The 57,671-nt window shown below is 42.0% G+C and carries 52 protein-coding genes, 1 tRNA gene and 1 CRISPR repeat array (1 of these 54 running past the window's edge); of the genes, 33 read left to right on the forward strand and 20 right to left on the reverse strand.

What is annotated here, in order from left to right:
• Nucleotides 1-159 precede the first annotated feature (159 nt).
• The 6 genes from VB693_RS18345 to VB693_RS18370 all read left to right on the forward strand — a co-directional run bounded on the left by VB693_RS18345 (nt 160) and on the right by VB693_RS18370 (nt 7,243).
• A complete protein-coding gene (locus VB693_RS18345) occupies nt 160-1,572 on the forward strand; it encodes an aldehyde dehydrogenase family protein (RefSeq protein WP_323267509.1) in 1,413 nt (470 codons plus the stop codon).
• Between the two features lie 112 nt (nt 1,573-1,684).
• A complete protein-coding gene (gene aroA / locus VB693_RS18350) occupies nt 1,685-2,965 on the forward strand; it encodes a 3-phosphoshikimate 1-carboxyvinyltransferase (protein WP_323267510.1) in 1,281 nt (426 codons plus the stop codon).
• Nucleotides 2,966-3,178: 213 nt separating this feature from the next.
• Nucleotides 3,179-4,612: a transposase gene (locus tag VB693_RS18355; RefSeq protein WP_323267511.1), complete on the forward strand. Its 1,434-nt coding sequence runs from the start codon at nt 3,179-3,181 to the stop codon at nt 4,610-4,612.
• Between the two features lie 55 nt (nt 4,613-4,667).
• Nucleotides 4,668-5,114, forward strand: a complete 447-nt coding sequence (locus VB693_RS18360) for a DUF3598 family protein (RefSeq protein ID WP_190703851.1) — start codon at nt 4,668-4,670, stop codon at nt 5,112-5,114.
• A 249-nt stretch (nt 5,115-5,363) separates the two neighbouring features.
• On the forward strand, nt 5,364-6,752 hold the full coding sequence (gene hisS / locus VB693_RS18365) for a histidine--tRNA ligase (protein WP_323267512.1): 1,389 nt from the start codon (nt 5,364-5,366) through the stop codon (nt 6,750-6,752).
• A gap of 35 nt (nt 6,753-6,787) precedes the next feature.
• Nucleotides 6,788-7,243 carry a RidA family protein gene (locus tag VB693_RS18370; protein WP_323267513.1) on the forward strand — a complete coding sequence of 152 codons (456 nt, stop codon included), beginning with the start codon at nt 6,788-6,790 and terminating at the stop codon, nt 7,241-7,243.
• A gap of 12 nt (nt 7,244-7,255) precedes the next feature.
• Here VB693_RS18370 and VB693_RS18375 read toward each other — a convergent pair whose 3' ends face one another.
• The 3 genes from VB693_RS18375 to VB693_RS18385 form a co-directional block, all read right to left on the reverse strand.
• Nucleotides 7,256-8,077 (reverse strand): alpha/beta hydrolase, encoded by an 822-nt coding sequence (locus VB693_RS18375; RefSeq protein ID WP_323267514.1) that lies wholly within the window; start codon nt 8,075-8,077, stop codon nt 7,256-7,258.
• 179 nt (nt 8,078-8,256) lie between these two features.
• Nucleotides 8,257-9,180 carry a 3-keto-5-aminohexanoate cleavage protein gene (locus tag VB693_RS18380; protein ID WP_323267515.1) on the reverse strand — a complete coding sequence of 308 codons (924 nt, stop codon included), beginning with the start codon at nt 9,178-9,180 and terminating at the stop codon, nt 8,257-8,259.
• 44 nt (nt 9,181-9,224) lie between these two features.
• Complete coding sequence (locus VB693_RS18385) at nt 9,225-10,694, reverse strand: amidohydrolase family protein (RefSeq protein ID WP_323267516.1); 1,470 nt, start codon at nt 10,692-10,694, stop codon at nt 9,225-9,227.
• 121 nt (nt 10,695-10,815) lie between these two features.
• Here VB693_RS18385 and VB693_RS18390 point away from each other — a divergent pair, with 121 nt between their 5' ends.
• From VB693_RS18390 to VB693_RS18400, 3 genes are all read left to right on the forward strand, one after another.
• A complete protein-coding gene (locus VB693_RS18390; RefSeq protein ID WP_323267517.1) occupies nt 10,816-11,610 on the forward strand; it encodes an aspartyl/asparaginyl beta-hydroxylase domain-containing protein in 795 nt (264 codons plus the stop codon).
• A 61-nt stretch (nt 11,611-11,671) separates the two neighbouring features.
• Nucleotides 11,672-12,673, forward strand: a complete 1,002-nt coding sequence (locus tag VB693_RS18395) for a zinc-binding dehydrogenase (RefSeq protein WP_323267518.1) — start codon at nt 11,672-11,674, stop codon at nt 12,671-12,673.
• Nucleotides 12,674-12,685: 12 nt separating this feature from the next.
• Entirely contained in the window at nt 12,686-13,084 is a 399-nt protein-coding gene (locus VB693_RS18400; protein WP_323267519.1) for a nuclear transport factor 2 family protein, read from the forward strand.
• Between the two features lie 16 nt (nt 13,085-13,100).
• On the opposite strand, the gene VB693_RS18405 is transcribed toward VB693_RS18400, so the two are convergent.
• From VB693_RS18405 to hisF, 4 genes are all read right to left on the reverse strand, one after another.
• Entirely contained in the window at nt 13,101-13,565 is a 465-nt protein-coding gene (locus VB693_RS18405; RefSeq protein WP_323267520.1) for a hypothetical protein, read from the reverse strand.
• Between the two features lie 316 nt (nt 13,566-13,881).
• Nucleotides 13,882-13,954: transfer RNA gene (locus VB693_RS18410), tRNA-Ala, on the reverse strand.
• A 95-nt stretch (nt 13,955-14,049) separates the two neighbouring features.
• Nucleotides 14,050-14,244, reverse strand: coding sequence for a hypothetical protein (locus VB693_RS18415; protein ID WP_190703821.1), 195 nt, complete (start codon nt 14,242-14,244; stop codon nt 14,050-14,052).
• Between the two features lie 105 nt (nt 14,245-14,349).
• Nucleotides 14,350-15,123 (reverse strand): imidazole glycerol phosphate synthase subunit HisF, encoded by a 774-nt coding sequence (hisF, locus tag VB693_RS18420; protein WP_323267521.1) that lies wholly within the window; start codon nt 15,121-15,123, stop codon nt 14,350-14,352.
• Nucleotides 15,124-15,274: 151 nt separating this feature from the next.
• Between hisF and ruvB the strand changes: the two genes are divergently transcribed.
• From ruvB to VB693_RS18435, 3 genes are all read left to right on the forward strand, one after another.
• The gene (ruvB, locus tag VB693_RS18425) at nt 15,275-16,375 is read left to right on the forward strand and encodes a Holliday junction branch migration DNA helicase RuvB (protein WP_237992830.1); all 1,101 of its coding nucleotides are present in this window, start codon (nt 15,275-15,277) and stop codon (nt 16,373-16,375) included.
• 99 nt (nt 16,376-16,474) lie between these two features.
• Complete coding sequence (locus tag VB693_RS18430) at nt 16,475-17,281, forward strand: tetratricopeptide repeat protein (protein WP_323267556.1); 807 nt, start codon at nt 16,475-16,477, stop codon at nt 17,279-17,281.
• Between the two features lie 153 nt (nt 17,282-17,434).
• The gene (locus VB693_RS18435; protein WP_323267522.1) at nt 17,435-17,614 is read left to right on the forward strand and encodes a high light inducible protein; all 180 of its coding nucleotides are present in this window, start codon (nt 17,435-17,437) and stop codon (nt 17,612-17,614) included.
• A gap of 124 nt (nt 17,615-17,738) precedes the next feature.
• On the opposite strand, the gene VB693_RS18440 is transcribed toward VB693_RS18435, so the two are convergent.
• The 3 genes from VB693_RS18440 to recN all read right to left on the reverse strand — a co-directional run bounded on the left by VB693_RS18440 (nt 17,739) and on the right by recN (nt 21,285).
• A complete protein-coding gene (locus VB693_RS18440; RefSeq protein ID WP_323267523.1) occupies nt 17,739-17,981 on the reverse strand; it encodes a GxxExxY protein in 243 nt (80 codons plus the stop codon).
• Nucleotides 17,982-18,053: 72 nt separating this feature from the next.
• Entirely contained in the window at nt 18,054-19,397 is a 1,344-nt protein-coding gene (locus VB693_RS18445; protein ID WP_323267524.1) for a TMEM143 family protein, read from the reverse strand.
• Between the two features lie 142 nt (nt 19,398-19,539).
• Nucleotides 19,540-21,285, reverse strand: coding sequence for a DNA repair protein RecN (gene recN, locus VB693_RS18450; protein WP_323267525.1), 1,746 nt, complete (start codon nt 21,283-21,285; stop codon nt 19,540-19,542).
• 304 nt (nt 21,286-21,589) lie between these two features.
• Here recN and VB693_RS18455 point away from each other — a divergent pair, with 304 nt between their 5' ends.
• The 4 genes from VB693_RS18455 (at nt 21,590) to VB693_RS18470 (ending at nt 26,969) form a co-directional block, all read left to right on the forward strand.
• Nucleotides 21,590-23,566, forward strand: a complete 1,977-nt coding sequence (locus VB693_RS18455) for an AarF/ABC1/UbiB kinase family protein (RefSeq protein ID WP_323267526.1) — start codon at nt 21,590-21,592, stop codon at nt 23,564-23,566.
• Nucleotides 23,567-23,730: 164 nt separating this feature from the next.
• Nucleotides 23,731-24,501 carry a toll/interleukin-1 receptor domain-containing protein gene (locus VB693_RS18460; RefSeq protein ID WP_323267527.1) on the forward strand — a complete coding sequence of 257 codons (771 nt, stop codon included), beginning with the start codon at nt 23,731-23,733 and terminating at the stop codon, nt 24,499-24,501.
• Between the two features lie 205 nt (nt 24,502-24,706).
• Entirely contained in the window at nt 24,707-26,035 is a 1,329-nt protein-coding gene (locus VB693_RS18465; RefSeq protein WP_323267528.1) for an IS4 family transposase, read from the forward strand.
• A 358-nt stretch (nt 26,036-26,393) separates the two neighbouring features.
• Complete coding sequence (locus VB693_RS18470; RefSeq protein ID WP_323267529.1) at nt 26,394-26,969, forward strand: Uma2 family endonuclease; 576 nt, start codon at nt 26,394-26,396, stop codon at nt 26,967-26,969.
• A 77-nt stretch (nt 26,970-27,046) separates the two neighbouring features.
• Here VB693_RS18470 and VB693_RS18475 read toward each other — a convergent pair whose 3' ends face one another.
• A complete protein-coding gene (locus VB693_RS18475; RefSeq protein WP_323267530.1) occupies nt 27,047-28,420 on the reverse strand; it encodes a 1-acyl-sn-glycerol-3-phosphate acyltransferase in 1,374 nt (457 codons plus the stop codon).
• A 202-nt stretch (nt 28,421-28,622) separates the two neighbouring features.
• Between VB693_RS18475 and VB693_RS18480 the strand changes: the two genes are divergently transcribed.
• Nucleotides 28,623-30,437 (forward strand): proline--tRNA ligase, encoded by a 1,815-nt coding sequence (locus VB693_RS18480; RefSeq protein WP_323267531.1) that lies wholly within the window; start codon nt 28,623-28,625, stop codon nt 30,435-30,437.
• A 482-nt stretch (nt 30,438-30,919) separates the two neighbouring features.
• Nucleotides 30,920-31,519: a GerMN domain-containing protein gene (locus VB693_RS18485; RefSeq protein ID WP_323267532.1), complete on the forward strand. Its 600-nt coding sequence runs from the start codon at nt 30,920-30,922 to the stop codon at nt 31,517-31,519.
• Nucleotides 31,520-31,678: 159 nt separating this feature from the next.
• Here VB693_RS18485 and VB693_RS18490 read toward each other — a convergent pair whose 3' ends face one another.
• The 3 genes from VB693_RS18490 to efp all read right to left on the reverse strand — a co-directional run bounded on the left by VB693_RS18490 (nt 31,679) and on the right by efp (nt 33,293).
• Entirely contained in the window at nt 31,679-32,026 is a 348-nt protein-coding gene (locus VB693_RS18490) for an ArsR/SmtB family transcription factor (protein ID WP_190704034.1), read from the reverse strand.
• An 86-nt stretch (nt 32,027-32,112) separates the two neighbouring features.
• Nucleotides 32,113-32,628 (reverse strand): acetyl-CoA carboxylase biotin carboxyl carrier protein, encoded by a 516-nt coding sequence (gene accB / locus VB693_RS18495; RefSeq protein ID WP_323267533.1) that lies wholly within the window; start codon nt 32,626-32,628, stop codon nt 32,113-32,115.
• Between the two features lie 107 nt (nt 32,629-32,735).
• Nucleotides 32,736-33,293 carry an elongation factor P gene (efp, locus tag VB693_RS18500; protein WP_190704040.1) on the reverse strand — a complete coding sequence of 186 codons (558 nt, stop codon included), beginning with the start codon at nt 33,291-33,293 and terminating at the stop codon, nt 32,736-32,738.
• A gap of 224 nt (nt 33,294-33,517) precedes the next feature.
• On the opposite strand from efp, the gene VB693_RS18505 reads away from it, so the two are divergent.
• The gene (locus VB693_RS18505) at nt 33,518-34,624 is read left to right on the forward strand and encodes a peptidylprolyl isomerase (protein ID WP_190704043.1); all 1,107 of its coding nucleotides are present in this window, start codon (nt 33,518-33,520) and stop codon (nt 34,622-34,624) included.
• Between the two features lie 86 nt (nt 34,625-34,710).
• Here VB693_RS18505 and VB693_RS18510 read toward each other — a convergent pair whose 3' ends face one another.
• Complete coding sequence (locus VB693_RS18510) at nt 34,711-35,307, reverse strand: Uma2 family endonuclease (protein WP_323267534.1); 597 nt, start codon at nt 35,305-35,307, stop codon at nt 34,711-34,713.
• Between the two features lie 92 nt (nt 35,308-35,399).
• On the opposite strand from VB693_RS18510, the gene thiL reads away from it, so the two are divergent.
• Nucleotides 35,400-36,398 carry a thiamine-phosphate kinase gene (gene thiL / locus VB693_RS18515; RefSeq protein ID WP_323267535.1) on the forward strand — a complete coding sequence of 333 codons (999 nt, stop codon included), beginning with the start codon at nt 35,400-35,402 and terminating at the stop codon, nt 36,396-36,398.
• 119 nt (nt 36,399-36,517) lie between these two features.
• Here thiL and VB693_RS18520 read toward each other — a convergent pair whose 3' ends face one another.
• Complete coding sequence (locus tag VB693_RS18520) at nt 36,518-37,531, reverse strand: type I glyceraldehyde-3-phosphate dehydrogenase (RefSeq protein ID WP_190704051.1); 1,014 nt, start codon at nt 37,529-37,531, stop codon at nt 36,518-36,520.
• A gap of 116 nt (nt 37,532-37,647) precedes the next feature.
• Nucleotides 37,648-38,274, reverse strand: coding sequence for a nicotinate (nicotinamide) nucleotide adenylyltransferase (nadD, locus tag VB693_RS18525; protein WP_323267557.1), 627 nt, complete (start codon nt 38,272-38,274; stop codon nt 37,648-37,650).
• A 411-nt stretch (nt 38,275-38,685) separates the two neighbouring features.
• Between nadD and murC the strand changes: the two genes are divergently transcribed.
• The 4 genes from murC to VB693_RS18545 all read left to right on the forward strand — a co-directional run bounded on the left by murC (nt 38,686) and on the right by VB693_RS18545 (nt 42,460).
• Nucleotides 38,686-40,170, forward strand: a complete 1,485-nt coding sequence (gene murC / locus VB693_RS18530; RefSeq protein WP_323267536.1) for a UDP-N-acetylmuramate--L-alanine ligase — start codon at nt 38,686-38,688, stop codon at nt 40,168-40,170.
• 94 nt (nt 40,171-40,264) lie between these two features.
• Nucleotides 40,265-41,263, forward strand: a complete 999-nt coding sequence (murB, locus tag VB693_RS18535; protein ID WP_323267537.1) for a UDP-N-acetylmuramate dehydrogenase — start codon at nt 40,265-40,267, stop codon at nt 41,261-41,263.
• A gap of 175 nt (nt 41,264-41,438) precedes the next feature.
• Nucleotides 41,439-41,786 carry a YbaB/EbfC family nucleoid-associated protein gene (locus tag VB693_RS18540; RefSeq protein WP_190704110.1) on the forward strand — a complete coding sequence of 116 codons (348 nt, stop codon included), beginning with the start codon at nt 41,439-41,441 and terminating at the stop codon, nt 41,784-41,786.
• Nucleotides 41,787-41,977: 191 nt separating this feature from the next.
• Nucleotides 41,978-42,460, forward strand: coding sequence for a low molecular weight protein-tyrosine-phosphatase (locus VB693_RS18545; RefSeq protein WP_323267538.1), 483 nt, complete (start codon nt 41,978-41,980; stop codon nt 42,458-42,460).
• Nucleotides 42,461-42,563: 103 nt separating this feature from the next.
• Here VB693_RS18545 and VB693_RS18550 read toward each other — a convergent pair whose 3' ends face one another.
• Nucleotides 42,564-43,247: a response regulator transcription factor gene (locus VB693_RS18550; RefSeq protein ID WP_190704066.1), complete on the reverse strand. Its 684-nt coding sequence runs from the start codon at nt 43,245-43,247 to the stop codon at nt 42,564-42,566.
• Between the two features lie 298 nt (nt 43,248-43,545).
• Between VB693_RS18550 and smpB the strand changes: the two genes are divergently transcribed.
• Nucleotides 43,546-44,013, forward strand: a complete 468-nt coding sequence (gene smpB, locus VB693_RS18555; protein WP_190704069.1) for an SsrA-binding protein SmpB — start codon at nt 43,546-43,548, stop codon at nt 44,011-44,013.
• A 132-nt stretch (nt 44,014-44,145) separates the two neighbouring features.
• Nucleotides 44,146-44,427 (forward strand): WGxxGxxG family protein, encoded by a 282-nt coding sequence (locus VB693_RS18560; RefSeq protein ID WP_323267539.1) that lies wholly within the window; start codon nt 44,146-44,148, stop codon nt 44,425-44,427.
• A 95-nt stretch (nt 44,428-44,522) separates the two neighbouring features.
• Here the strand turns inward: VB693_RS18560 and VB693_RS18565 are convergent, their stop codons facing one another.
• Both VB693_RS18565 and VB693_RS18570 read right to left on the reverse strand, forming a co-directional pair.
• Nucleotides 44,523-45,950: an IctB family putative bicarbonate transporter gene (locus VB693_RS18565; RefSeq protein WP_323267540.1), complete on the reverse strand. Its 1,428-nt coding sequence runs from the start codon at nt 45,948-45,950 to the stop codon at nt 44,523-44,525.
• A gap of 303 nt (nt 45,951-46,253) precedes the next feature.
• On the reverse strand, nt 46,254-47,810 hold the full coding sequence (locus VB693_RS18570; RefSeq protein ID WP_190704113.1) for a GAF domain-containing protein: 1,557 nt from the start codon (nt 47,808-47,810) through the stop codon (nt 46,254-46,256).
• 810 nt (nt 47,811-48,620) lie between these two features.
• Between VB693_RS18570 and VB693_RS18575 the strand changes: the two genes are divergently transcribed.
• The 7 genes from VB693_RS18575 to VB693_RS18605 all read left to right on the forward strand — a co-directional run bounded on the left by VB693_RS18575 (nt 48,621) and on the right by VB693_RS18605 (nt 57,144).
• A complete protein-coding gene (locus VB693_RS18575; protein WP_323267541.1) occupies nt 48,621-49,793 on the forward strand; it encodes a DegT/DnrJ/EryC1/StrS aminotransferase family protein in 1,173 nt (390 codons plus the stop codon).
• A gap of 110 nt (nt 49,794-49,903) precedes the next feature.
• Nucleotides 49,904-50,797 (forward strand): cyanoexosortase B, encoded by an 894-nt coding sequence (crtB, locus tag VB693_RS18580; RefSeq protein WP_323267542.1) that lies wholly within the window; start codon nt 49,904-49,906, stop codon nt 50,795-50,797.
• A gap of 175 nt (nt 50,798-50,972) precedes the next feature.
• Nucleotides 50,973-51,704: a cyanoexosortase B system-associated protein gene (locus VB693_RS18585; RefSeq protein ID WP_323267543.1), complete on the forward strand. Its 732-nt coding sequence runs from the start codon at nt 50,973-50,975 to the stop codon at nt 51,702-51,704.
• Nucleotides 51,705-51,742: 38 nt separating this feature from the next.
• Nucleotides 51,743-53,095, forward strand: a complete 1,353-nt coding sequence (locus tag VB693_RS18590; protein WP_323267544.1) for a polysaccharide biosynthesis/export family protein — start codon at nt 51,743-51,745, stop codon at nt 53,093-53,095.
• A gap of 168 nt (nt 53,096-53,263) precedes the next feature.
• Nucleotides 53,264-55,441: a polysaccharide biosynthesis tyrosine autokinase gene (locus VB693_RS18595; protein WP_323267545.1), complete on the forward strand. Its 2,178-nt coding sequence runs from the start codon at nt 53,264-53,266 to the stop codon at nt 55,439-55,441.
• A 17-nt stretch (nt 55,442-55,458) separates the two neighbouring features.
• Nucleotides 55,459-56,313, forward strand: coding sequence for an S-formylglutathione hydrolase (fghA, locus tag VB693_RS18600; protein WP_323267546.1), 855 nt, complete (start codon nt 55,459-55,461; stop codon nt 56,311-56,313).
• Between the two features lie 15 nt (nt 56,314-56,328).
• The gene (locus VB693_RS18605) at nt 56,329-57,144 is read left to right on the forward strand and encodes a Tab2/Atab2 family RNA-binding protein (RefSeq protein WP_416233402.1); all 816 of its coding nucleotides are present in this window, start codon (nt 56,329-56,331) and stop codon (nt 57,142-57,144) included.
• A gap of 49 nt (nt 57,145-57,193) precedes the next feature.
• A CRISPR array of direct repeats spans nt 57,194-57,671; the repeat unit is 37 nt; unit sequence GTTTCAATCCCTAATAGGGAGTTAGTGAAATTGCAAT; it runs 3,056 nt beyond the window's last position.

The following is a 57,671-nucleotide window of genomic DNA, read 5'->3' on the forward strand; positions in this document are numbered from 1 at the left end:
GCCTTGTAGGAGAGAGGTTTGGAGAGAGGTTAAAGTGCATTACATACAAACGATAAGTGCTATATGGCGTTTCTCAGTTAAGGGGGATATAAGCACCCCACCCCGCAAGTCAGGAGGAGACTATGATATAGCTTATTTAAAAAATTACGAATTAATAGAATGACAAACCCTATAGAAGTACGTAATCCTCGGACTGGAAAATTTGACTATGTGATTATCCCGCCGCCGCCTCGCTTACTAGCACAGCAATGTAATCGAGCGCGGAGGGCGCAAACTCAGTGGTATCAGTTGGGTTTAGAAGGTAGGATCGCAGCCTTACAAGAATGGAAGCAAGCAATATTATCTGCACGTCAACAGCTAACAGACGCGTTGGTAAATGATACCGGTAGATTATCTATATCCATATTAGAAATTGATTCTTTCTTGGGCAGCATTGACCGTTGGTGTGATTTAGCACCAGATTTATTGCAAGAATCCGCTAAAAATACCAGTATTCCCTTTATCTCTTTGCAACAAGCCTCTTTACCTTACCCTGTTGTGGGAGTAATTAGCCCGTGGAATTTTCCCTTGTTGCTAGCGATGATTGATACCATCCCGGCGTTGCTGGCGGGTTCGGCTGTAATTGTGAAACCTAGTGAAATTGCTCCCCGTTTTGTTGCACCTCTGTTAACAGCACTGAATAATGTCCCTCACCTACGGGATGTCTTAATGTTTTTAGAGGGAGCAGGAGAAACGGGAGCAGCTTTAATTGAGTATGTAGATTTAATTTGTTTTACAGGTAGTGTAGCTACAGGCCGGAGAGTTGGAGAAGCCGCAGCTAAACGCTTTATACCCGCGTTTTTAGAATTGGGAGGAAAAGATCCGGCGATCGTTTTAGAGTCAGCAAATGTAGACTTAGCCACCTCAGCTATTTTGTGGGGTGCAGTTGTCAACACTGGTCAGTCATGTCTCTCTATTGAACGGATTTACGTTGCTGAATCCATATTTGAAGAGTTTTATCATCAACTAGTAGCCAAAGCTTATCGTCTTCAGCTAGCTTACCCCACCCTAGAAGGGGGACAAATTGGGCCAATCATTGCCGAAAAACAAGCTGCAATCATTAGTGGCCATCTTTTTGATGCAGTAGAAAAGGGTGCAGTCGTTCACTGCGGCGGTAAAGTTGAAGAATTAGGCGGCGGTTGGTGGTGTCGTCCGACAGTGCTAACCCAAGTTAATCATTCCATGAAAGTGATGACCGAAGAAACTTTTGGCCCCATTATGCCTGTAATGCCGTTTCCCAGTGTGGAAGAAGCGATATACTTAGCCAACGACTCCATCTATGGACTAAGTGCAGCTGTGTTTGCTGGTTCAGAAGAAGAAGCCTTAGCCGTTGGTCGGCAAATCAATGCTGGTGCTATTAGTATTAATGATGCGGCTCTGACTGCAATCATGCACGAAGGAGAGAAAAACGCATTTAAATTCTCAGGTCTGGGTGGTTCTCGCATGGGTGCAGCAGCCCTAAAGCGATTTCTGCGAAAACAGGCATTTTTGATTAAAACTAACTCTACCAGTGACCCTTGGTGGTTTGAGTAGGGATTGGGGAAGCAAGGGAGAACAACTTTTGACTGATAACTATTGATCAACCAGCATTCGAGATATGGGAACATAGTGTAGTTGTAGCTGACCACCTACATAGAGGTTTAAAGTGGATACCATTACCATCCCCGCTCTGAATCATCCTGTGAATGCCACAGTAGAGATTCCGGGTTCTAAAAGTATTACTAATCGAGCATTGCTTGTTGCTGCTTTAGCTCAAGGTAACTCTACTTTAGAAAATGCCTTATTTAGCGAAGACAGTGAGTATTTTGCTAAATGTGTAGAACAGTTGGGCATTCCTATTACGCTAAATTCTCCTCTGGCTCAAATTCAGGTTTCAGGTAAAGGGGGCGAAATTCCGGCTAAACAGGCAGATTTGTTTGTAGGTTTAGCAGGTACAGCCGCAAGGTTTATCTCCGCGTTAGTAGCATTAGGAAGCGGTGAATATCGCTTAGATGGAGTTCCTCGAATGCGGGAACGACCGATGGGGGATTTACTAACAGCGTTACAAGCTGGTGGGGCAACCATTAACTTTGAGGGCAACTCTGGTTTTATGCCCTACACTATTTACGGTCAGCAATTTGCGGGTGGACATTTTCGCCTCAAAGCTAACCAAACCAGTCAGCAACTTTCAGCATTGTTGATGATTGCACCCTACGCTCAACAGGATACAACTATTGAGGTTGAGGGTACATTGGTTTCCCAGTCTTATGTAAAAATGACTTGTCGTCTCATGGCGGATTTTGGCGTAGATGTTACCCAAACCGACGATCATCAGTTTCACATCAAAGCGGGCCAGCGTTACCAAGGTCAACATTACACCATAGAACCCGATGCGTCGAATGCCTCTTACTTTTTCGCCGCCGCCGCCGTCACTGGTGGAAGGGTGAGAGTTAACCATTTAACAAAACAATCTTGTCAAGGTGATATTTTGTGGCTGAATGTTTTAGAACAGATGGGTTGCCAAATTCGAGAAGGTGAAAATTATACCGAAGTTATAGGGCCAGAACAATTACAGGGTATCGACGTTGATATGAATGATATGTCGGATTTGGTGCAAACATTAGGAGCGATCGCACCTTATGCCAGTTCACCTGTTACCATCCGTAATGTAGAACATATCCGCTACAAAGAAACCGAACGTATCCGCGCCGTTGTCACTGAATTACGTCGCTTAGGAGTTAAAGTTGAAGAATTTGCTGATGGGATGAAAATTGAACCAACCCCCATCACCCCAGCCGCAATAGAAACCTATCATGACCATAGAATGGCAATGGCTTTTGCCGTTACAGGCTTAAAAACCCCAGGAATTGTGATCCAAGACCCAGCTTGTACAGGAAAAACTTTCCCCGACTACTTCACCCGATTCTTTAAAATGATTGGTCAATAGTCAACAGTTATCTCTATCGGTGCGCTAGGCTGTCTCTGACGCACCCTATTATATATTTTAGTTTTTGGAAATCCTTTGATGAAAACTCAAAATGAAATTATCAAACAGGGCTACGATGCCTTAATTAATTCTTTGGAAGTGGCCGATACTATTCGGTTGCTTTGACTCTGATTGTTGTTTCAACTATACTTTTGAACAAGAGGTGAGTAAAGATTGTACAGAACAATTCCAGCTAGAGCTAAATTCACGGACGAAGAAAAAGCTTTCTGGCTTGACCAATGCCAGCATTCAAACAGCTTGATAAATTGTGCGCTTTACCATACTCGCCAAAGTCATTATGCAAGGCTAGAAAGTATGGACAATTCTTTTACAACTTACTGGCATGGTGACGAATTGCGTAGTGGATGGAAAACTTATTATTGCCAAACAACTTATCCCGAATTAGATAAAGTTCTCAAAGAGAATCCCCATTACAAAGCATTGGCAGCACAAGCAGCACAGCAAACTTTGAAATTAGTGGGGGAGTCCATAAACAGTTACAACGGATTGGTTAAGGCTTATTACAACGGAGACAGCAGTTGCCACAAGTCGGGAAACCCGCCCAAGGTACTGCCTCAAGTTGATAGACCATCATTACCTAAATATCGTAAGAAAGGAGGTTTGGCAGCAGTAACATTCCCAAGACAAGCACTTAGCTTTAAAGATGGTTATTTCAAACCATCGATTAGCAAGGAAACTAAACCAGAATTAATCACAAATATCAAACTACCTTTGCCAGATTTTATTGATTCTGAATGGGTAAAAGAAGTAACCATCAGACCTTATTACGGTGAGTTCTGGATTAATTGGGTGATTGATGATGGTAAGCAACCAATTAAAAGTAATCCACACCTTGATTATTCTCAAGCATGGGGATTTGACCACGGTGGCACGAATTGGTTAACAGGTGTGTCAACTCATGGTAAAAGCTTAATTATTGATGGCAAGAAACTAAAATCAATGAATCAAGGTTATTGTCGTTTAGTAGCCAAACATAAACAGGGTAAACCTGATTTTTATTGGGATGCTAACCTTGACCGTATTCAACGCAAGCGCAATGACCAGATGCGAGATGCCATCAACAAAGCAGCTAGATTTATTATTAATCGATGCCTTAACGACCGAATAGGAAATATAGTTATTGGCTGGAATGAAGGGCAAAAAGTTAATGCCAATTTAGGTAAAGCAAACAATCAGAACTTTGTCCCAATTCCAACAGGTAGACTAATTCAAAGATTAAAGGAATTGGCTAATGAATATGGCATTATTGTTACTGTAACAGAAGAAGCATATACCTCAAAAGCATCTTACCTAGATGGCGATAGCCTCTACAAGCATGGTGAAAAACCCGCAGGATGGAAACCGTCAGGACAAAGGGTAAAGCGTGGATTATATAAATCGGCAAAGGGATTGTTAACCTCCGCAGATGCGACTGCTGCTGCAAATATTTTAAGAAAAGTAGCCACACAGCTAGGTTTGTCTTTAGCCGAGGTGGGTAGAGGGAGCTTGACACTCCCACAGCGATATGACTTGTTTAACATCTTAAATAAATCATATCGTAAGCGTTGCTTAGGGGTGCTTCTAGCCCCCGTAGCCACATCCGCTTAGAATCCCCTTTTTTCAAAAAGGGGAGATGTCAAAGTTAATCGATAGGAGTCGTATCATGTCTAACATCCGTGAAGAAATGCCTGTACTTGTCCGTCATGAAGGTGATTGGATTGGCACATATACCGTAGTTGATACATCAGGAAAAATTATTGACCAGCATGAATCCCATTTAACTTGTCAATTTCCCGACAATAGCCCCTATCCCTACTATCAAATTAATCGTTATAAGTGGGCTGATGGTAAACAAGAAGAACATCAATTTCCTGGATCATATCATGATCAAGCTCTTTGGTTTGATACAGAACGCGTTCAAGGAAAATCTTGGGAGGTAGATGAATCTACTATAATTTTGTGCTTTTCATACAAAACAATTCCAGAAATATCCTTATCGGAAATGATTTATATTAGTCCAGATAATAACCATCGCGCCCGCACTTGGCATTGGTTTAAAAATCATCAACTATACCAACGTACTCTAATTCAAGAAGAAAGGCTAAAATAGCAAGCTACTATGTTCAGCATTAAATGTAGGTTGGGTTAAGCGCAGCGCAACCCAACATGAATCTTGGAAACCCACATTGATCTCGGTGTTGGGTTTCCTTCCGTCAACCCAACCTACAATTTTTGCTAATAGAAACTTAGGGTATGTTTACCTGCACAGGCGGGTTTTGCTTGTATAGCGGCGACTTCCAGTCCCATAGGCTCAAAATATCAGTTATAATTTCAAGTCGCAACTTGAAAAGGTAGACTCATGGCAAAAGGTGACAGAATAAACTTTTCTACTCCTAGTGGCTTTCCTGAATTTCTTCCTAGTGAAAAACGCTTGGAATTATATTTACTAGATACTATCCGTAGAGTTTACGAAAGCTATGGATTTACTCCTATTGAAACTCCCGCAGTCGAACGTTTAGAAGTATTGCAAGCTAAAGGTAATCAAGGCGACAATATTATTTATGGTATAGACCCTATTTTGCCGCCAAATCGCCAAGCTGAGAAGGATAAATCCGGCGAAACAGGTTCAGAAGCCAGGGCTTTGAAATTTGACCAAACTGTGCCTTTGGCAGCGTATATTGCTCGTCACCTCAACGAATTAACCTTTCCTTTTGCTCGTTACCAAATGGATGTAGTTTTTCGGGGAGAAAGGGCAAAAGATGGTAGGTTTCGCCAGTTTCGTCAGTGTGACATTGATGTTGTTGCGCGGCGGGAATTAAGTTTATTATATGATGCCCAAATGCCTGCAATTATCACAGAAATATTTGAAGCAGCTAATATTGGTGATTTTGTAATTCGCATCAATAACCGTAAAGTTTTAACGGGATTTTTTCAATCTTTAGAGATATCAGAAACTCAAATTAAATCTTGTGTTGGCATTATCGATAATCTCGAAAAAATTGGGGAATCTAAAGTTAAGCTAGAGTTGGAGAAAGAAGGGATTAATCCCGAACAGACACAAAAAATTATTGATTTTGTCAAAATTGATGGCAATATTGATGAAGTTTTAGATAAACTCAAACACCTCTCACAAAACTTGCCAGAATGTGAACAATTTAGTTTAGGTGTCAGCGAATTAGAAACAGTAATTGCCGGGGTGCGTAATCTGGGAGTGCCGGAAAACCGCTTTTGTATTGATTTAGCGATTGCTCGTGGTTTAAACTACTATACTGGCACAGTTTACGAAACCACCCTGATAGGGCATGAAGCTTTAGGTAGCATCTGTTCTGGTGGCAGATATGAAGAATTAGTGGGGACGTTTTTAGGTGAAAAAATGCCTGGTGTGGGCATTTCAATTGGCTTAACTCGCTTAATTAGCCGCCTGCTAAAAGCTGGTATTCTCAATACCTTAGCTGCAACTCCAGCGCAGGTAGTGGTAGTAAATATGCAAGAAGATTTAATGCCTATTTATTTAAAAGTGTCACAAAATCTGCGTCAGGCGGGGATTAATGTTATAACTAACTTTGATAAGCGTCCGCTAGGTAAACAATTCCAGTTAGCCGATAAACAAGGCATTCAATTCTGTGTCATTATTGGTTCGGAAGAAGCAGCAGCGCAAAAGTCATCACTGAAAGATTTAAAAACAGGCGAACAAGTAGAAGTAGAATTAGCTAATTTGGCTGAAGAAGTGAAACGAAGGCTGCAATGATTAAGCTGATTTTGAAAAAAAGAGAATAGATAAATATGAGCAATACTCGTGAGGTCATTATTCCCAAGGGGATGGAAATTTTATACGAAAAGTTTCACTATTGTCCTGGGATTAAGGTAGGCAATACATTATATATCTCAGGACAGGTGGGACGGGATGAAGATTTCCAGGTAGTAGAGGGAATAGAAGCCCAATTTGTCCAGACTTTCGAGAATGTGCAAAAGGTACTTTTAGCAGCAGGTGCAAGTTTTGACAATGTGGTAGAGATGATTACTTACCATGTAACAGGGGTGAATCTCGGTAATTTGCAAGTTCCACCTGCAAATGCTTCAGAACAGCAGTTTACCATTCCTCACCTGCCACTGTTTATGGAAGTAAAAGACCGCTATTTCACTTATAACTTCCCTACTTGGACGGCGTTTGGTATAACTGCTTTATCTACACCAGGACTAATCATAGAGATTAAGTGTACAGCAATTCTAGAAGGTTAGTTAGAGGCTTAACTATTCTGAATTGTTCAGAAAGTCCATGACTACTTGGGATACTTCTTCAGGTATCTGATTCATCATGCAGATTGTTCCGTGTTCAAATTCAGCTACTTTGCCATGAGGAATTGCTTGAGAAAGAAAATAGCGATCGTTGAGTTTTGCTAAACTCAATCTTTCAAATTCTTTCATGTCATCAAGTCCCCAAATAATGAGAGTTGGACACTTAATAGCACGAAATTTTTCTGGTGCATCTAGACAGTAATTACCTACAGCCCAAACTGCATACAAAGGGTGACCAAAACATTTTAAATCGTCTAAAACCCAACGATGATTTAATTCGGCAGAGCCTACGTATCGAGAACGGGCTAACCATCTTTCCATGAGATGCGAGCCATCTTCTTTAATTTTAAAACCTTCCTCAACTCTTCTAAATAGCTCTGCTTGTCCGCCCTCGCCGAAACCAGCTACATTACCTAAGATCAGTTTATCAACGCGATCGCCATAACTTGCTGCTATTTCTCCAGCCACGAAAGCACCTGTATGGTTTCCCATAATGCTGGTTTTTTCTATACCTAATTCATCTAAAAGCGCGATCGCATTTTTTGCGTAATCGGCGATTGTATACATTCTCGGTGGTTTATCCGAATCACCAAACCCCATCAAATCCATTGCGATGACTCGTCTGTGTTCAGCCAGGATAGGCATGAGTTCGCGATATTCATCACTACTGCGGGGGTTCATGTGCAGCAACAGCAGAGATTCACCTTCACCACCGATGCGATAAAGAATCTGTCCATCTTCTGTATCTAAAAAAGCTCGTTTAATCTTTTGGTTCATTCTATTCTTTTTTAGCGATCGCAGTTATATTTCCCTTCAGAGACTTTTTGACCAAAGCCAAAGATTGATTCTTTGCACCTTTGCGCCTACCCTTCCCTTTGGGACGCTTCGCGAACGGGAACAACTCCGTTGAATGCGCGAAACAAAATTCATCCCATCAATCAGCAACGCCACAAATTTTAGTTGGCAATTGCCAGTTCTTCCTTGCGGGCAACTCGCGGCGACATCTTCAGAATTTCTCGCGCTTGCGTTGGTGTTGCAACTTCGCGGCCGAGTGTATGCGCCATCTTTACAACCTTTTCTACTAACTCGCCGTTGTGCGGCTGGCCAAAACGGGTATAGGGATCGTCTCCCAGTCCAATACCAACGTGACCTCCCATTGTAATTGCCCAGGCTGCCAAAGGCATCACGTCCCCATTCCAGCACATCACCAACCATTGATCACCTGCGGGAATAGAATCTACTACCGCTTGTAAGTTGGGGAGTGTTGGCAAAAGGCCAGTTGGCGTGATTTCTCCTGTGAAAACAAACTCCCAAAAAGTATCCCGTGATAGCATTCCCATTTCTTGAAAACATCGTGCTGTCCGAATTTGTCCCACATCCCAACAGATTGTACTGACAAAGATGTTGTTTTCGTTGAGTATTTTCAACGCTTCGTATATGTATGCGCGAGAGCTAATGTGTACTTGGTCGTATGTTTGAAATTCCTTTGTCTGTGGATTCCAGAAGTCTATATTCAGCGAGCCAAACTCTAAAGGGATCATATCAACTCCCAGTGCTGGATCACTTTGCGCCGCTAATATATGTTTGAAGCGATCGCTAATCTCACTTTCTTTAGTAACGTAGTTCAGTGTAGGATTGATAATCAGGTCGGTCTGTTCGCGAATTCCTTGAATAGCTTCAAGATAAACGTCAACATCATTAATCCACTGACCATTGAATGGATCTCGTCCATGCCAATGAAAGATAGATGCTCCCGCTTCCCAAGCACGCACAGCTTCTCGGATTATCTCCTGTGGAGTGTACGGGCAATTGGGATTTTCCTTGCGGTAATCGGAATCGTTGCTGCGACACTCAATAATGAGTGGTAGGTGATTATTCATGTCTTTCTCCATTGGTCGAAGTAGTATTTCTCAGTCAGATAACTCTAACTTCTTTTTAAATAACGTCCAGTAGGCAAACCTAAAACTTGTCTATTGTTGTAAATAACATTTCCCCGCAAAAAGGTACTCTTTACCCGTCCAGTTAACTCCATCCCTGCAAAGGGTGTGTAACCTTGTTGTGACTCCGACTCAACAGCGTTAACCACAAAGCTTTCATTGGGGTCTAATAACACCAAATCAGCATCGTAACCAATAGCTATATCACCTTTTGTTAATAACCCAAAACGTCGTGATGGATTCCAAGATAGTAATTTAGCCATGTGGTTGTAAGACATTCCCCGCTTACTACCTTCACTGAATACACCCGAAAGTAAATATTCTGTACCACCAAAACCAGACTTAGCTAACCAAATATTATTCGGGTCTTTTGCACTAATTTTTTGTTCTGCCGCACAGCAAGCATGGTCACTAACTATCCAATCTACTTGATGGTTGAGTACCGCTTGCCATAAGTATTCCACATCAACACGGGGACGGATAGGGGGGTTAACTTTTGCCCAAGTCCCATTGGGGGTATCAACATCTAATAGTAAATGCCCAACAGTAACTTCTCGCCGAAAGTTGATATGAGGAAAAGCAGTTTGCATAGTTAAAGCTGCTTCCATTGCTTTACGGGAACTGAGATGTAACAAATTAATATTTGCACAATTAGTTTCATGTGCCAAATAAGAGGCAATACAAATTCCTAATCCTTCGGAATGGGGAGGACGTGCTGCACTGTAAGCGTGCAATCCACTGAGGCTAGAGTCATTTTCAACTATTTTGGTGTAGGCGTTGAGAATTTCGGCAACTTCGCAATGCAGACTTAAGCTAATTCTTTCTTGTGCTTCTGGGTAGCTTTCTCTTAGCTTTGCTAAACCACGCATAATAAATTCAAAGTGAGCAAAGTCATATCTTTCTGCTTTATTAATCATCAAAAAAAGATTTTGTTGCTCAGAAAGACCATGTAAACCATAGCCACCATAAAACATAAATATTTTAAATGACCCAATGCCATATTCCTCAAACAGCATTTGCATCTCATCAATATGCTGACTGCTAATAGGGGCGATATGGTAGCTATAATCAACAAAGAAATTTCCTTGTGATAGTGCTAATACTTCCGGGAAAAAATCTTGGTATGAGCCGCCTTTGTTGAGATAATACTTACCTGTACGGATATAATTCAGGCTAGTAGTTACTCCCCCCATTGCGGCGGCTTTACTTTCCGTCACTGCATCTTGGTCAAGGGGTTGATAAATACCGATGTGCATATGGGCATCTACGACCCCAGGAAAGCCTAGGAGGTTTTTGGCATCAAATACTTCTTGGCTATGGTCTGGGTTAATATTAGGCGCAATCTGGGCAAATTTACCATCTTTAATCCCTATATCTAGTAGTTCGACAGCATCATGATGGGGACAAACTACCCGGACATTTTTGATAATTTTATCTAATATAGGAGGTTCAGACACAGTAGACCTCACACTAAAATGATGACAGCAAGTCAGTAATTTCCACATCCTACAGGAATGCTAGCTAAAATACATGACTATTTAACAGTTGTTTATTCAATCATTTTCATGAGGAAAACCAATGATAAGTTTTAATGAGTATCATCGCAATCCAGAAACATTTCTTTTTCTGAAAATTCTGCAAGACCACTGGCAAGTTATTAGAGATGAATTTACTGGGTTTCTTCATCAGGCATCTGATGAGGAATTAAAGTTCACTTACGATGTTTTGGGGCCTAAAAGTAAAACAATTAAAACCAAAGGTAATTCCAAATATAGTGCTTTTGGGATTTTATTCCAAGGTTTATTGATTGAAGAATATATTCAAGTACATCAAATCCAATATCCAGATTATGGAATGGATGAAGCATCAGCTAAAGCACTGGTGTTAAGAGAAAAATATTTTCCAAATTTGGCTCAGTTCATAGAAGAAGTGAATTTAATTGATGATGGTGTGATTAGAAATGTGTACTTCGGCACATTCCATCCTGGCTTGGATATTAAGCTGCACGTTAACTATAATCCTCATATGAATCGGGGCTATTTGGGATTAATTGTGCCGCAGGGAGATGTGGCGATGAAAATATGTCATGAACAGCTTTATTGGCATGAAGGGGAGTTTATGGTTTTAGATCATAGTTATCCACATTGTCCGCATAATTATACTGATTACGATAGAACTGTTTTAGTTGTTGACTTCTTTAAACCGGATCAGCCTAGGGAGGAATTGATTCGATTTGAGCAAGAGCAAGTTGCCCAACGTATGCAAGATAATCCTTATAGTTTGGGTGTTTTTGGTAAGAGTGATCAGGCTCAGGAAGAAGATTTTATTAAGTGTGGTTTGGCTCATCAGTTGGAGTGGGATAAGGTTTTATGAAAGGTGATAGGTGACAGGTGACAGGTGACAGGTGATAGTGAAAGCAAATTACTAGTGACTAATGAAAAGTTATAGGAAGTTAATAGCTAAACGGCTGGATAAAGATTTTAGTTCGGCTGTTGAGATTGTGGAAGTTACTATTCCTGAAGTTGGGAATAATGAGCTTTTGGTGCGTAATAAATTTGCAGGGGTTAATGCAGGTTTTGATACTTTACTCTGTCGGGGTGAAGTTCCTTATGTGAATTTAATTCCACCTTTTGATTTGGGTGTGGAAGCGGTGGGGGAAGTGGTGGCTGTTGGTGCAAGTGTTTCTGATTTTCAGGTGGGTGATGCTGTTATCACTACTTTACGTGGTGGTGGTTATCGGGAATATCAGGTGATAGATGCTAGTTTGGCGGTGAAGGTACGCCAAGCAACGCCGGAAGTTCTCAACCTTGTACCTACGGGTGTATCAGCGTTGGTGGCTTTGGAACAAGTGGGGGAGATGCAACGCGATGAGGTGGTTTTGGTGACGGCTGCGGCTGGTGGTACTGGCCATATTGCGGTGCAATTGGCGAAGTTAGCAGGTAATCATGTGATTGGGACTTGTAGTTCTGAGGCGAAGGGGAAGTTATTAAGGGAATTAGGCTGCGATCGCATTATTAATTATCATACAGAAAATCTGCATCAAGTCCTCCAGCATGAGTACCCCAATGGGATTAACTTAATTTTTGAGTGTGTGGGTAAACAGGTTTTTGATACCTGCGTTGATAACTTAGCTATTCGAGGACGTTTGGTTAATATTGGCTACATTTCTGAGTATGGGAAAAATATAGAACAGGTGATGCAACCGCGCATTTATCACCAACTATTTTGGAAAGCCGCTTCCGTGCGGGGGTTTCTCATGCCGCACTATAAAGAATATATCCCAGAAGCACGCGATCGCCTGTTAAATCTGTTCTACTCAGGTAAACTGAAAGTATCTGTGGACTCCACCCCATTTCACGGTCTAGAATCTATCCCCACGGCGGTAGAATATCTGCTAAGTGGTCAAAATTGTGGCAAAGTAGTCGTCAAGTTTTAGTATTTTAAATACATGACACAAAATGCGGAAAATACTTTAAAAGTTGCTCATCAAGCATTTGAGCATTTTACCCAAGGTTTAGCAACGGGGGAATGGCAAGCATTTCTGGATACGCTGACAGATGATTTTACTTTTTGGTTTCCAGTCGGCAAATTCCACGGTTTAAATGAAGGTAAAGAACGCGCCAAGGAGTTTTTTGAATATGTTTCTGCATCCTTCCAACCGGGAATCAAGCTAGTATCTCTAGACCACATTACTAGTAATGAGACTACTGTAGTTTTTGAATTTCGGGACGAAGGACTTTTGTTAGAACAACCTTACAAAAATCGGATAGCGGTTTCCTTTGATGTACGAGGAGACAAAATTTGTAGCTATCGAGAATACTTTGGTAGTGATGGTAAATCTTACTAAAACCGATTTACCGCATTTAATTATTTTGAGCTTTTAATGCTTGAATTTCTTTGCATTTAGCCTCAGCTGCTTTATAAGCTTCTAAATATTCTTTCCCTCCCAACATAACATCACCATAATAATCGTAAGGTGCATCACCGTAGATAGGTAATGGATCATCTTCTGGATAATCTTCTTTTGATTCTTCTATCACAGCTTTTAACTTTTTCATACTCAAGCTTTGAGCTGCAAAATACAACATCTCTTGGGAGTTTTTGGGCAAGTACGGTAGAGTCGGATCGATGATTTTATCCTCTATTTCAATCCAACTGTGTTCTATGGGCTTGTGTGGCTTACCCCAACACACCAAAAATCCTTGCACATATTTAGCTCCCTCTGTCGCCAATGCTGCTTTATAAGCATTATTAAAGGGCTTTTTAGCCTTACTTTTGATGCTTTCCGCCATTTTTATGGAAAGTTCTTCATCCAATGTTTTGTTCATTTACGGATGGTATTGATAACAGCGACCATAATAATAGTATCACTTTCAGACAACACAAAACTTGACTTTAAAGATTTTGAGATTTATGAACATAGTCAAGATATATTAGCTCTGCGAAAATGAGATTAAAAAAAATTTGCATATCCCTTTTTGCTTGTCGATATAATTGTCAAACAATCTTTGCCGGGCTGGCTCAAGTAACTTGTCTTGAGTTCGAGTAGGTGAGGGAATCAAGCTAACTTTGAGAAAATACATATATTTTTCAATGGGAACAGATGTATTGTTCGCAAAATTAAAAACTAAACTGATTAGTAAATGGAGCTAAGCGGAATCGAACCGCTGACCCCTTCAATGCCATTGAAGTGCTCTACCAACTGAGCTATAACCCCTTACGTTGCGTTATAAATTATCTCTTAATATTTAGTGTATTGTCAAGCGGTTTTGCAAATTAATTATTAACTTTATATAGTACGGTCTTAAGTAATTAATAGTTGACCTGCAACAAATAGCTCATACAATGCCCCATAAGAAAATACACAACTAACATCGCGGCGGCAGCAAGGGCAACCAATGTACCGGCTAACATGAGAGAAAATTCTTTATGCTCAACGGCCTTCTCCATTAGGTGTAGTGACCAAGCCACTAGAGCCACATCAAATAACAAAATAGGAATTAACATATTTCTTAATATTTTTTAACACTATGTGGAATAATCTTAACACTGTTTTGGGGAACTGTATTTAACTGGAGGCGATGTGACTCAATCTATATAATGGCTTTAGAATTAAGCGTACAAGCGTACTGGAACTTCACGATCGCGCAAATAATTTTTAATTTCAGCCACACTTAACTGTCCGTAATGTAGCAGCGATGCCAATAAAGCAGCTTCCGCCTTACCTTCAGTCAGTGCAGTATGGATATGTTCACAATTACCAGCACCACCAGAAGCAACGACTGGGATTTGTACAGCCTCAGCAATTGCCCGTGTTAAGTCAATGTCATAACCTGCTTGAGTACCATCAGCATCCATACTTGTCACCAATAGTTCCCCAGCACCGCGTTTTTCCACTTCTTTTGCCCACAGTAGGGCATCTAAGCCAGTATTTTCTCGACCGCCACGCACATACACATCCCAGCCTGGATTATTAGGGTCAACTCTGCGCCTAGCATCAATAGCAATAACTATGCACTGATTACCAAAGCGATCGCTAGCCCGATTGATCAAGTCTGGATCACGTACTGCCGCAGAGTTAATACTAACCTTGTCTGCCCCAGCCCGTAACAAAGCTTTAACATTTTCTAAGGATTGGATACCACCACCCACCGTGAGGGGAATAAAGACCTGTTCAGCAGTTCGGTGAACCACATCAAAAATAATATCTCTGTCTTCATGAGTAGCCGTAATATCTAGAAATACTAACTCATCAGCCCCAGCTTCGTTGTAAACCTTGGCCAGTTCTACCGGATCGCCTGCATCCTTGAGGTTGACAAAGTTAACTCCCTTAACAACCCTTCCCGCCTTGACATCTAAACAAGGTAAGATTCTTTTAGATAACATATATTTTTTAACTCCTGGGTAATTGTCCGGAATTTAAATTGTAAATGGACGTGGGTATTTCCCGCCGAAAATCTTCGCAGGCTTGTCTATGTGCAGTGTTATGGCGGAGATTGCCCTCAAACAGACCTAAACCGAAAGTTAAAGCTGAATTATGGCGATCATCTCCTCGAAAAAACAGCCTCCAGAACCCAATGGAGAACCAAAACAGCATCGGGAGTCAGCAAAAGCAGCACCCAAAGAAAAGATTTTGCAACCTGAAGCGGCTGTTGATGAACAAGGTAAGCAAGAAGAAAGTATCAGACCACAAAAATTTGCTGACTACATCGGACAAAAAGACCTCAAGGATGTTTTAGATATCGCCATCAAAGCAGCCAAGTCGCGGGGTGAAGTTTTGGATCACTTGCTACTGTATGGCCCTCCCGGATTGGGTAAAACAACAATGGCAATGATATTAGCATCCGAGATGGGAGTCAACTACAAAATTACGAGTGCGCCAGCCTTAGAAAGACCCAGGGATATTGTTGGGCTGCTGGTTAACCTTAAACCGGGAGATATCCTATTTATTGACGAAATTCACCGCCTCTCGCGGATGACCGAGGAAATACTGTATCCAGCGATGGAAGACTACCGCCTAGATATTACCGTGGGTAAAGGTTCTAGTGCCAGGATTCGGAGTTTACCTCTGTCCAAGTTTACCCTAGTAGGTGCAACAACCCGCGCTGGTGCTTTGACCTCACCACTGCGCGATCGCTTTGGCTTAATTCAAAAACTGCGCTTTTATGAAGTTGACGAACTTAGTAAAATAGTCCTGCGGAGTTCCCAATTACTCCAAACCAATGTCACTGACGATGGCGCGATCGAAATTGCCCGCCGTTCACGGGGAACACCACGGATTGCGAATCGGTTACTCAAGCGTGTCCGTGATTATGCTGAAGTAAAATCCTGTGCAGAAGTTACCCAAGATGTCGCAGCCGAGGCATTGCAACTATTCCAAGTAGACCCATGCGGTTTAGATTGGACAGATCGCCGGATGCTAAGTGTAATTATTGAACAATTTAACGGAGGCCCCGTAGGCTTAGAAACCATTGCCGCCGCCACTGGTGAAGATACCCAAACCATTGAAGAAGTCTACGAACCCTACCTGATGCAAATTGGCTATCTCAGCCGGACTCCCCGTGGACGAACAGCCACAAAAGCCGCATACAAGCACATGGGATTTACACCACCCAATGAGCAGATGTCTTTACTATAGGAAATAGGGCATAGAAATTCAAAATTCAAAATTCACGCATTGAATAACTTCTGCCCCTCTGCATCCCCAATCCCCAATCCCCAGTCCCCAGTCCCCATGATGATTAAATTAATTAGTATTGTTCTCAGTCTGTTACTTGTGTTGGGCTGGGGTACACCAGTCATGGCACAAACCCCACAACCAAGCATCACCCAAGAGCAATTAGAACAGGGTGATGAGTGGGCAAATCAAGCTTTTGCAGCCACAAATAAAGGTGATTTTGCGACGGCGGAAAAGTATTGGACAAAGATTATTGAGAATTTCCCTACGAATGCAGGTGCATGGAGTAACCGGGGTAATTCGCGGGTGAGTCAGAATAAGCTAGAAGCTGCGCTAGTTGATTACAACAAAGCCGTAGAATTAGCCCCAGATGTCACCGATCCTTATTTAAATCGTGGTACAGCCTTAGAAGGGTTGGGCAAATGGTCAGATGCGATCGCAGATTATAATCATGTTTTAGAACTCGATCCTCAAGATGCAATGGCTTATAACAATCGGGGTAATGCCAAAGCAGGTCTAGGTTCATGGTCAGATGCGATCGCAGATTATAAAAAATCCTTTGAAATTACCCCAAACTTTGCCTTTGCCCGTGCTAACTATGCCCTTGCTCTTTATGAAACTGGGCAAACAGACCAAGCCATCCGCGAGATGCGGAATATTACCCGTAAATACCCCAACTTCGCTGATGTGCGTGCTGCTTTAACAGCTGCTTATTGGGTAAATGGTCAACAAGGTGAAGCAGAAAGTAACTGGGTGGCTGCCTATGGCTTGGATAGCCGCTATAAAGATATGAACTGGGTGAAAAATATCCGTCGCTGGCCGCCTAGCATGGTGTCTGCTTTGGATAAATTCTTGAAAATTCAATAACCAAAAGGCGATTAGGCATTGGAAATCTCATCTCCCGCATATTTCCCATCCTAATGCCCCTATTTGCATCGAATGTTGCATTCTCTTAAAAATCTGTTACATTACGTTACAGACAGTTGCAACTGTTCAACGCAATACATTGGAGTTTTGTTTATGTCAGGTTTCAAAAATTCTACACCCATTGTTGCCGAAGATCCTAATGCTGTGCGTTTTGGGTTCACTCCTCAGAGTGAAAATTGGAACGGTCGCTTTGCAATGATTGGTTTCCTATCTGTCGTTTTGATTGAAGCTTTTTCAGGTCAAGGATTCCTTCATTTTTGGGGCATCCTGTAAATTGAGTTAACATTTCCCCGACTGCAAAAATTGGCCTTCTCTTTGGTGTGAAATGCTAATTTTTGCAAAAGGTCGGGGGATATTAAGGGTAGATTTACCACAGAGACACGGAGACACAGAGGTTTTAAAGGACGAGTCGTTGAATTCCGTGTTTGATGAGGGGAACGTTGAAGTTGATGAGTAGGCCGACACGATAACCGGAGAGTTTCAGATAGGTCAATAACTGGGCTTTGTGGATTGGGATGATTGCTTCTACCGCTTTGAGTTCGACTATTACACATTGTTCAACGAGTAAATCGACGCGAAAACCTCTGTCTAAACGAGTATTATCATAAACAACAGGTAACTGCTGGCGGGAATAGCTCAAGGCCCCGCTACCACTGACAGCACTTGGAACTCTTCATTTTTAACTTTTGCGTAGTAGTGCTAGTGCGATCGCCTACAAGATTATCCCGTTATATCGAAAAACATTATCCCAAACGTAATCAATCACTGCTTTAGCATCATCCAAGGGAAGAACGTGACAAGCCCCCTGATGATCATAGGTGAGTAAAGGTACTTCTAGGGAATTGTCTGTTATTTCACTATTCTGCACTACTTGACCACGAATATTTTCTAGATTGTCCAGAGGCCCTTGAATATCAAAGTTAATCTTTGTACCTAGTTTATTCTCCACCCAAGTTTCGATGTGATCATCTAATTGCTGAGGGTTTAATGGTGTGGGGCTGGTAAGTAAGTGATAGTATACCAGAATTATTTCCTTACATTCTTCTTCTTCTGCTAATTCAATAAACATTTGAAAGACGCTGGCATTGTTAGCTAAATTCTTGAAAAATAGCGTATCTGTAACATATTTTTGAAATTTAATTTTTTTATTCTTGTAGTTGGTGTATTGCTTAAAGGCAAATCCACCCAAAGTGATCGTTAATGATAAAGTTGCCACCAAAACAGGCATGACATTTCGGACTTGTTCTAAGTCTACATTTAATGATTCAACCAGAAATGGTACATTCAATACTATAAAAATTGCCGCAACTAGCAATAATAAATTCGGTAACGTTCTTAATATTAGCGGAATTGCCGACCCAATTGCTGGAATGCCAAAAAGTAATCTATCTTTCCATGTCATGCTCGTTTCGACGTTAGGAAAGAGTAAGTCAACATCTAGTTTGGGAATATTTTTGTAGAAATAAACATACATCTTACCAGGAATAAATTTCAAATCTTGAATTTTTTCTTTTTTGGCACGGAAGTAAGCAGCTTCTTTAAATTTTACTAATAAAACAATCCTTTCAAAAATATCAATTATCTTTTCTTTTTTCCAAAAAAACAAATTTTTTACTAGAATCGTTTTACAATTATCGCCGCGATAGTAACACAAAAAGCGGTCAAAATCCTCAAAATTTACTTGAGTTGTCAAATCAATTAGAGATTTAGTTGTTAGTGCTTGTTTGATAATCGATTCAGGTAAAAGCATATAATTTGCTCTTTCCACAATATGCTCAAAGCTATTAACGACATTCAACTCCATGTCATCATATTGCTCAAATGTCGGTGGAGTTATTGGTTGAATATCTGCATTGGGGTTAAAGGGTACGTAATTATCTTTGATAGTTTCTAAGGTTCTGTGGAAGCGAAAGTGATAGTATGCAATGAGAATTTTGCAGAAATCTTGAAATTTTTGGGCATCAGTCTCATTTAGCTGACCATCTTGCAAGCAAAGTTTGATAATATCGCTGCGAGTGTAGGGAATGAATGCCTCTCGATTTGCGTAAACAGCCATGTTAAAACATTAATCGGAGTCTAACTAATGGGTTTGCCAAACCCCACGAAAACGGCAACCATCAGACATGATGTCTTCATTGACAACTTAATTCTAGTATTTTGAGTGGTAAATCTAGCAATTTTTCTGGAGTAGAGAGTGTTTATTCCACTCCACGACGATGGTTAGCCGCTTGCATTAATAAAGATTCGGCAAAAGCGATCGCATCACTTGCAGACTTACCACCGGCTAACTGTGCTAATTCCTCTCGGCGAGTGGTCAAATCATCCAAGTTCGTGACACGCACCACGGTACGCTGTTCAGTGTTGCCATTGTCGACTTTCTTACCTTTACCCTGAGTAATAGTTTGCTTATTTACCCGAAAGTGTTGATCTGCCATAGCTGCTACTAAGGGTTGGTGAGTAACACATAATACTTGATGATGTTGACTTAACTGGTGTAACTTTTCTGCTATTGCTTGCGCTACCCTCCCCGAAACACCCACGTCAATTTCATCAAATACCAGCGTCCCCGCCGCGTCGGTTTGGTTGAAACAGGCTTTGAGTGCGAGTAAAAACCGACTCATTTCACCCCCAGAAGCAATTTCTGTCAATGGTTGCAATGGTTCGCCGGGGTTGGGACTAAACATAAAGGTGATTTTGTTCGCACCCGCAGCAGTTGGCGCAGTGGGGACAATTTCTACTTGAAACTTTACCTTTTCCATTGCTAAGGGTTTGAGTTCCAAGATTAAGCGAGATTCTAGAGTAGCGGCAGTTTTTTGGCGTAGCTTAGTTAATTTTTCGCAAGCTTGAGTTAATTTTTCCCAACTAGCTTGTTCTTGCTGTTCTAAACTTTCAATGGATTGTTCACTATCATTGAGTTCTGCTAGTTCGCCATTGATGCGTTGATAGTAGGCGATCGCCTCTTGTAAACTGGGGCCATACTTGCGACAGATTTGTTTTAATTCTCGAATGCGTTCTTCTACTTCCTCTAACCTTTGAGGGTCGGCTTCCAAATTCTCCCCATAGGCGTTGATTTGTCGCCCTACTTCTGTTAATGCTGTTTGAGCATCTCTAATTAAATCTAACAATGGTTGCAGTTGGGTATCATACTCCACCATGTGATTTAATGTAGCTTCACTGTCGCCCAGCAGGTCGCCGGCGGCTGGGGTTTCGTCGTCGTTTTGATACAAAGCTTGGTAAACTTTGTAACTCATCTGTTGCAAATCAACCACATGATTGAGGCGTTCCCGTTCTTGCTGGAGTTGTTCTAACTCTTGGGGATCACTGAGGTTGGCTGTAGTTAATTCCTGGACTTGATAGGTGAGTAAATCCAGTTGTTGTAAGCGTTCCCGTTCCGAGGTGCGGCGTTTTTCTAGGCTGGTGTGGGCTTGTTGGTAAGCACTAAAGGCTGAGGTGATGACTTGACGCTGCTTGATTAAAGCTTCACCGCCATACATATCTAACCAATCACGGACTTGGGCGGCTTGTCCGACTTGGACAGTTTGACCTTGGGCGGTAATTTCTACTAAGCGATCGCGCAATTCTGTTAAAATCCGACGGTTGACCAACACACCATTCACCCGCGATCGACTGCGGATATTACTAGTGGTGACTGTAATTTCTCGACTAATAACTATAGAACTATCATCAATTAAATCAATTTCTTGTTCCGTCAACCAAGCTGCTAACGGCGGTGTTGAGGCAAAAGTTCCTTCCACCATTGCCCTAGCAGTCCCCGTGCGAATAGCGCGACTAGAGACTTTACCGCCTAAAATAGCATCTATAGCGTCTAAAATAATCGATTTTCCTGCGCCGGTTTCACCTGTTAATACATTCAGTCCCGCGCCAAATTCTAGTTCTAGTTGATCAATCAGGGCAAAGTTCTCAATTCGCAGACACAGCAACATCAGAACAAAGTCTCCAGGAAAGGGAACAGGGGAAAGGTGACAGGTGACAGGTGACAGGTGACAGGGGATAGGTGACAGAACAAAGGGATTTGAAGTTACAGGAGGTTAAGCAGGATTTTTGAGAATCGGCAAATACCCACTACCATTGAACTAGCAAGCACATTTTAGTGTAGCAAAAAAGTCAATGGTCATTAGTCATTAATTACTCTCCCCAGTCCCCAGTCCCCAATCTTAAGAAATACCAATTATTTTAAACATATTGTTACAATACTTAACATACCCAATCCAACCGGTGGCTTTTTCTATGATTGTTAAAACACTTCCTACGAACTCCCGACCGATTGAGGGTGAACTGCAAGTTACAGAACAGGCGATGCTAACGAAAATTGTTGAACCTGAGATATTAAGTTACAACCCGGCGGAAATAAAAGCCCACTATCAAGCTAGACCTTGGCAAGTTGTACGGCGGATTTTCGCAGTTTTAGGGCCGACTATATCCTTTGTTTTGGGGTTGTGGTGGGATAATAAACGGGGAGTTGTCGTCAAAAATGACCAGCGTCGAGCAATTCAATTAAGAGACTTACTCACACAGTTGGGGCCGGCTTATATCAAAATTGGGCAAGCTTTATCCACTAGACCAGATTTAGTTCCTCCCATATACCTTGAAGAACTGACAAGATTACAAGACCAATTACCGGCTTTTCCTAACGAAATCGCCTACCAGTTTATTGAAGAAGAACTAGGAAATCCACCCGAAGAGGTTTACGCAGAACTTTCAGCCATGCCGATCGCAGCTGCTTCCTTGGGTCAAGTTTATAAAGGTAAGCTAAAAACTGGGGAAGAAGTAGCGGTGAAAATCCAGCGTCCTGACTTAAGGGAACGCATCACTATTGACTTATATATTTTAAGAGGCCTAGCGGCTTGGGTACAGAAAAAAGTCAAGCGGGTACGCAGTGACTTAGTTGGGATTTTAGATGAATTAGGCGATCGCATTTTTGAAGAAATGGATTATATCCATGAAGGCGAAAATGCCGAACGTTTCTTTGGATTATATGGACATATTAAAGACATCTACGTACCGAAAATTTACTGGGAATATACTAACCGTCGTGTGTTAACGATGGAGTGGATTAACGGCACAAAGTTAACCCAGACCGCAGAAATTAAAGCCCAAGGCATAGATGCGCGGTATTTAATTGAAGTCGGTGTACAGTGTTCATTAAGACAACTTTTAGAACATGGATTCTTTCACGCTGACCCCCATCCAGGTAACTTGTTAGCCACACCAGATGGCAAACTAGCTTATCTTGACTTTGGGATGATGAGCGAGATTCAACCGCCCCAACGTTATGGTTTAATTGAGGCGATCGTCCACGTTGTTAACCGCGACTTTGAAGGACTAGCACAAGACTACGTTAAACTAGAATTTCTCTCCCCAGAAACAGATTTAACGCCAATTATTCCCGCCTTCGCCAAAGTATTTGCTAACGCTCAAGGTGCTAGCGTCGCCGAATTTAACATTAAAAGCATCACTGATGACCTATCAGCATTGATGTACGAGTATCCTTTCCGCGTACCCCCCTACTATGCCTTAATTATTCGCTCCTTGGTGACACTGGAAGGTATCGCTATATATATAGATCCAGACTTTAAAGTTCTCAGTGAAGCGTATCCTTACGTCTCTAAACGTCTATTAACCGACCCAGCACCACAATTAAGAACATCACTACGAGATTTACTGTTTAAAGAAGGTAAATTCCGGTGGAATAGGTTAGAGAATCTCTTAAAAAATGCGCGGAAAAACCAAGACTACGACCTCAATTTAGTAATTAATCAAGGCGTAGATTTTCTCGCTTCTGAACGCGGTTCTTTCATTCGAGACAAGCTAGTAGATGAAGTTTTAAACGGACTGAATGCTTTAAGTAAAAATGTCCTGCATAACTTTACCTATCTACTCAGAGAAAGAGTAGGTATTACAGCCATCAACGAAACCCCAGGTGCAACAGTTGAGCAACAACAAACCTTAGAACATATCAAAAATATCTCCAATATCTTAAGAGAAACTCGCGGCTTTGATGCAACACAACTCGCACCACAAATAGCTCAATTATTAGTAAATCCTGGTGTGCAACGTTTAGGTCAGCAAGTTACCAACCAATTGCTGCAAAAGGCTACAATCCGACTACTTCGGGAATTGTTAGCAGCAGAAGAAGTTAATAGCAGTGAAAAGAGTCAGTTAGCAAAACCTACAAACTTATCTCTGTCTGCTAAAAGGGTATAAACGTAGGTAGGGAAGCCATCAAGTTTGTAGTAAGGACTTCAGTCCTTAGAAAAATCAGGACTAAAGTCCTTACTACGAACCGTCAATCATTCCAAACAATCAGAGTCGGGAAAATCGGGCAAAAATACTATAATTTGTAAGCAGCGTCATCTATTCAACCCAAAATGGCAGAGGTATCGCCCAAGATATTCATTTCCTACTCACACAACGACGAACCCCTGAAAAATGAACTCATTAAACACCTGAGTATCTTAAAACGGCAGGGAGTGATTTCTATATGGCAAGACCGTGAGATATCACCCGGAATAGAGTGGGATAAACAAATTAAAGACAATCTTCAAACAGCCGATATCATTCTGCTTCTCGTCAGTTCAGACTTTATTTCTTCTGAGTATTGTAACGGTGTAGAAGTTAAGACAGCTATAGAACGTCATAATGCTGGAGATGCTAGGGTTATTCCTGTTATTCTCAGAAATGTTTTTTGGCAATTAGACCACTTTGCTAAACTGCAAGCTTTACCCACAAATGCTACACCTGTTAAATCTTGGACGAATCAAGATGATGCGTTTACCGATATAGCTCAGGGTATTAGAGATGTCGCTAAAGAGTTAATTACGAAGCGTCAACAAGAACAAAAACTGGCAGATAAAGAAGCAGCACTAGCCCAATATCGCCAAAAAGTGGCAGAATTTGCGGCTGATGGCGAAATTTCTCAGATAGAGGCTTACATCTTACAAGAGGAACAACAAAGGCTAGGATTAACAGACCAAGAAGCTGACACCATCAGAGCGCAAGTATTAGAGCCTTATGGAAGATATAAAGAAAATCTAGACAAGTATCGGCAAATTTTTACGCAGTGGGTAGAGGAGCAAGGATATCCACTGAAGGGTCAGAATTACCCTTTTCGGCAACACGGTAATTTGCATTACTTGTAAACTGAAACACCGCCAAATCAACACCGCGAAATTGTTTTACTTGGCTGTCTACCGTGTATACACAAGTCGGATGTAAAGTAGATGCAGAGGATTTTCAAGAGGCAAAAACAGTGGATAATCCGATCTTAATTCACGCTGCGAAGATACCAGGAAAGGCATTTGGAGACCCTCGGTTGATAAAAAGGGGGCAGCATTATATGAGGCAATGCAAAAGCACCAATCGATAAATATCCGGCAAATAAGTCGAAATTGGGCAGAACAGATGGCTTATTATCGGTTTTTGGAGAATGAAAACGTTACGCTATCAGAACTAGTAAGTAGTATTGCGGATGAGTGCCAGCTTCGTGTAGCGGAAAAGCACGTATTAGCGATAAGTGATAGTAGTGAAATCAACTTGCAGTCTCATGTAGGTAGACTGTCACCATTCGGATTAGGAGTAGTAGGAAACAATACAGATGTAGGGTTTTATATCCATCCAACACTGGTATTGGATGGCGAGAGTGGATTTCCTTTGGGATTAAGCACGTTAAAACTGTGGAGTCGAGAAATCGACCATGCAGATAAACATGAACGAGGCTATAAAAATTTACCAATTGAGGAGAAGGAGTCTTACAAATGGTTAGCCTCGGCATCGGAGAGTCACAAATGCTTGTCCGGGGGTAGAGCGAAGATGGTAACTCATATTGGTGACCGGGAATCTGATCTATTTGAGGCATTTGCCACTGTACCCAACAAAAAGAATCATCTGCTAATCCGAGCTTGCCAAGACCGTCGATTGTTAGGACAATCTCTATCACTCTACGGCTACTTGAGTCAGCAGCCTTGTGAAGGTACTTATATTATCAACGTACCCGCAGATCCACGTCGAAATCGGATGGCAAGAGAAGCAATGCTGATTGTTCGCTGTGGACGAGTGAAAATTCAACGCCCCGATAAATTGAACGTTTTTGGCTATCCTCAGAGCGTTACCCTTTATGCTGTAGAAGCCCAGGAAATTCAACCGGACACCGGACAAGAACCAATTCATTGGCGATTGCTGACAACACACGAAGTTGTTTGCTTAGAACAGGCACTACGAGTGATTCAATGGTACGGATGGCGATGGAAGATTGAACAACTCTTTGCCACCCTCAAAACAGCAGGATTAAATTTAGAAGCTACTCAGTTAGAGTCTGTTATCGCTATTCAACGCCTGACAATCCTGGCTTTGTCCGTAGCCGTGCGAACCTTACAAATGGTTGAAGGGCTTGACAATACTCAGCTTTCTGCTGCGCTTACCTTTTGTGAACAGCAGCAGCAATGCTTAGGAGTAATTCAATCTTCTGTTGAAGGCGATACCCAAAAACTGCAAAATCCTTATCCACAAGGTTGTTTGCCTTGGGCTACTTGGATCATCGCTCGCTTAGGTGGATGGTCTGGATATCTCTCTCAACGACCTCCGGGAATGCCTACCCTCGTTCGCGGTTTACGGCAATTTGAGTCTATCTTTTTAGGCTGGAAACTCGCTCAGGGTGGACTTGTGTATACACGGTAGCTTAAAAAAGGGGGTTAGGGGTGATCAAAACGCTGTAGGGCTAGGTTATTAGACTTGTGTGTACACCGTAGGCAAGCGGAGAGGGGTTTCATCGCGTTAATTTCAACTTGGTATTATCCAGAAGTCCCTACAACCTCAAGTTACCAATTTTCGGAAATATATTTAGATATATCAGTAAAAATCAGGTTTTTTGATAAAAATATTATAAAGGAAATACGCGAGAATTGGTAGATGGGAGGCGATGCTGAGTAATGCTCACGATTTGCAAGTAGTTAGCCAATCTACAGGCAAATCTGTTTTAGGGTGGGAATTTGGACATAGACTAAAATCAAAACAACCCTAACTTCCCATAATTGTTATGAGTCTTGCTACTACTAAACGTTTTACTGTAGATGAATATCACCGTTTGGCAGAACTCGGCTTTTTTGCAGACAATGAACGAGTTGAACTAATTAAGGGTGAAATATTTGCAATGTCCGCCAAAGGTACAGCGCACTCCGTTTGTATTACTCGCTTGTATCGAGAGTTATTCAAACTGATTGGAGAACAAGCCACTCTAAGAGGACAAGAACCGATTATTCTCTCAGACAACAGTGAACCAGAACCAGATATGGTCATCGCCAAAAATACGCCTGATGACTATCTGGCAAATCATCCTGTACCATCAGATATATTACTATTAATTGAAATTGCAGATTCTTCTTTGAAATATGACCAAGAAATAAAATTATCTATCTATGCAGAAGCAGGTGTTTCTGATTATTGGATATTTAATTTATTAGATAATTGTCTGGAATGTTACACCGAACCTTATCACGCTGTAAAAGGTAAATTTGGTTATCGGCGTAAGTTAGTGTTTTTACAAAATGAGTTGGTTAGTTTGCCATCTTTTCCTCAGTTAGTTTTGGATTTATCTAAGGTATTTCCTGCGTGATAGTTATTATGTAAATCAAGTTTTATCAGGACTAAAGTCCTCTCTAAGAGACGCTACGCGAATACTACGAACTTTAATCAAAGTAAACTTTCCATCGCTTGTTGTAAATCATTCGTCAAATCAGCAACAGCTTGTCTCGCACCTAAGCGACTCCCTTTATAAACTGGGTAACATTCCGATACAGAAATTGGTTCACCAATTGTTAACTTCACCCGTTGCTTACCCAAGGTGGGACGCTGAAAAGATTTATCGCCTTTAATTTGAGCAATCATTTTCCACAGGATTAAAACGGTTTCCGCAAATCTTTCTACTGTGGGTTTTTCGCGGATGTAGTTACCAGAAACAGCCACAAAACTTTCTACTAATCTCATGTGCCACATTCTAGCATTGGCTTCTTCTGCCACGCGATCGCCTAATGCTCTCTCGACAGCAGATAATCCTTTGATATCCTTATACTCTTCTCTAAATATATAGTTCCAGCCAGCCTGCTCTACCCGCCGACAGCGATCGCTCACTTGTCCCTTTGGTTGTACATTAAAATACTGCTCCGCTATTTCTAAGGCTGCACTCAATAAAGCTTGTAATCTTAACGCTAAGGCTTGATTGCGGTCTGTAACTTCCTCTGGGACTGCGGACAACTTAAGATGATAAAAGCGCGTGTAAAACTGCTCCATTAAAGACAGCAAGTGTTCAGCCAAAGTCAATAGACGCGGATACATTGACTCTAAATCGGGAATTTGGCTGTGTGGGGTTGTATCTACAGGTAAACCGCTAGCAATTGCTAAGTCATCTAAAAGTTGAGCGATCGCATTCCAGGGAGCATCGACATAACTATATTTAATCCCGACTGGTACAATTAAAACTTGCTCGGTGCGTCCAGCTTTTTGCAAGTCTTCAGCACACCAAAAACCCATTTGAGCAATTCCTGGTTCTAAGGGACTGATGATTTCTGAAAGTCCATTAGTCGCACCTTCTGGTGCTGCTGACATTGGGAACTTTCCATTGGCGAACAAATCCCGCGCCGAACGTAATCCCGTCCAATCAGCCTTACCCCGTTGAATGGGAGTCCCACCCAAGTTTGACGCAAGCCAGCCAACATAGTCACCCGCCCAGAGAGGAATGCCGCGATCGTAGATAAAATGAGCATGAATTGGATGTTTGAATGCTATACCCTGCTGTCGTGCTGCCTTTGGCACAAGTTGCGAAAGCAAATACACCAAAGCAAAAGGATCTTCGGTTTTAGGGTGGCGAAATGCAAGCAAAAAGCGGATTTTCCCCTCTTGAAACTGGTGATAGAGATTTGCTAAAACCTCTACATTCTCTGCTTCAATTTGGGTAATGGGAGTTTGAGTGCGTATCCATGTTGGTAGAAACAGGTGAACAAATCGCAGCAATAAAGGATTAAAAGCTGGGGGGATAAATTCTAAAGGTGGTTGTGCTTGGTAAATCATGATATTGGGGACTGGGGACTGGGGACTGGGGATTGGGGATTGGGGAATTGGGATTGAATCTAAAATTTAAAATCCAAAATCTAAAATCCAAAATCTAAAATTCTTAACCTATACTTTGTACTTCATACTTCATGCTTAGTATTTCGTGCTTGAGTTGATACAGAAATTAGCGATTTTGCAATCAGGAGTTAAAAAATAAACGATGCGACTGTCACAAATGTTATTCGTCACACTGCGGGATGATCCGGCTGATGCGGAGATTCCTAGCCATAAGTTGTTACTACGTGCTGGTTACATTCGTCGCATCGGTAGCGGTGTTTATGCTTATATGCCTTTGATGTGGCGCGTACTGCAAAAGGTTTCTCAGATTGTGCGGGAAGAAATGAACGCTACAGGCGCACAGGAATGTTTACTTCCCCAACTCCAACCGTCTGAGTTATGGAAGGAGTCGGGACGCTGGGATACTTACACCAAGGCTGAGGGGATTATGTTTTCCCTGATTGACCGCCGTGAACAACAATTAGGATTAGGGCCGACGCACGAGGAAGTGATTACTGCGATCGCTCGTGATATGATTCGCTCTTACCGTCAGCTACCCCAGCACCTCTACCAAATACAAACTAAGTTCCGTGATGAAATTCGCCCCCGCTTCGGTTTAATGCGCGGTCGGGAATTTATCATGAAGGATGGCTATTCTTTCCACGCCGATGAAGATAGCCTGAAAAAAACTTACCAAGATATGTACCAAGCATACAGCAATATGCTGCGGCGTTCTGGTTTGGCTTTCCGTCCAGTGGAAGCTGATTCTGGTGCAATTGGTGGTTCTGGTTCAACAGAATTTATGGTGTTGGCGGAAGCCGGCGAAGATGAAGTTCTCTACACCGAAGATGGTAAGTACGCCGCAAATGTCGAAAAAGCGGTTTCTTTACCTGCTGACGCTGAACCTTCGCCGTTTACTACCTATGAAAAACGGGAAACACCGGGAACAGAAACAATTGAAACAGTCTGTAAATTCCTCAAGGCTGCTTCTACACAAGTAGTCAAAAATGTTCTTTACCAAACAGCTTATGATAACGGCTTAACGGTTTTGGTACTGGTAAATATTCGTGGTGATCAAGAAGTTAACGAAGTCAAATTACAGAACGAATTGACTAAATTAGCTCCTAATTACGGTGCAAAAGCGATTATTGGTTTAACTGTTCCCAGTGCAGAAACACAGCAAACTTGGGCAGCTAAATCTTTACCTTTAGGCTACATTGCCCCTGATCTTGCTGATGAATATATTGCCGCAAACAAACAAATTCATCCTAAATTTGTCCGGTTAGTTGATCAAACCGCCGTTGAGTTAAAAAACTTCATTACTGGTGCAAATGAAAGCGGCTATCACGTCGTGGGTGCGAATTGGGGTGAGCAATTTCAGCTAGCAACAAGTGTAGTCGATATCCGCAAAGCTAGACCAGGCGATCGCGCCCTTCATGACCCGCAACAAACCTTAAAAAGTGCTAGAGGCATTGAAGTCGGTCATATTTTCCAATTAGGCATAAAATATTCCCAAGCAATGGGCGCAACCTATACTAATGAACAGGGTGAAGAAAAACCTTTAGTTATGGGTTGTTACGGTGTCGGTGTCTCCCGTTTAGCCCAGTCAGCCGTAGAGCAATCTTACGATAAAGATGGGATAATTTGGCCAGTAGCGATCGCACCTTATCAGGCGATCGTCACCATTCCTAACATTAATGATGCTCAACAAGTAGAAATTGCGGAAAACCTTTACACGCAACTGAATCAATCAGGAGTAGAAACATTATTAGATGACCGCAATGAAAGAGCCGGAGTAAAATTTAAAGATGCTGATTTAATCGGCATACCTTATCGAATTGTTACCGGACGAGCAATTACCAACGGCAAAGTTGAAGTTGTAGAAAGAGCAACTCGTAAAGCTCAAGAAATTCCCATAGAGGAAGTTGTGGCTACGCTTAAACAGTGGATCAAAGCAGCAACAGAGACTAACAATTAAATCCCCAGGACGCAGATCGATCAATATTATCCTGTCTCTGCGTTCCTCATCAAACTGTTAAGAATCTGAGGAAAAGATAATATTTACAGATTTACATAATTGGGCAGGTGACGGATTAGAAAAATAAATTATAAAATGAAAAATAAAAAAGAGTTTAGAATTTAACTACATGGAGTTAATTAACCCAATAAAATTTCAGAGTTAATGGGGAGATTAGACCCATAGATTTATCCATCAGTTGTCAGGTAGCCACCATAAACTACGTACACTAGGATACGTGAAAATAAATCTTAACCTGCTCCCTATTTTCCAGTAGTCATTTTAACTGCTCACTTCTGAATTCTCAAATCAAAAGCCCCGAATTTAAATTTACAGAGCTATCATTTAGATTTTTGGAAACTCTATACTTTTAACTATCGTCCCTAACCAGGCTGCTCTCCACAAACAGACCACCTCAGCCCCCAGTCAGGAAGGTTTTAAAAATGAACGACCAACAAGGAAAACGTATATCTTCAGGTGTTATTGCAGCCGTCTCCGCCGCAGTTGTAGCAGTTGGTGGCGGTGTGGCTTGGTTAACTGCCAACACCAATTCTCCAACACAACCAACGCCATCGCAAAGAATCCAACAGCCATCAAATGCACAGCCAGGTAATGAGCAAACAGCTAATGTTTATTGGCTCAAAACCACTGAAAAAAGCATGGAATTAGTTCCTCAGCCTATTAGAATAGCGTCGGTTCGACCTAACCAAGTTCTAGAGCAGGCTTTTCAAAGTTTGTTAGCAGGCCCCACAGAAGGGACAAATTCCACCACCATTCCCCAAGGAACTAAGTTATTGGGGCTAAAAGCGGAAAATAAGGATGAAATCCACGTCAATTTATCGGAAAACTTTACCAGTGGTGGTGGCAGTAGCTCTATGGTAGGTCGTGTAGGTCAAGTAGTTTATACCGCCACAACATTAAACCCCAATGCCAAAGTCTACATTGAGGTCAACGGTAAACCATTAGAGGTTTTAGGTGGTGAAGGTGTAGAGATAGAACAACCCATGACCCGCGAAAGCTTTAAAAAAGAGTATCCACTTTAATTAAACTGTTGACTGTTGACTGTTGAGGAATCTCCTCTACCCCTATGCTCCCAGTCTCCAGCCTTGCAATGAGTGGATTTGCAATGAGTGGATTTTAGATTTAGATTATTCAATCCAAAATCTAAAATCCAAAATTCCTAGCCCCCAGTTCTCTTTCATTTAATTTTTACTACTTAGCACCCTAAAATTACGGGCTTGCTGCTCTAGCCTAGTGGCGAGGCGATCGCAAACCCGATTACATAATTCAAAAATCATTTCATCTTCCACCCTGTAGTAAGCACAAGTCCCTTCACTGCGGCGGCTAAGAATCCCAGCTTGCCACATTACCTTCAGGTGTTTGGACACATTTGCCTGTGAAGTGTGTGTTGCTTCTACCAATTCTTGTACACATTTTTCTTCATCCCGCAATAAGTGCAACAGGCGCAGACGCATCGGCTCGCTTAAGAGACTGAAGTATTCAGCTACTTGTTGCACTACTTCTGGCGGTACAGGCAACGCTTGTTTCATCAGGATTAACCCGCAGAACTCCAAATGTTAACAATGATTCATTGATTCATGAAGAATAATGATTCACTTGTTATATAGATTAATACCTAATCAGGGTTAATTCTCATCAAAGGTTGGTTATATTCCACCGCTTCGCCATTTTGGATGAGAATTTCTACGACTTGCCCAGAAACCTCAACCTCGATTTCATTCATCAGCTTCATCGCTTCGATGATGCAGACTGTTTGACCTTTACGGACGCGATCGCCCACTTCTACAAACGCCGCTTCCCCCGGTGCAGGAGCGCGGTAAAATGTCCCCACCATTGGGGAAGGCACTTCTACAAATCTCTGGTCAATGATCGGCGGAGAACTTGCCCCTGAGTGTGCGCCAGAATTAGTTACCGCATGGTCAGCAACACGATTGCCAACCTCCGGTGCGGAAATGGGTATTGATGGCTGTGCGATCGGTTGCACCGATGGCATGGACACAACGTGATTACTCACATTAGCAGCTTTACGTACTGTTAACTCAAACTCATCACTTTTGAGTGTTACTTCTGCAATATCAGTTTCTGCAATAGTTGCCAACAGTTGGCGAATTTCATTAAAGTCCAATGGCACAGTTTTTTTTACCTCGACCTATCCGTAAATAAGAATTTTAAGTTTGGCAGGGATTTAATCCCCCTGGAGGGATTGAAATCGGGATTGCCTCAAGAATGAAAGCAAACTTATTCCCTGCCTATGTATTTATCATCACGGGTATCAATTTTGATGCGTTCTCCTTGAGTAATAAACAAAGGAACCATCACAGTAGCCCCGGTTTCCACAGTCGCTGGTTTAGTGCCACCTGTAGCAGTGTCACCTTTCACACCTGGATCTGTTTGTGTCACCTCTAAAACTACAGAGTTAGGCAGTTCCACTTCTAGAACTTGCTCACCCCAACGAATCACGTTTACCTCCATACCTTCTTTGAGGTATTTGACGCGATCGCCAATTTGGGCAGCACTCAATCTACCCTCTTCGTAAGTTTCCATATCCATAAAGACGAACTCATCGCCCTCTTTATAGGTATGCTGCATCGTGAGTTTTTCGAGAGTGGCCTGTGGCACACTTTCCCCCGCCCGGAAAGTTCTTTCTAAAACCTTGCCGGTTTGGACACTTTTAAGTGTTGTCCGTACAAAGGCAGAACCCTTACCTGGCTTAACGTGAAGGAAATCAATCACTCGCCATACAGACCCATCTAATACAATTGATACGCCGGGTCGAAAATCGTTACTGGAAATCATGAAGCTTTTAAATCGTGGAAGACAATCGGCATTTATTGTACCCTTCCAGGGTAGTAATTAGGTAATTAGTCAATAGTTATATAGTTAATAGTCATTGGTCATTGGTCATTGGTCATTGGTCATTACTCAGCACCGGCTAAACGCCGCGCTACCGCTAACAGCACTCAGCACTCAACACTCATGTATGGGAAGATGAGTGATGAGTTACGCATTTTAGCCATACCATGTTGAATTTATTAAAATCCTGGCTGAAGAACAGCCTCATGGCAATACTGTTGGTAACAATATTTTTAGGCATAAATACAGCTGGCTGGACTCCTTCCAGTAACGCTGCCTTGCCATCTGGAAACGCAATCACTGACGGCAAAGCTCTATTAAGATATGCACTCCCGATAGATAATAAGCCAGTACGTCAATTGCAAGCCAGTCTAGAAGATATCTCTACTCAACTGCGTGCAAATCGGCGATGGGGTGCTGTCTCCAGAGACCTGAGTAAAGCATCCCGCATTCTTGATAAACCTTCACAAATCCTAGCAAGCGTTCCGGAAGAACGCCAACCTCAAGCCGAAGCTTGGCTGAATGAATTAAAGTCTGGCGTGGAAAAAAGTAAAGAATTGACCCAAACCAAAGACAAAGAAAAAATGCTCGAAGAGAGAGCAAAACTGCTGAATTTGGTATCTCTATTAGAAGAGTCAATGGTCAAGGAATACCCCTTTGAAGTTCCAGAAGAGTACAGTAACCTCCCACAACTCAAAGGTCGTGCCACAATTGCTATCAAAACCAATAAAGGTAATTTGACAGTTGTTGTAGATGGTTACAGCGCACCTGTCACTGCTGGTAACTTTGTCGATTTGGTAAAACGTGGTTTTTATAATGGCTTAGAATTTACCCGTTCTGAAGAATCTTACGTGCTGCAAACCGGAGATCCACCAGGAAAAGAACAGGGTTTTATTAATCCCAAAACAGGCCAATACAGAGCTATTCCCCTAGAAATACTTGCAGAAGGTGACAAAGCCCCCACCTATGGTATTACCTTAGAAGATGCTGGTCGTTATCTTGATATGCCAGTTTTACCTTTCTCTTCCTTTGGTGCATTGGCTATGGCTCGTCCTGAAAGTGAAGTTAATGGCGGTTCTTCTCAAGTCTTCTTTTTCTTGTTTGAACCAGAACTTACACCAGCAGGACGTAACCTATTAGATGGTCGTTACTCAGTTTTTGGCTATCTCATTGAAGGTAGAGAAATTTTGGATATCCTCAAAGCCGGAGACAAAATTGAATCAGCCACCGTAGTTCAAGGCATCGAAAACTTAGTAGAACCCCAAGCAGCCTAGACAATTGCTTTGTAGAGACGCGATTAATCGCATCTCTACAGATTCATAAAAAGTCAGGAGAGTGTCAACCTTCTTCGCTCTCCCGACTAACCAAGATTTCCAACCGCTAACACCTGCTCAATGGCGATGGCGTTCCGCCCAGCGTAGCTGATCGCTATTTCTCCAAAAGTCCGCGATATAATTTTCTGATTATCTGTATATACTGTCTCTTCGTACAGTCCTTCTTCCAGCAACAGCACAGAGATTTTCTTTTCTAACGGGTCTACAATCCAATATTCTGGTACTTCAACCGCCGCATATTCAGAACGCTTATAACGATAGTCCCGCTTGATGGAATCTGGACTGATAACCTCTACAATTATTAACTGCGGTGATTCAAAGACGGCTGATACATTGATCAATTCTCTTGCTTGTTCCTGCGTCACCACACACAAATCACTTAACCTAGACTTATTTCTTCCTGTCCTTACCCCAGCTTCCCGAAAAGTTAACCAAGGTAAATCCAAACGCTTAATTTCTGCTTTGAATGCGGTGTCTACAAAATCGACAATCAAGAAATGTTGAATTGTAGGGGGGTTCATTAATTCCAGTCTGCCATCCACTAGTTCATAGGGAAAACCACTGCCATCATCATAATTTAAGTAATCTTCAAATGTGAGATTTGTTACTAGTGAAGTGAGCATCCCAACCGACCCCTAGACGATAACATTATCCTATCTTGAGGGAGTAGGGACTGGGGACTGGGAAAAAGCAGAGGATTAATGACTAATGAATAATGACTAAAGTTAAAGATATTGGCGAACAAGGCCTTCTAGAAAGATTACAGCGTTTCTGTCCACCAGAAATTATTGGTGATGATGCGGCGGTATTGGTGACAGCACCAGAGCAATCTTTAGTTGTCACCACAGATATCCTAGTTGACGGTGTGCATTTTAGTTATATCACCACGTCCCCAGAAGATGCTGGTTGGCGTGCTGCGGCTGCTAATTTGTCAGATTTGGCAGCAATGGGTGCTTCTCCCTTGGGAATTACTGTGGGACTGGGACTTCCTGGTGATTTGAGTGTGAGTTGGGTCGAAAGCTTATACCAAGGGATGACAGAATGCCTGCAACAATACGATACCCCGATTGTGGGTGGGGATGTAGTGCGATCGCCTATTACTACAGTTTCAATTACCGCCTTTGGTCAAGTTCACCCCCATAAAATTATCCGTCGCTCTGCCGCCAAAGTCGGCAATGCAATTATTGTCACAGGTGTTCATGGGGCATCTCATGCGGGCTTAAAATTACTGTTAAACCCTGAATTAGGGCAGAACCTCACCCCAGTAGAAAAGACGGTTCTAATCAAAGCACACCAGCGTCCCCAACCACGATTAGATGTCTTACCCCTCATTTGGCAGATTTTAGAATATCCATTCCCTATTGCCGGTATGGATAGCAGTGATGGGTTAGCAGATGCTGTCTTACAAATTTGTCGCGCCAGTGGTGTTGGTGCAATCTTAGAAAGTGAGCAAATTCCTCTACCAACAGCTTTTACTCATTGGTTAACTCCAGAGCAAGCCCTAGAATATGCTCTGTACGGTGGTGAAGACTTTGAACTAGTGCTGTGTCTACCACCAGCATTGGCAAAAACTCTCATACAGATGTTAGATAACAGTGCAGCCATCATCGGCACTATTACATCTCATTCCCAAGTCATACTTAAGCATCAAGATGAAAAAATCCCTGACCGAGTTCTCAGCCTCAGTCAAGGATTTCAACATTTTAGTCAATAGTCAACAGTTCAAAATCCAATTACAAATCCAAATTTATCAACCTTCTAAAATCAGGTCTTCTTAATTTTGAATTTTGTTAGCGCAGCGTTAGCGAGTCTGCGAGCGTCATTTTGAATTGATTAGACCCACTTTTCAGCGACTAATTCAGCCAAATCTAGAACGCGTTGGCTGTAACCCCACTCGTTGTCATACCAAGCCATGACTTTAACCATGTCATTACCCATAACCAGAGTCAAGTTAGCATCAACGATAGAAGAAGCATCGCTACCTTGATAATCGGAAGATACCAATAGCAGTTCGCTGTAGTCCAAAATGCCTTTGAGTGAACCTTCAGCCGCATCTTTGAGAGCTTGGTTAACTTCTTCCGTAATAGTACGCTTCTCAACCTGAACTACGAAATCTACCATTGAGACGTTCGGGGTAGGTACGCGTAAGGCAACACCATTCAGCTTACCTTTAAGGTCTGGAATTACTAGTGCCACTGCTTTTGCTGCACCAGTAGAGGTGGGGACAATGTTGATGGCTGCTGCCCTTGCCCGGCGTAGATCACGGTGAGATGCGTCTAGCAATCGCTGATCACCTGTGTAGCTGTGAGTGGTAGTCATCGTACCTTTGATGATGCCGAATTTGTCATTCAACACCTTGGCGATGGGTGCGAGGCAGTTGGTTGTACAGCTGGCATTACTAATAACATGATGTATGTTGTGGTCATAATCATGATGATTCACACCAATTACAAATGTACCGTCCTCGTTTTTACCGGGGGCCGTGATGAGAACCTTTTTTGCACCAGCATTAACGTGCCTCAACGCTCCTTCTTTGCTGGTAAATACACCAGTGGCTTCGATAATTAAGTCAATTTCCCACTCTTTCCAGGGCAAGTTTTCTGGGTTGCGATCAGACACGCATTTAATGGTCTTGCCATTAACGGTGATAGAGTTGTCATCGGCGGTAATGTCAACATCCTTTAACTTCCCAAGCATTGAATCATACTTCAGGAGGTGTGCATTAGTTCTAGGATCTGATGTGTCGTTAACAGCTACTAGGTCAATATTGCTATTTTCTCGTCCTAGCCAACAACGTGCAAAATTACGTCCGATACGCCCGAAACCATTTATTGCGACTCTAATCACAGTATCTTGCCCTCTGTATATATGCCTATAAGTTGATATCTTTGACCCCAATCATATCGCAAAGGGGGGGAGTATTTATAACCTTAAAGTGTTGGATCAATAAAAAAAAACATATTTTATTCAGATTCATCTGAGTAGAGGTTGTGAGCAGCAATGTAGGATCTAACCTCTTCTGGCACTAAATGAGTAATTAATTTCCGCTCTCGACACAGGTTACGAATTAGACTTGACGAAACTCTCACTAATGGTGTATGCAAGAGTTGCCAGCGAATAGTTACTAACTGCTTTGCCAGTTTTTTCTCGACTTGCTTGCAGATTGATTCACTTTGAGCTATATTCTCACCACCTAGCAATCTAGGTGCAATTAGCCAATCACACATTGGTGCTAGTTCGTGTCTACGGTACCAACGAGGTAAGGTTTGGAAAGTATCTAAACCTACAATCCAGTACCAGTGAGTATTTGGGTAACAAGTAGACAAGTCGATCAAAGTGTTGATCGCATAAGAAACTTCTGAGCGTTTTGCCTCTATCTCTGAGACCGTAAACGCTGATATTTCTCTTGTAGCTAATTGTAGCATTGCCACCCGATGCTCAAATCCGGCAGCTTTTTTGTGAGGAGGATTTCGGGACGGCACCCAGATAACCTTATCTATGGGTACTTGATGCCAAGCTGTCTCAGCTATTAGCAGGTGTCCCCAATGAACTGGATCAAATGTGCCACCAAAGATTGCCAGTTGCTGCATTTGGTTATGCCTTGGCTCTATGCAATCGAAAATCATTTTCATTCCTAAAGGAATATCTTAATCAATTCATGCTTTGGCTTGATGAAATCTTAAAAGTATTTTCGCTACGAATGTACTTAATCTAGCTAACACCAGTAAGGACTCAAAAAGTATGTATTTCAAATTACAAGAATTTCTTTCCCGATGTGACGGAAATTTACTGAATAGTCTTAAAAACAGTTTGGAAATAGCAAAAACCTCCAACCGATGTAAAATCGTTCTCAACGAAAGAAAACACAACAAAACAGCCCGATAACATCAAGAATGAAAAAGATATAGAAGTAGTTACGGTAAAAATCAAAATCCTGTTATGATACGCGTGTCATTTGTGATTATGGTGTGGTGTGGTGTGGTGTTTAAGAGGAGCAATCAATGAATAATGCTGTAGATTTTGGCGGTAGACCGTTTCATTTTATTGGTATCGGTGGTATAGGTATGTCTGCCTTGGCATACGTGCTGGCTAAACGTCAATTGCCAGTATCAGGTTCTGATCTGCGACCAAATCATATTACACGTAAGTTAGAATCTATCGGGACTCATATTTTTAGTAGACAAGAGGCTAGTAACCTCGAATTCTTTCATCCTCAAGTGGGAGCTAATGAAATAGAATTAAATTCAGAAAAACAAGTTCCTTCTATCAAGGCAAACCTGCCTCAAGTTATTTGTTCAACAGCAATTAATGCCAACAATTTAGAGTATAAAGCAGCTCTGGAATTAGGTTGTCCAATTTGGCATCGTTCAGATTTACTAGCAGCCTTGATTGCCGAACACCATAGCATAGCCGTAGCAGGAACTCATGGTAAAACTACAACCAGTAGCATGATTGGCTATATGTTATTGGAAGCTGGTTTAGACCCTACGATTATTGTAGGTGGTGAAGTAAATGCTTGGGAGGGCAATGCTAGGTTGGGGCAAAGTCACTATTTGGTAGCGGAAGCAGATGAATCTGATGGTTCGCTAGTGAAACACGCTCCTGAAATTGGCATTATTACTAATATTGAATTAGATCATCCTGACCACTACGACACCTTAGAAGAAGTAGTTGAGACCTTCCAAAAATTTGCCCAGGGTTGTAAAACCTTAGTGGGCAGCATTGATTGCACTACAGTACGCGATCGCCTCAAACCTACAATCACCTACAGTCTCCATCCAGAGACTGACGCTGACTACACTGTGACTAACATTGACTATCATGCCAATGGAACTGCTGCTTTAGTCTGGGAAAAAGGTAAAGCCTTGGGAGTGCTGAATATGCGCTTGCTGGGTCGCCATAACTTGAGTAATGCTCTAGCTGGTGTAGCTGTTGGGCGTATTTTAGGCTTAGAATTTGGAGCGATCGCCAAAGGTATCGCCACCTTTGAAGGTGCTAGACGACGTTTTGAGTTTCGCGGTGAAGTTGATGGTATTACCTTTATTGATGACTACGCTCATCATCCAAGCGAAATTCGTGCAACCCTAGCTGCGGCAAGGCTGCAAGCCAGACCAGGACAAAGAGTAGTGGCGATATTCCAGCCCCATCGCTATAGTCGGACGTTAACCTTTTTAGAAGAATTTGCTGAGTCTTTCACCCATGCTGACTTGGTGGTACTAACTGATATTTACAGTGCTGGTGAACCCAATTTAGGACAAATCAGTGGTGAACAATTAGCTGAGGCTGTAGCTAAAGAACATCCCCAGGTAGTTTATCAACCAACTTTACCTGCTGTAAATGAATTTCTACTGCAAACTCTTAAGACTGGGGACTTAGCACTATTTTTAGGTGCAGGTAACTTAAATCAGGCGATTCCTGAAATCATTACTGCACTTTGCGAACCGGCTACAGCTACAGCTACAGCTACAGCTACAGCTACATTATAAAAGTTTTGCCTGAGCAAGAGTTTTATCAATTCACTCTATTGCTGTACTCATACAGCAGATAAATGTAAAAATTTCACAATTTATTGATGTAAAGATGAAAATTTCCCAGGCAGCTGGAAACGCCTGCACAGTTCCTGCTTCTACAGTAGAAACACAGGAAAAAAATGATTTAAGTGAAGGTAAAATCATTTACTTACCAGGTACTAATTGCGAAATCAAGTCCCAAGCTTTTTTATCTGCATATACTTCCTATCGAGTTGGTGGAGCGGCTGAATGGTACGTTGCACCAAGGAACATAGAAGCATTGCAAGCCAGCATCAAGTATGCACAAGAACATAATTTAAGAGTCACCACCCTAGGCGCAGGCTCTAATCTGTTAGTTAGCGATCGCGGTCTAGACGGTCTAGTGATCGGTACTCGCCATCTACGCTACAGCCACTTTGATCCTGTCACAGGCCAATTAACCGTCGCGGCGGGAGAATCAATTCCTAGTTTGGCATGGGCAGCAGCACAACTAGGCTGGCAAGGTTTAGAGTGGGCTGTTGGTATCCCTGGAACATTGGGAGGTGCAGTAGTAATGAACGCCGGCGCACACAGCAGCTGCATCGCAGATATGTTAGTGAGTGCTGAAGTCCTCTCCCCAGATGGGACATTAGAGACTCTAACACCTGCTGACTTAGGTTATACATACCGCACTTCACTACTACAAGGTAGCGATCGCATCATCACTCAAGCCACCTTGCAACTCAAACCAGGATTTGACCCCGCCCAGGTTGTAGCCATTACCAAACAACACAAACAGCATCGGCTGAGTACCCAACCCTACAACTTCCCCAGTTGTGGCAGCGTGTTCCGTAATCCCACACCTTACACGGCTGGGTGGTTAATCGAACACACAGGTTTGAAAGGCTATCAAATTGGTGGCGCACAAGTAGCTCATCTCCACGCCAATTTTATTGTCAATCGTGGTGGAGCAAAAGCCAACGATATTTTTAACCTAATTCGCCATATCCAGCACACAGTCCAAGAGAACTGGTCAATATGGTTAGAACCAGAAGTCAAAATGATGGGTGAATTTCAGGCTGCTGCTTGAGGTGCAGAGAACTCTTAAGAGGTAGGGAGAAGAGCAGAGGAGAATGAATCTTGCCCAATTCCCTATGCCTAATTCCCTATGCCCATTAAATATTAGTAAAAAAAGAGGCAAATTCCCGGCCGCCTCTATAATTGAATTTGATTTGTTATTCAAAGCACATGCGGATAATTTAGTTATGGCAGAAAAAGGACAAGGATTTGGCTTTGGCTTAGGAAAAATGAAAGAACTAGCCGAAGCGTTCAAAAAAGCACAACAAGTTCAAGAGGGTGCAAAGCGACTCCAAGAAGAATTGGAGCAAATGGAAATTCTGGGAGAGGCTGGTGGTGGACTAGTGAAGGTAATTGTCAGCGGCAACCAAGAACCCAAGCGCGTGGAAATTTCTCCCGATGCTTTAGCACAAGGCTCAGAAATGCTTTCCGACTTGGTGACAGTAGCCATGAAAAGTGCCTACGAAAAGTCTACAGCCACCATGCGCGAACGCATGGAAGAATTGACCAGTGGACTAGAACTACCTGGGTTTTAGCGATTAGTCATTAGTCATTAGTCATTAGTCATTAGTCATTAGTCACTCGTCATTAGTCATTCTTCAAAAGATTTGTTGACTATAGACTGTGAACTACTGACTTTTGACATATCTATAGTAGAATTTTATATCAATCTTTAGGAATAAGTCTTCAGATTCTCCCAATAGATTCCTATTACGAATTACGAATTATGAGTTATAAACTGTTGTTTGTCTGCTTGGGGAACATCTGCCGTTCACCATCAGCAGAGAACATCATGAATTATTTGATTGATCAAGCTGAATTAAGCGATCGCATCCTTTGTGATTCGGCTGGCACATCTAGCTATCACATTGGCAGTCCACCAGATCGCCGTATGAGTGCCGCAGCCTCGACAAAATTAGGAATTAAGCTACAAGGACAAGCTAGACAACTCCAGAAATCAGACTTTCAGGAATTTGATCTGATTTTAGCAATGGATCGAGATAATTATGACAATATCATTGCCCTTGATCCTACTGGACAATATCACCATAAAGTGCTTTTGATGTGTGAATTTTGTTCTCGACACACCCTTAAGGAAGTTCCAGACCCCTACTATGGTGGAACGGAAGGCTTTAATCAGGTAATTGATTTACTCCTTGATGCGTGTGAAGGACTATTGCAACATATTGTGAGTGCTGAGTGCTGTTAGCGGTAGCGCGGCGTTTAGCCGGTGCTGAGTAGTGAGTAGTGAGTGGGTGGGCATTGTATTTTTCTCCCCCTGCTCCCCCTTCTTTCTTTTCCCCAGTCTCCTTCTACTCTACAAGCCCATGCTTAATCGCAAAACGCACTAATTCAGCCCGGTTGCTGGTGTCAGTTTTTCTTAATAAGCTGCTGACGTATTTTTCTACAGTTCTGGGACTTAAGTGAAGTTGAAGTCCCATTTCTGCGTTAGAAAGACCGTGAGTTAAAAGTTCTAAGACTTCCTGTTCTCTCAGGGTCAAAGATGAGAGCAAGCCTGACCCCTCAACATGACTCAAAATAGAGTTATGAGTCTCTATGACTCTTGTAGAGCCAGGACTAGCTGAACTCTCTTTCTGAGGAAAGCGGTACTCAGATTGAATAATTTGCGATCGCTCCAATAGATTGCAAATAGCTGCGGCTAACTCTTCTAGCTCAAAAGGCTTCGGCAAGTATAAATCACACCCAGACTGATAACCAAGAATTCTTTCTTGAGTCTTGGTACGGGCTGTTAATAAAATTACGGGTAATAAGCGAAATTTTGGTTTTTGACGTACCCGACGTACCAATTCATACCCATTCATACGTGGCATGACAATATCGGTGACAATTAAATCAGGCTGGTATTCTTCCACCATTGCCAAAGCTTCTTGACCGTCATTGGCCGTAATTACTGCATAGCCTGACAGTTCAAGATAATCACTAATAGATAGACGAGTGCCCACATCGTCATCCACCACAAGGATCGTCAAGGGCATGGAAAGTACACCCCTAGCATTTTTACTCAGAAATTTCCTTCTAGAAGCTCTATATAAGAACACGCGTTACAATAGTGTTCTTATGTTTCATAATATGACAAGATTAGTAGCTAATGACTGTCTTAGGGGTGATTTATAAAGAAAATCTTAAATCCATAAAAAGATTAACAAATTTAAACGTATTTAAGACCCCCGACAATATAAAAACGCAGTAAATGTTGCAATTCTTCACAGAATAGCACAATGCTCACCTATTAATCACCCTAAGATAAATTAATCAACGGAAGAACAATTTTCAATGAGCGATAAGAGCGAAAGTTACAAAGTTATCAGTGATAATCGGCAAGCCCGCTATTTGTATGAAATCCTAGAAACCTTTGAAGCTGGGATTCAACTGACGGGAACTGAGGTTAAGTCAATCCGTGCGGGTAAAGTAAACCTCCAAGATGGTTATGCTTTGCTTCGTGATGGGGAAGCATGGCTAATTAACGTGCATATTTCTCCTTACAACGCTAGTGGGCAGTATTTTAATCACGAACCACGCCGTACCCGCAAGCTGTTACTACATCGCCAAGAACTTCGGAAACTCATCGGTAAAGTAGAGCAGCAAGGTTTGACATTAGTACCCTTGAAGATGTACCTGAAACGGGGCTGGGTCAAAATTAGTATTGCCCTAGGTAAAGGGAAAAAGCTCCACGATAAGCGAGAAGACCTCAAACGCCGCCAAGATCAACGTGATATTCAACGGGCAATGAAAAATTATTAAAGTAGCAACAGAACTATATATCTTCAGCGTGAGTTAAGTAAACACCTACTCTATAGCCGTAGATTGATTCTGTTCAATTCGGGAATCGTTACAGTGGTGGGTAACTTTAGAAGCTTATGAGGAAATCCTACCATGAAACGTGACTTCACCGCAGTTGTTGGGGCTAGCCTTCTGACTTTAAGTACGGCCATTTTGCCTTTAAGTCTACCTGCACAAGCTCAAGTCAATACTGTGCCTAGAGTAGATAATGTCCCCAGAACCACAACTTATTATGAACGTAATGATTTTGATTGGGGTTGGTTGGGTTTAATTGGTTTATTAGGTTTAGCTGGGTTAGCTGGTAGAAAACAGCACGACGAGCCAACCCGTTATCGCGATCCCAATGCTCCTGGGGCTACTAGTTATAGGGACTGAGATAATCAATTATTTCTTTTGTTGTACTAATAATTTAGAGGCACGGTAGGGAGAACTAGTCTTGATAATACCGTGCCTATTGTCTTGTGAAGAAGTTAATTGACTGTTGGTTCTGGTTGGTGTGAGTTATCTGCTTGAGTTTGATTTTGGTTTAAAGGTGTCCAGTAGCTGGCAATTAAGGCAACCATCAGCCACCAGAGGGTATTGACTTCAGGGCGAAACCAAATGGTGTCTACTGCACCGTGAGCCAGCATCCCTAACAAAGTAGCAAATGCCCCAATTAACCAAAATCCTTCTAAATTATTGGATTGTCGTAATCTGCGTAATTGTAAAAATGCCGTATTGACAGTGACAATGATTAACCAAAGAAAACAACCAAGACCAACAAAACCCGTTTCTACAGCCACCTCTAAGAAAATGGAATAGGCACTCAAAGCACTATAACGAGGACGCTGGTAAAGCGGATAGATTTTATTAAAAGAGTTATGACCAGGGCCAATGCCGATAATTGGCCGATCGCGGATCATCTCAAACACAGCATCCCAAACATTACGGCGAAAATTATTGCTGCTATCTTGGCGATCAGCAAAGATGCTGAAAACCCGTAAGCGGACTGGTTCAACAAATATCACTGCTACAACCAATAACCCGATCACGCTTCCTAAGAGTATGGGTAGTGACCAAGTGCGCCAAAAAGCTGGTAGTTGTATACTCCACCAATAAACTAGCAAAGCGATCGCCGCGAAGACTGCCACCAATAGCCCAATCCAGCCACCACGACTAAAAGTTAAAATTAGGCAAGTAGTATTAACAATTAGCATTGTTAATGCTAGGGACTTTTTCATCCATCCTTGCCAAGCAAAAATAGCTACTAGGCTAAAAACTACAGCTGGAACAAGATAACCAGCTAACAAGTTAGGATTACCTAAATAACTATAAACCCTAGTAGTTTTAGATAAAGGAGATGCTGGGTCAACCCAAGTAGCTAGTTGGACTGCACCAAAACGCCATTGCCTTAAACCGTATACACTGACAATTAGTGATACGTGTAAGTAGATAGTAATAATCCAAGACCGCAAACGAGGCGATCGCAGCACCCTAGCACACAAGGCAAATAGCAATAAATACAGCGTTAAAGTGATTAAATCATTCAACGCTGCTCTGGGTACAGGTGATAATGCTGTTGCGACTATGGCAATTGCCCAGTAAAGCAACACCAACAGATGAATAGGAGTAGCAAGGGGAGTTCTGATTGATGTTGGTTCATCAGTTAACGTCAGCAATAGCCAAAATCCCACACAAGCTAAGAGCAATACTCCTATCAGGGTACTAGAGACAAAAGGAGCGAGTGCATATACCAAGCTCAGTAAAGCCGCAGCAATTACATCTCCCCACTGGAGTAAAATACTAGTTTGCCGCCAAGGAAACAACAATCCAACTAGTAACCGATGTAAATAACTAGTAGAAAGATATTGTTTGAGCGGTAAATACGATAAAGTAAACCTTTGCCAGACTAAATTCATAAAACCCACTGTGATCAATTAGCAAGCCCTTTTAGCACTTGGACTTGATCATATAGCGGCTCATTATAAAGTAATAATCCAGATAGCAAATTGGTAATTGGTAATTCTGTTGTTAATAATAGCTACCATAGCAATCCTCTGAAATTTATGATCATTGGTGAGACTTGAGAACCCTGGTTGAGTAAAAAACCAGGATTCTCAAGTCTCATAAATGATTGAGGATGTTCATAGCAATTCCCCATAATTTTAAATACTGACTCTGAATGCTTCATTACAGGCTACTAACGGTATAGGTAAGACTTTCTATGAAATATCGCTGGTTTCCGGGGAGTTAGTTAGTTGCAGTGGTAGACTCAGTACATAACGATGCCCTGATTGTGGCGAACCTTGAATAGCAATTTGTCCACCATGTAATTCTGCCAATTGACAGCTGAGTAACAGTCCTAAGCTTTCTCGTGACAAATTACTTTGTCCTGGAGTTAAAACTTCTTCAGGGTCTACATCCGCAATATTTGTGCGATCGCCATCTAGATTTTGCAACTTTTCTAGTGTGATGGGCAAGCTCCCAGTTTCCTCATGACTATCGAGATGGATACTGTAAGGCGCGGCTTCACCAGCCAACTCCATCAGAGTCAATGAATTGAGACGGAAGTAAGGGTCAACCTCAGTCATACCATCTCCTAACCAGGGATGGGAAGCCCACACAGTAATATTGAGCGTATTTTCTTTGTAAGAAACGTGAATACGAATAATACTACCAGTGGCAGAAAGTTGAATTACGCTAAAAATCAGATGATATAGTATTTGCCGGACTTTATCTTTGTCCAACGGCCAAATTCTTCCACGTCCTGGTTCGATTGACAGGCGAATATCTTGCTCACGGCGATTAGCTGCTTCTTCCAAAGTATTAATCGCCTGCTGACACAGCATTTCCACATCTACAGGAACTAGATTAATGCTAGTAGCATTTTTATCCATTGCTCCTAGTTCGGTAATTTCATTAACCAGAGAAAGTAAGTACCGACCACTATGTTGGATGATATCTAAATATTCTCTTTGTTTAGTGGTTAAAGGCCCGTAAATCTCTCTTCCTAAAACACTGGTCATCCCTAGTACGGATGTTAGGGGTGTGCGTAGTTCCTGAGTCAGTTGTGCTAGAAGTTCTAGTTTGATTTGCTTAGTTTCGTGAGCTTCTTTGTCTAAACTAGATGAAGTGACTTTTGTGACTGTGTTCAGTTCTTCATTAAGTAACAAAGGAGTGGAGTTCTTTAAACTCAACTTATCGGCTTGTCCTAGCATCAGCAGTCGATTACGCTCAAATTCGCTCATGCTCCAACGAGCTATAATCTGTAAAAATTCAATGTCTCTATTCGTAAAATTACGTGGTACTAGATCCATCACTGCCAACGCACCCAGGCAGTTACCTGTAGCATCAATTAGCGGCGCACCTAAGTAAGCACGGATGCCATAATCTTGTACTAATTTGCTCGCCACTAGTGAGGCATCTGTCAGCTTTTGTGTATCGTTAATTACAAGAGTCTGAGAACTTTCTATAACCTGAGTACAAAAAGACTCGCCCCGCAACAACTGGCGACTTTGTGCCAAATTGTTCATTAAGCCCAGCCTAGATAAGCCCACAGCCGATTTGAACCAATGGCGTTCTTGATCTATGAATCCTAAAACAGAAATTGGTGCTTCCAAAAAGTGAGCAGCTGTTTGAGTAGCCTCTTCAAAAACTGGTATTGTTTCTGGGTGTCGCAAACCTAATTCTGACAATGCTGTGAGACGTTGTTGTTCTCTTGTTTCTTGAGAAGTCCAACCATCTTTAAGGACAAATAAGTTGTTATTCGGCTCTACCATTGCCACTGCTACCTTAATAATTGCTCGATACTGTAATTTATATAACCACTTTTGCTGGGTTATGATTTACTATTCTTAAGCATTCCCCAATTTAGCTGCTGACAAACAAGTTGGGGACAAAAATTTTGTACCTCTGTTGTAAATACGGTAATTAATGGTGTATTACTTCTCTCGTGAGGTTGCAATGAGCAGATAGCGTTAATTTATGGTGCAATCAGGGTATTCTAACCTTAGCAATACAGTGGTCTGAAGAATGAACAATAAAACAAGTCTTTTGATCATCAATATACAGATGAGACAAAACTCAGTTCTGTTAGGTTTTTTAACACTGTAAAGTATACGAAATCAAGACTGAATTACGCATCATGACTCATAAATATAACTCTGTAAACCGCAAATATTCTGATTTTTATTTTCTGAAATTTTTTTGTTAATATTAATTATTTGGATATAAATACCTGATCAAGGTAAAATTATCTGCTATTATATTTGCCCGTAAAATAAAATGTTTTTTCAGGAAATTTGATTCGTTGAATTGCAGATTTATAGTAACGGTAGCAATTATAAATAATAATTGATATCCCAGATTAAGCTTCTATTTGAGCATAAGTTAATCTCGATATTTTTAGACTGATTGTGGTGGGAATTCACAAATATATCATTTTGTGATCACAGATAATTTTTACTGAATTTAGGTTAAAGTCATAAAGAAAATCATGAATTTAACAATAAAGGTGGAAATTCGAGGACAACGCTGGCGCGAACTGCCTCCTGCCTTTTGCTTTCTTCAATTGAGAGGTTAACTAATCAATGAGTAGTAGAATAATTCCTTTTGTAGACCTCAAGTTACAGCATGAGTTAATTCAAAATAAAATCCAGCAGGCAATTGAGACTGTATTGGAGCGAGGAGATTTTATTTTAGGAAAATCACTGGCAGAATTTGAAATAGCATTTGCTCAAGCTTCAGGAGCAGAATATGGAGTAGGTGTAGCATCGGGAACGGATGCGATCGCGTTAGGTTTGCAAGCGTGTAACATTGGGGCTGGGGATGAGGTAATTTTACCAGTCAATACTTTTGTAGCCACCATGATTGGAGTTTTACAGGCGGGAGCAACACCCATTCTTGTAGATTGCTCTAGCCAAACAGCTTTAATTGATTTAGAAGCAGCAGCCAAAGCCATTACACCCCGGACTAAAGCTATTATTCCAGTGCATTTGTATGGTCAAATGGTATCACCTAGACAGCTATTAGATTTTGCTGATACCTACAAAGTGTTAATCTTTGAAGATGCCGCCCAAGCACATCTGGCACACAGAGAAGGATATCAAGCTGGTAGCGTAGGTACAGCCGCAGCCTTTAGTTTTTATCCCAGTAAGAATTTAGGGGCTTTGGGAGATGGGGGAATGATACTCACCCGCAACGCAGAAATAGCCCAAAAAGCTGCCAGGTTAAGAAATTACGGCTCATCCCAAAAATATGTTCACATGGAAATGGGTACAAACAGCCGTTTGGATACATTGCAAGCAGCTATTTTACTAGAAAAGTTACCATATTTATCTCAGTGGAATAGCGATCGCCTCAGCATTGCCCAACAATATGATCTAGAACTAGCACCCTTAGCCTCTGTTGGTATTACCCCTATCCAAAATCAAAGTGGTGAAGGTCATGTTTATCACCTTTATGTGATTAAAGTTGATAATAATTGCCCCATAGACCGGCAGCAACTCCAAACAGAACTAACAAAAGCAGGTATTCAAACTGGTATTCACTATCCAATTCCTTGTCATCTCCAACCAGCCTTTACCAACCTCGGCTATCAAAGCGGAGACTTTCCCCAAGCGGAAACACTAGCCCAGCAAATACTATCCTTACCGATGTACCCTGGTTTGAGCCTTAGCCAAGCCAGAGAGGTTGTAGCTGCTATTACCAGTGTAATTAGTGAAGTAGCAGCCAAGCCCACACCTACTACTGAAGTAGTGTAATATATTAAAAGTTACAATATTTTTCTTTTTGTCTCAGTGCCTCTGTGGTTAAAGAATGCCTCTATTAACACAGAAACACTGAGATAGTATTAACTGAATTGCTGAAAATTATGGCACTTCAACAACAAATAAAAAACAGAAACACAACCCAACTACTAAGTATAGGAATTTTCAGCCTGATAGTGCTGCTCTATGCGCCCGTATTACTCCACTGGGTAGACGGTTGGCTAAACAAAACTATTAGCATCGAACACGAATATTTCAGTCATGGTCTGATAGGTCTACCATTCGCAGGTTATCTGAGTTGGAAACACCGAAAACAGTGGCAACGCCTGCCCAATAAAACCCATCCTTTGGGTGTAGCTTTATTAGTTATTGCGGCAGTGTTTTATTTAAGCGGTGTGACAGAGTGGGTAAATCTTTCCTTACCCATAATACTGGCAGCATTATGCCTGTGGTTTAAGGGTTTTCCAGGCTTAAGACTACAGGGATTTTCCCTAATACTGGTATTCCTCGCAACTCCCACCGCATTACCTTACCTGATTGCCCCTTATACATTTCCCCTGCAAAGTTTCATTGCCGCGACAGCAGGTTTCATCCTCAATCAGTTTGGCATGGAAGTAGTTGTTGATGGCATCAACATCTATGTTGGAGGCAAAATCGTCGAAGTTGCCCCCTATTGTGCAGGCTTAAAAATGCTGTTTACAACTATTTACGTCAGTTTGATGTTGTTGTATTGGACAGGAGCTTTATCTTCTCGTCGGGTAACAGTTTGGTTTTTATCAATTGCCGTTATCATCAGTGTTATTGCTAATATCATTCGTAACACCTTACTGAGCTTCTTTCATGGTGCTGGTCAGGAAGCTGCTTTTACATGGTTACATGATAGTTGGGGCGGCGACCTATATTCTGCCCTGATGTTACTTTCCTTAGTACCTCTGTTGAATTGGCTAGATCAATATCTGTCAGCACCACCGGAAATCGAACTAGAAGCAGAAGGATAAATGAGTAATGAGTAATGAGTAATGAGTAATGAGGGGAATTGGGAATTAGGAATTAATTATTTTTTTTATCCAGTCCCCAGTCCCCAGTACCTCTTGACACTAACCATTAATTTTACTGAACCTACAGGGTCATTTTTTCAGGTAGAATTTTGCGTAAATATAGCAATTTTTACCGATGATTTCCTTATCTAAATTTTTTAAATACAAGTATTTAACTTATCTAACAGTGCTGTTACTGTTGCTACTGCTATTAGTAACAGGGGCAGTTCCAGGATACTTAACAGGAAAATGGCAATGGAAACAACCACCAGCTGTTACCAATCTCAAATTATTAAAAGATATACGTAGCAAGGGTTTAACTTTGTCTGGTTGGAAAACTCTTGAACAAGTAGAACAACAAATTGGTACAAATAAATGGTCATTGCAACTGATACAGCAAGAAAGCTCGCAAAAAAAAGCTATCTTGCTGTTATTGCCGCAAAATGGCCCAACGGATCAACCGGAAATCGAATGGACAGATATTAGCGGTTGGGGAAAGTCCCGTTGGGGAAAATGGGATATAGCTCAAGAACGTTCAGCTCAGTTGATTGTCAAACAATCACCCCATAGGGAAAATACCCAAACTCAGGTAGAAGCAATATTCTTTCGCGCCGCCACAAATCAAGAAACCTTTGCTGTCTTGCAATGGTACGCTTTACCAAATAGTGGATATTCATCACCGTTTCGCTGGTTTTTAGCCGATCAATTTGCACAATGGCAGAAAAATCGTGCGCCTTGGGTTGCTGTCAGTATTATTGTGCCTATAGAACCTTTAGGACAGGTGGAAACTACTTGGCCTTTAATAGAGTCTATTGGGGAAACAGTACAATCCACATTAATGGGAGAAGTTTTTAACCCTACTCAATGAGTGTCATAACTTCTGGCAATATATTCTAAAGACCAGCAATGTTAATATTTACGAGTTCTTATATGCGTGCATTGAGCGCCCTGTGTTGTGTAAGTTTTCAATTAGGGCTTTTCTTAAACACTTTTCAACCTGTTTTAGCTCAAACTTTGCCACCTGAAGGGGAATTACCAGTAAAATTCCCTTCACCTCCACCAGAGACTGAGGTTGCACCAGCTAGCACGAATAACGAAATTTCTCCTCAATTTAACCGCTACTTGTTGGGTCCAGGGGATACTATTAACGTGACATTTGAACGTCCTCCTGGCCCTTATCGCTTGGGTTCAGGAGACGTAATTAGTGTAATTGTGCAACGCTTTCCAGATTTAAGCTTTCAAGCTGGAATTAACCCAGAAGGTAACATCATAGTTCCCCTCCTAGAAACAGTCCCACTGCAAGGTTTAACATTACAAGAAGCCCAAGCAAAAATTCGCTCTTTGCTCAATCAATATGTGATTGACCCCGTCGTTGTTTTATCTTTGACATCACAGCGTCAAGATTTGAGTTTTCAAGCCCAAGTTAGTCCAGAAGGCAATATTGTCGTACCACAAGTTGGCCTGGTTTCTATCCAAGGTTTAAGTTTAGAAGAAGCAAAAGAAAAAATTGGTTTGAGTTTGGGTCGTATTTTAGTAAATCCAATGCTGGTTGTATCTCTGGCCAGCCCCCGTCCTGTGCAGGTAACTATCAGTGGGGAAGTATTTCGACCAGGTATTTATAATATTTCCGCCGCTTTACCCCGTGTGGCTGATGCTTTGCTGACAGCTGGTGGTTCTAGCATTGGTGCTGACTTGAGACAGGTGAAAGTACGTCGTCGGTTGATGGATGGTTCTACCATTTCACAAAATATTGACCTGTATGGGACACTGCAAAATGATGGTTCACTACCTAACTTACGTCTGCAAGATGGCGATGCTATTATTGTCCCACGCCGAGAAATCGGCACAGATGACGGTTATGACCGTACTTTAGTATCTCGTTCCTCCTTGGCTATACCGCAAATTAGAATCCGAGTTTTAAATTACGCGGCTGGGGGAATAGTGACGCAAGCCCTGCCAAATGGTAGTACGTTTATCGATGCCTTGGGTGGGATCAATCTTGATACTGCTAACCTGCGAGATATTGCTTTAGTACGCTTTGACCCGGAACGAGGGAAAGCTGTAACTCAATCATTAGATGCGAAAAAGGCTATGAGTGGTGATGTCGCCCAAAATGTGCCTCTGCAAGATAATGATGTGATTGTAGTTGGTCGCAACCTAATTGGCAGAATTACCAACTTTCTTAGTACAATTACTCAGCCATTTTTCAATGTACGTTCGTTCCTGAATTTCTTTGAAAACTTTGGCGGCAGAAATTAAAATATGTTTTTTGAGGTAATGGACTTGTAAAGGATAAATCAAGAATGTAGCAAAATGAAACACGGGGGTGACTAATGAATCGTCAATCATGAATAATAACAGTAACTATAATAACAACTAGCGATCGCCGATTCTATCCACCTTTGTCTGTTTACCTATGCTTCTGTTATGACCCCACCAATTATTAAGCGTTACGTCATTGCTTTTGAAAAGTACAAATGGATTGGACTAGCCAGCTTTGGTTTAATTGTGGCGGGGTCAACAGTCGTAGCTATCCAACCCGATCCACCACCCACCTATGTAGCAGACAGCTCATTAACCTACTCTCGCCCACCAGTCTCTTTCTCTGCTACTGGTAGTGAAATTCAACAACAAGGTCAAGAACTCAATGAGGAAGTATTACTCTCTGACCAGTTGATTGAACGTGTGGGAACAAAAATGAATGTCTCACCAAAAACTGTCGGTGCAAGTGTAGCATTGAAGCTACCCAGGAGAAATGCCCGGACTGGGCAATTAGAATCTAATATTATTGAACTCAAGTATCGAGACAGCAACCCCAAACGCGCCCAGGAAGTCTTGGTAGAATTGATGCAAGCGATGGTCAAGTTGAGTAGTGATATTAATACGGGGCGTTTAAGAGCAATTATTGAAAAAATTAATGAACGCATACCGCAGGCTCGGTCAGAACTGCAAGCAGCTGAACAGAGGCTAGAGATTTACGATCGCCGGGAGCGTCCTGCTATATTGGCAGCTGAAAACGGTAGTCTGTTGAGTGCTGTCACAAATAGCCAAAATCAACAGCGTTTAATTCAACAAACTGTTGCGGGGATTGATGCCCAAGTTCGCAGTTTACAAGATAAATTAGGTTTAAACGTCGGTCAAGCTTACGTTTCCTCTGCCTTAAGTGCCGACCCAATTCTGGGCAATTTGCGAACACAACTTTACCAAACTGAATCACAGATAGCTTTGCTGCGGAAGGATCTGCGACCAGAACATCCCACCATGATTCAGTTGCAGCGTCAAAAACAAGCCACAGAGGAATTACTGCAACAACGAGCCGCAGAGGTGATAGGTGGTGATGGTACAGCCGCACCTCTAGCGGGGAGTGTGACGGGTATTCGCGCCCAAAGCAACCTCGATCCGGCAAGACAACAGCTAGCAAACCAGATGGTGGCTTTACAAACCCAACGCGAAACCCTGGAACAACAGTTATTACAGCAAAGGCGTGAAGAACTGCAACTACGTCAGGAGTATTCCCAAATACCTAATAAACAACTAGAGCGATCGCGCTTAGAACAGGAAGTGGGACTCAAAAAAGCAGTTTTTGACCAAATGCAGGCCAAGCTAACTGATGCCAAAACTGCTGAGGCAGAAACAGTCAGTAGTTTTAGTGTTGCCAGACTTCCTTCTATTACAGCTGATGCCAAAAAACCCAAGAGTATACCCTTAACTTTGGGTGTGGGTGGGTTCTTAGGATTTTTGGTGGGTGGTGGGGTAATCTTCTTATTGGGTTCTCTAGAAGGTACTTTCAGAACCAGAGAGGATATCCGCGACAGTCTCAAACAGCGCGAAGTAGCGATGCTGGGAGAATTACCGTTGATGCCTGTGGATGATTTGCCACCAGAAGGAATACCTGTGGTTTTATCTTCTGAGTCGCTGTATTTAGAGTTTTATGAAAAGTTCCGCAGTAACTTGCGCCGCCTTGGGGGCAGAGACTTAAAGGTCGTATTAATTACGAGTACAAGTAGTCAGGAAGGTAAAACTACCAGTGCTTATAACTTGGGTGTAGCGGCGGCGCGTGCTGGCAAAAGAACTTTAATCATTGAAACCGATTTGCGATCGCCTTCACGCTGTTTATCTTTGAAAGTCAACCCAGACCCTGATGCTACCCTAGAACCCCTGCGTTATTACGGCAGCCTGAGCGAATGTATCCGCTTAGTCCCTGAAGTTGAAAATCTATACATTATTCCCAGCCCCGGCCCTGTGCGCCAATCTGCTGCTGTTTTAGAATCCAGCGAAATGCGGCGACTGATGGAAGATGTCAGGGAACGTTATGATCTCGTAATTCTCGATACTAATTCCCTCAGCTTATCCAATGATCCTCTATTAATCCAACCCTACAGTGATGGCATAGTATTGGTAGCAAGGCCAAACTATACCCAAGAAAATATGTTGGGTGAGGCTATTGATCAATTATTAGAAGCTGAACTGGGTCTGGTAGGAGTGATTATCAACGGTGCTGATATCAGTATTGTCTTACCTCCATCAGATGAATCTTTATCTGGGGAAGAAGTAGGAATCACAGATGAAGTAACAGAGATTTCCGTAGGTGCTAATAAAATTTAATTTTTAGTACCTAATCCATGAATAATCTTCATCTCATCTCTGAGTATAAAAATTTTGAGGGCAAACTCGGTTTTTACTCTCATAAATCTTCAGCCTGTAATAGCGAAATGCGTTTTGCTGTCTATCAGCCACCGCAAGTTAACCAAAAACCAGTACCAGTTCTCTACTTTCTCTCTGGTTTGACTTGCACTGAAGAAAATTTCATGGTTAAGTCTGGGGCGCAACGCTATGCAGCTGAGTACGGTTTGATGTTGGTTACACCTGATACCAGCCCCCGTAACACTGGTATCAGGGGTGAGGATGACGACTGGGATTTTGGTACAGGTGCGGGTTTTTATGTTGATGCGACTGAAGCACCGTGGAAATCCCACTATCAAATGTATAGTTATGTCGTGCAAGAATTACCTGCTGTCATTGCGGCTAATTTCCCCGTGCAAGCGGAGAATCAGGGAATTTTCGGTCATTCAATGGGGGGACATGGGGCGTTAGTATGTGCTATGCGAAATCCCAATTTATATAAATCTGTATCAGCCTTTGCACCGATTGTTGCACCTATGGGTTGTCCTTGGGGACAGAAAGCTTTTAATGGTTATCTAAGTAGTAATCAAGACAGTTGGCGTGCTTATGATGCTAGTGAATTGGTGCAGCAAGTTGGTTATCACAGTTCAATTTTGATTGATCAAGGTACTGCCGATCAATTTCTCACGGGGCAATTGCTCACAGAAGTATTTGCACAGGCTTGTAAAAGTGTTAACCAGCCTCTAAACTTACGGTATCAAGCAGGCTATGACCACAGTTATTATTTCATTGCTAGTTTTGTAGAGGATCATATTCGCCATCATGCGATCGCTTTTGGTTTAATTCCAGATTAAGGAAAAGAGCAAATCATGAGTCTGGTTTGGCAAGCTGATTTTTATCGTAGTCCTCACAAAGATACCGCAGGACACACTTTATGGGAGTTGTTGATTTGTGATGCAACTCGCAGTTTTGAGTATACAGCTACTTGTCCCCAGTCAGAAGCTAACGCCAGTTGGTTAACTGCCCAAATTGAGGAAGCGGCTGGTGAAAAACTGCCAGATGTTATCCAGGTGTTTCGTCCCCAGTCTTTGAGTTTAATTGAGGTGGCTGGGCGGAATTTAGGGATCAATGTCAAGCCTCACCGCCAAACCTTGGCTTTGAAACAATGGTTGCAAGAAAAGCAATATCCCCTAGCTATAGATAAGCCACCCCCTGTACCATTACCGGAAAACCTCTGGGGGGAAGAGTGGCGGTTTGCAACAATTCCGGCTGGTGATATTGTGGATTTATTTAGCGATCGCCCCATACCGATTTTATCTGTACCAGAATCTCTGCAACCGATTAATCTGGGTTTAGCATCAACTGTAGCCGTTCCTGGTGTGGTAATTTTTGGCGGCAGGCGATCGCTTCGTCTGGCACAATGGATACAATCAGCCCATCCTGTATCACTCAACTATATTGCCGGTGCGCCAGATGGTTTAGTTTTAGAAGCTGGTTTAGTAGATAGATGGATTTTGGTTACTTTTGATGATTTAGAAGTAGCGGCGGCGGCAAAAGTTTATGAACAGCGCAAACAGCACAGCCGAGGGTTGCATTTTTTAATAGTCCAACCTGATGATTCTGGGATGACCTACAGTGGTTTTTGGTTGTTACAAGTTGAAGCGTCCATCCCTAATAAGGATTAGATGAAATTGCAATCCGATGCTCAAAGCGACTTGGTAGACAGATACTCTGGTTTCAATCCCTAATAGGGAGTTAGTGAAATTGCAATGGTTCTAGAGTTAACCGCAGTACACCCAACAAATGTTTCAATCCCTAATAGGGAGTTAGTGAAATTGCAATAACTTGCATTATGTGGGTGTGGAGAAAGACATCTTGTTTCAATCCCTAATAGGGAGTTAGTGAAATTGCAATGCCAATCCGATTGTGTAGGGCTAGGGCGAGGTATGGTTTCAATCCCTAATAGGGAGTTAGTGAAATTGCAATATGCGCAATAAAGTTTCTTTCTGTTACTTTATTATTTGTTTCAATCCCTAATAGGGAGTTAGTGAAATTGCAATAATTTCGGTTTACGTGGGGGTGGTTGAGTTGTCCAGTTTCAATCCCTAATAGGGAGTTAGTGAAATTGCAATTCCCAACCCATCCAACTTTACCTCGCCCCAGGTGACACTGTTTCAATCCCTAATAGGGAGTTAGTGAAATTGCAATTGCT

This window comes from Anabaena sp. UHCC 0399, from assembly GCF_034931465.1.
GTDB classification, from domain to species: Bacteria; Cyanobacteriota; Cyanobacteriia; order Cyanobacteriales; family Nostocaceae; genus Trichormus; species Trichormus minutissimus.

Excerpts from the sequence above, each read along its gene's own strand:
- VB693_RS18345 (WP_323267509.1), top strand. The coding sequence starts at position 160 with ATGACAAACCCTATAGAAGTACGTAATCCTCGGACTGGAAAATTTGAC.
- VB693_RS18360 (WP_190703851.1), top strand. The coding sequence starts at position 4,668 with ATGTCTAACATCCGTGAAGAAATGCCTGTACTTGTCCGTCATGAAGGT.
- hisS (WP_323267512.1), top strand. The coding sequence starts at position 5,364 with ATGGCAAAAGGTGACAGAATAAACTTTTCTACTCCTAGTGGCTTTCCT.
- VB693_RS18370 (WP_323267513.1), top strand. The coding sequence starts at position 6,788 with ATGAGCAATACTCGTGAGGTCATTATTCCCAAGGGGATGGAAATTTTA.
- VB693_RS18375 (WP_323267514.1), bottom strand. The coding sequence starts at position 8,077 with ATGAACCAAAAGATTAAACGAGCTTTTTTAGATACAGAAGATGGACAG.
- VB693_RS18380 (WP_323267515.1), bottom strand. The coding sequence starts at position 9,180 with ATGAATAATCACCTACCACTCATTATTGAGTGTCGCAGCAACGATTCC.
- VB693_RS18390 (WP_323267517.1), top strand. The coding sequence starts at position 10,816 with ATGATAAGTTTTAATGAGTATCATCGCAATCCAGAAACATTTCTTTTT.
- VB693_RS18395 (WP_323267518.1), top strand. The coding sequence starts at position 11,672 with ATGAAAAGTTATAGGAAGTTAATAGCTAAACGGCTGGATAAAGATTTT.
- VB693_RS18400 (WP_323267519.1), top strand. The coding sequence starts at position 12,686 with ATGACACAAAATGCGGAAAATACTTTAAAAGTTGCTCATCAAGCATTT.
- VB693_RS18405 (WP_323267520.1), bottom strand. The coding sequence starts at position 13,565 with ATGAACAAAACATTGGATGAAGAACTTTCCATAAAAATGGCGGAAAGC.
- VB693_RS18415 (WP_190703821.1), bottom strand. The coding sequence starts at position 14,244 with ATGTTAATTCCTATTTTGTTATTTGATGTGGCTCTAGTGGCTTGGTCA.
- hisF (WP_323267521.1), bottom strand. The coding sequence starts at position 15,123 with ATGTTATCTAAAAGAATCTTACCTTGTTTAGATGTCAAGGCGGGAAGG.
- ruvB (WP_237992830.1), top strand. The coding sequence starts at position 15,275 with ATGGCGATCATCTCCTCGAAAAAACAGCCTCCAGAACCCAATGGAGAA.
- VB693_RS18430 (WP_323267556.1), top strand. The coding sequence starts at position 16,475 with ATGATTAAATTAATTAGTATTGTTCTCAGTCTGTTACTTGTGTTGGGC.
- VB693_RS18435 (WP_323267522.1), top strand. The coding sequence starts at position 17,435 with ATGTCAGGTTTCAAAAATTCTACACCCATTGTTGCCGAAGATCCTAAT.
- VB693_RS18445 (WP_323267524.1), bottom strand. The coding sequence starts at position 19,397 with ATGGCTGTTTACGCAAATCGAGAGGCATTCATTCCCTACACTCGCAGC.
- recN (WP_323267525.1), bottom strand. The coding sequence starts at position 21,285 with ATGTTGCTGTGTCTGCGAATTGAGAACTTTGCCCTGATTGATCAACTA.
- VB693_RS18455 (WP_323267526.1), top strand. The coding sequence starts at position 21,590 with ATGATTGTTAAAACACTTCCTACGAACTCCCGACCGATTGAGGGTGAA.
- VB693_RS18460 (WP_323267527.1), top strand. The coding sequence starts at position 23,731 with ATGGCAGAGGTATCGCCCAAGATATTCATTTCCTACTCACACAACGAC.
- VB693_RS18465 (WP_323267528.1), top strand. The coding sequence starts at position 24,707 with ATGCAAAAGCACCAATCGATAAATATCCGGCAAATAAGTCGAAATTGG.
- VB693_RS18470 (WP_323267529.1), top strand. The coding sequence starts at position 26,394 with ATGAGTCTTGCTACTACTAAACGTTTTACTGTAGATGAATATCACCGT.
- VB693_RS18475 (WP_323267530.1), bottom strand. The coding sequence starts at position 28,420 with ATGATTTACCAAGCACAACCACCTTTAGAATTTATCCCCCCAGCTTTT.
- VB693_RS18480 (WP_323267531.1), top strand. The coding sequence starts at position 28,623 with ATGCGACTGTCACAAATGTTATTCGTCACACTGCGGGATGATCCGGCT.
- VB693_RS18485 (WP_323267532.1), top strand. The coding sequence starts at position 30,920 with ATGAACGACCAACAAGGAAAACGTATATCTTCAGGTGTTATTGCAGCC.
- VB693_RS18490 (WP_190704034.1), bottom strand. The coding sequence starts at position 32,026 with ATGAAACAAGCGTTGCCTGTACCGCCAGAAGTAGTGCAACAAGTAGCT.
- efp (WP_190704040.1), bottom strand. The coding sequence starts at position 33,293 with ATGATTTCCAGTAACGATTTTCGACCCGGCGTATCAATTGTATTAGAT.
- VB693_RS18505 (WP_190704043.1), top strand. The coding sequence starts at position 33,518 with ATGTTGAATTTATTAAAATCCTGGCTGAAGAACAGCCTCATGGCAATA.
- VB693_RS18510 (WP_323267534.1), bottom strand. The coding sequence starts at position 35,307 with ATGCTCACTTCACTAGTAACAAATCTCACATTTGAAGATTACTTAAAT.
- thiL (WP_323267535.1), top strand. The coding sequence starts at position 35,400 with ATGACTAAAGTTAAAGATATTGGCGAACAAGGCCTTCTAGAAAGATTA.
- nadD (WP_323267557.1), bottom strand. The coding sequence starts at position 38,274 with ATGCAGCAACTGGCAATCTTTGGTGGCACATTTGATCCAGTTCATTGG.
- murC (WP_323267536.1), top strand. The coding sequence starts at position 38,686 with ATGAATAATGCTGTAGATTTTGGCGGTAGACCGTTTCATTTTATTGGT.
- murB (WP_323267537.1), top strand. The coding sequence starts at position 40,265 with ATGAAAATTTCCCAGGCAGCTGGAAACGCCTGCACAGTTCCTGCTTCT.
- VB693_RS18540 (WP_190704110.1), top strand. The coding sequence starts at position 41,439 with ATGGCAGAAAAAGGACAAGGATTTGGCTTTGGCTTAGGAAAAATGAAA.
- VB693_RS18545 (WP_323267538.1), top strand. The coding sequence starts at position 41,978 with ATGAGTTATAAACTGTTGTTTGTCTGCTTGGGGAACATCTGCCGTTCA.
- VB693_RS18550 (WP_190704066.1), bottom strand. The coding sequence starts at position 43,247 with ATGCCCTTGACGATCCTTGTGGTGGATGACGATGTGGGCACTCGTCTA.
- smpB (WP_190704069.1), top strand. The coding sequence starts at position 43,546 with ATGAGCGATAAGAGCGAAAGTTACAAAGTTATCAGTGATAATCGGCAA.
- VB693_RS18560 (WP_323267539.1), top strand. The coding sequence starts at position 44,146 with ATGAAACGTGACTTCACCGCAGTTGTTGGGGCTAGCCTTCTGACTTTA.
- VB693_RS18565 (WP_323267540.1), bottom strand. The coding sequence starts at position 45,950 with ATGAATTTAGTCTGGCAAAGGTTTACTTTATCGTATTTACCGCTCAAA.
- VB693_RS18570 (WP_190704113.1), bottom strand. The coding sequence starts at position 47,810 with ATGGTAGAGCCGAATAACAACTTATTTGTCCTTAAAGATGGTTGGACT.
- VB693_RS18575 (WP_323267541.1), top strand. The coding sequence starts at position 48,621 with ATGAGTAGTAGAATAATTCCTTTTGTAGACCTCAAGTTACAGCATGAG.
- crtB (WP_323267542.1), top strand. The coding sequence starts at position 49,904 with ATGGCACTTCAACAACAAATAAAAAACAGAAACACAACCCAACTACTA.
- VB693_RS18585 (WP_323267543.1), top strand. The coding sequence starts at position 50,973 with ATGATTTCCTTATCTAAATTTTTTAAATACAAGTATTTAACTTATCTA.
- VB693_RS18590 (WP_323267544.1), top strand. The coding sequence starts at position 51,743 with ATGTTAATATTTACGAGTTCTTATATGCGTGCATTGAGCGCCCTGTGT.
- VB693_RS18595 (WP_323267545.1), top strand. The coding sequence starts at position 53,264 with ATGACCCCACCAATTATTAAGCGTTACGTCATTGCTTTTGAAAAGTAC.
- fghA (WP_323267546.1), top strand. The coding sequence starts at position 55,459 with ATGAATAATCTTCATCTCATCTCTGAGTATAAAAATTTTGAGGGCAAA.
- VB693_RS18605 (WP_416233402.1), top strand. The coding sequence starts at position 56,329 with ATGAGTCTGGTTTGGCAAGCTGATTTTTATCGTAGTCCTCACAAAGAT.